Annotated in this window: 56 protein-coding genes (1 of these 56 running past the window's edge); 34 read left to right on the forward strand and 22 right to left on the reverse strand. The window is 59.6% G+C overall.

The features are described from left to right. Window positions 1-653: 653 nt before the first annotated feature. Window positions 654-1,022 carry a DUF6124 family protein gene (locus PMI18_RS13735; RefSeq protein ID WP_007901382.1) on the forward strand — a complete coding sequence of 123 codons (369 nt, stop codon included), beginning with the start codon at window positions 654-656 and terminating at the stop codon, window positions 1,020-1,022. A gap of 207 nt (window positions 1,023-1,229) precedes the next feature. Here PMI18_RS13735 and PMI18_RS13730 read toward each other — a convergent pair whose 3' ends face one another. After that, on the reverse strand, window positions 1,230-1,949 hold the full coding sequence (locus PMI18_RS13730) for an SIMPL domain-containing protein (protein ID WP_007901383.1): 720 nt from the start codon (window positions 1,947-1,949) through the stop codon (window positions 1,230-1,232). 388 nt (window positions 1,950-2,337) lie between these two features. Between PMI18_RS13730 and PMI18_RS13725 the strand changes: the two genes are divergently transcribed. From PMI18_RS13725 to PMI18_RS13710, 4 genes are all read left to right on the forward strand, one after another. Then, window positions 2,338-3,600 carry an ATP-binding protein gene (locus PMI18_RS13725; RefSeq protein ID WP_007901384.1) on the forward strand — a complete coding sequence of 421 codons (1,263 nt, stop codon included), beginning with the start codon at window positions 2,338-2,340 and terminating at the stop codon, window positions 3,598-3,600. Then, window positions 3,593-4,153: a response regulator transcription factor gene (locus tag PMI18_RS13720; RefSeq protein WP_007901386.1), complete on the forward strand. Its 561-nt coding sequence runs from the start codon at window positions 3,593-3,595 to the stop codon at window positions 4,151-4,153. The genes PMI18_RS13725 and PMI18_RS13720 overlap by 8 nt, the downstream gene beginning before the upstream one ends. 96 nt (window positions 4,154-4,249) lie before the next feature. Then, window positions 4,250-5,977, forward strand: coding sequence for an ABC transporter ATP-binding protein/permease (locus tag PMI18_RS13715; protein WP_007901389.1), 1,728 nt, complete (start codon window positions 4,250-4,252; stop codon window positions 5,975-5,977). 182 nt (window positions 5,978-6,159) lie between these two features. Further along, window positions 6,160-6,909, forward strand: coding sequence for a FadR/GntR family transcriptional regulator (locus PMI18_RS13710; protein ID WP_007901399.1), 750 nt, complete (start codon window positions 6,160-6,162; stop codon window positions 6,907-6,909). A 155-nt stretch (window positions 6,910-7,064) separates the two neighbouring features. Here PMI18_RS13710 and PMI18_RS13705 read toward each other — a convergent pair whose 3' ends face one another. Both PMI18_RS13705 and PMI18_RS13700 read right to left on the reverse strand, forming a co-directional pair. Continuing rightward, a complete protein-coding gene (locus PMI18_RS13705) occupies window positions 7,065-7,256 on the reverse strand; it encodes a hypothetical protein (protein WP_007901401.1) in 192 nt (63 codons plus the stop codon). A 15-nt stretch (window positions 7,257-7,271) separates the two neighbouring features. Beyond that, window positions 7,272-8,573 (reverse strand): hypothetical protein, encoded by a 1,302-nt coding sequence (locus PMI18_RS13700; RefSeq protein ID WP_007901403.1) that lies wholly within the window; start codon window positions 8,571-8,573, stop codon window positions 7,272-7,274. 235 nt (window positions 8,574-8,808) lie between these two features. Here PMI18_RS13700 and kdgD point away from each other — a divergent pair, with 235 nt between their 5' ends. The 5 genes from kdgD to PMI18_RS13675 all read left to right on the forward strand — a co-directional run bounded on the left by kdgD (window position 8,809) and on the right by PMI18_RS13675 (window position 15,443). Beyond that, window positions 8,809-9,720, forward strand: a complete 912-nt coding sequence (gene kdgD, locus PMI18_RS13695) for a 5-dehydro-4-deoxyglucarate dehydratase (RefSeq protein ID WP_007901405.1) — start codon at window positions 8,809-8,811, stop codon at window positions 9,718-9,720. A gap of 60 nt (window positions 9,721-9,780) precedes the next feature. Then, window positions 9,781-11,226: an aldehyde dehydrogenase family protein gene (locus tag PMI18_RS13690; RefSeq protein ID WP_007901408.1), complete on the forward strand. Its 1,446-nt coding sequence runs from the start codon at window positions 9,781-9,783 to the stop codon at window positions 11,224-11,226. A 160-nt stretch (window positions 11,227-11,386) separates the two neighbouring features. Then, a complete protein-coding gene (locus PMI18_RS13685) occupies window positions 11,387-12,754 on the forward strand; it encodes an MFS transporter (RefSeq protein WP_007901410.1) in 1,368 nt (455 codons plus the stop codon). A gap of 11 nt (window positions 12,755-12,765) precedes the next feature. Further along, window positions 12,766-14,319: a galactarate dehydratase gene (gene garD / locus PMI18_RS13680; RefSeq protein WP_007901412.1), complete on the forward strand. Its 1,554-nt coding sequence runs from the start codon at window positions 12,766-12,768 to the stop codon at window positions 14,317-14,319. Window positions 14,320-14,501: 182 nt separating this feature from the next. Continuing rightward, entirely contained in the window at window positions 14,502-15,443 is a 942-nt protein-coding gene (locus PMI18_RS13675) for an AEC family transporter (protein WP_007901415.1), read from the forward strand. A 126-nt stretch (window positions 15,444-15,569) separates the two neighbouring features. Here PMI18_RS13675 and PMI18_RS13670 read toward each other — a convergent pair whose 3' ends face one another. From PMI18_RS13670 to gatC, 6 genes are all read right to left on the reverse strand, one after another. After that, complete coding sequence (locus tag PMI18_RS13670) at window positions 15,570-15,950, reverse strand: carboxymuconolactone decarboxylase family protein (protein ID WP_007901416.1); 381 nt, start codon at window positions 15,948-15,950, stop codon at window positions 15,570-15,572. After that, the gene (locus PMI18_RS13665; protein ID WP_007901417.1) at window positions 15,947-17,008 is read right to left on the reverse strand and encodes a calcium/sodium antiporter; all 1,062 of its coding nucleotides are present in this window, start codon (window positions 17,006-17,008) and stop codon (window positions 15,947-15,949) included. The genes PMI18_RS13670 and PMI18_RS13665 overlap by 4 nt, the downstream gene beginning before the upstream one ends. Before the next feature lie 50 nt (window positions 17,009-17,058). Beyond that, a complete protein-coding gene (locus tag PMI18_RS13660) occupies window positions 17,059-17,433 on the reverse strand; it encodes a septal ring lytic transglycosylase RlpA family protein (protein WP_007901418.1) in 375 nt (124 codons plus the stop codon). 191 nt (window positions 17,434-17,624) lie between these two features. Continuing rightward, window positions 17,625-19,070: an Asp-tRNA(Asn)/Glu-tRNA(Gln) amidotransferase subunit GatB gene (gene gatB, locus PMI18_RS13655; protein ID WP_007901424.1), complete on the reverse strand. Its 1,446-nt coding sequence runs from the start codon at window positions 19,068-19,070 to the stop codon at window positions 17,625-17,627. A gap of 10 nt (window positions 19,071-19,080) precedes the next feature. Continuing rightward, complete coding sequence (gene gatA, locus PMI18_RS13650) at window positions 19,081-20,532, reverse strand: Asp-tRNA(Asn)/Glu-tRNA(Gln) amidotransferase subunit GatA (protein ID WP_007901427.1); 1,452 nt, start codon at window positions 20,530-20,532, stop codon at window positions 19,081-19,083. A 16-nt stretch (window positions 20,533-20,548) separates the two neighbouring features. Further along, window positions 20,549-20,836, reverse strand: a complete 288-nt coding sequence (gene gatC / locus PMI18_RS13645) for an Asp-tRNA(Asn)/Glu-tRNA(Gln) amidotransferase subunit GatC (RefSeq protein WP_007901429.1) — start codon at window positions 20,834-20,836, stop codon at window positions 20,549-20,551. Between the two features lie 210 nt (window positions 20,837-21,046). On the opposite strand from gatC, the gene mreB reads away from it, so the two are divergent. From mreB to tldD, 8 genes are all read left to right on the forward strand, one after another. Beyond that, a complete protein-coding gene (gene mreB / locus PMI18_RS13640; RefSeq protein ID WP_002555108.1) occupies window positions 21,047-22,084 on the forward strand; it encodes a rod shape-determining protein MreB in 1,038 nt (345 codons plus the stop codon). Between the two features lie 143 nt (window positions 22,085-22,227). Next, window positions 22,228-23,361, forward strand: coding sequence for a rod shape-determining protein MreC (gene mreC / locus PMI18_RS13635; RefSeq protein WP_081499859.1), 1,134 nt, complete (start codon window positions 22,228-22,230; stop codon window positions 23,359-23,361). Then, the gene (gene mreD / locus PMI18_RS13630) at window positions 23,361-23,852 is read left to right on the forward strand and encodes a rod shape-determining protein MreD (protein ID WP_007901481.1); all 492 of its coding nucleotides are present in this window, start codon (window positions 23,361-23,363) and stop codon (window positions 23,850-23,852) included. Before mreC ends, mreD begins: the two co-directional genes overlap by 1 nt. 90 nt (window positions 23,853-23,942) lie before the next feature. Beyond that, a complete protein-coding gene (locus PMI18_RS13625) occupies window positions 23,943-24,539 on the forward strand; it encodes a Maf family protein (protein ID WP_007901485.1) in 597 nt (198 codons plus the stop codon). 57 nt (window positions 24,540-24,596) lie between these two features. After that, window positions 24,597-26,054, forward strand: a complete 1,458-nt coding sequence (gene rng / locus PMI18_RS13620) for a ribonuclease G (protein WP_007901490.1) — start codon at window positions 24,597-24,599, stop codon at window positions 26,052-26,054. A gap of 75 nt (window positions 26,055-26,129) precedes the next feature. After that, a complete protein-coding gene (locus PMI18_RS13615; protein ID WP_007901499.1) occupies window positions 26,130-29,933 on the forward strand; it encodes a YhdP family protein in 3,804 nt (1,267 codons plus the stop codon). 203 nt (window positions 29,934-30,136) lie between these two features. Beyond that, complete coding sequence (locus tag PMI18_RS13610; RefSeq protein WP_007901501.1) at window positions 30,137-30,991, forward strand: carbon-nitrogen hydrolase family protein; 855 nt, start codon at window positions 30,137-30,139, stop codon at window positions 30,989-30,991. Between the two features lie 12 nt (window positions 30,992-31,003). Beyond that, window positions 31,004-32,446 carry a metalloprotease TldD gene (gene tldD, locus PMI18_RS13605; protein WP_007901504.1) on the forward strand — a complete coding sequence of 481 codons (1,443 nt, stop codon included), beginning with the start codon at window positions 31,004-31,006 and terminating at the stop codon, window positions 32,444-32,446. A 48-nt stretch (window positions 32,447-32,494) separates the two neighbouring features. Here the strand turns inward: tldD and yjgA are convergent, their stop codons facing one another. Then, a complete protein-coding gene (gene yjgA / locus PMI18_RS13600; RefSeq protein ID WP_007901505.1) occupies window positions 32,495-33,019 on the reverse strand; it encodes a ribosome biogenesis factor YjgA in 525 nt (174 codons plus the stop codon). A gap of 108 nt (window positions 33,020-33,127) precedes the next feature. Between yjgA and pmbA the strand changes: the two genes are divergently transcribed. The 6 genes from pmbA to PMI18_RS13570 all read left to right on the forward strand — a co-directional run bounded on the left by pmbA (window position 33,128) and on the right by PMI18_RS13570 (window position 38,546). Then, window positions 33,128-34,474 (forward strand): metalloprotease PmbA, encoded by a 1,347-nt coding sequence (gene pmbA, locus PMI18_RS13595; protein WP_007901506.1) that lies wholly within the window; start codon window positions 33,128-33,130, stop codon window positions 34,472-34,474. A gap of 247 nt (window positions 34,475-34,721) precedes the next feature. Continuing rightward, a complete protein-coding gene (locus PMI18_RS13590) occupies window positions 34,722-35,117 on the forward strand; it encodes a hypothetical protein (RefSeq protein ID WP_007901507.1) in 396 nt (131 codons plus the stop codon). Continuing rightward, window positions 35,110-36,486 (forward strand): class II fumarate hydratase, encoded by a 1,377-nt coding sequence (locus PMI18_RS13585; RefSeq protein ID WP_007901508.1) that lies wholly within the window; start codon window positions 35,110-35,112, stop codon window positions 36,484-36,486. Before PMI18_RS13590 ends, PMI18_RS13585 begins: the two co-directional genes overlap by 8 nt. A gap of 27 nt (window positions 36,487-36,513) precedes the next feature. Next, a complete protein-coding gene (locus PMI18_RS13580) occupies window positions 36,514-36,951 on the forward strand; it encodes a hypothetical protein (protein ID WP_007901516.1) in 438 nt (145 codons plus the stop codon). A gap of 1 nt (window position 36,952) precedes the next feature. Next, complete coding sequence (locus PMI18_RS13575; protein ID WP_007901518.1) at window positions 36,953-37,564, forward strand: superoxide dismutase; 612 nt, start codon at window positions 36,953-36,955, stop codon at window positions 37,562-37,564. 88 nt (window positions 37,565-37,652) lie between these two features. After that, window positions 37,653-38,546, forward strand: a complete 894-nt coding sequence (locus tag PMI18_RS13570; RefSeq protein ID WP_007901520.1) for a ZIP family metal transporter — start codon at window positions 37,653-37,655, stop codon at window positions 38,544-38,546. 105 nt (window positions 38,547-38,651) lie between these two features. Here the strand turns inward: PMI18_RS13570 and PMI18_RS13565 are convergent, their stop codons facing one another. The 10 genes from PMI18_RS13565 to PMI18_RS13520 all read right to left on the reverse strand — a co-directional run bounded on the left by PMI18_RS13565 (window position 38,652) and on the right by PMI18_RS13520 (window position 45,684). Further along, window positions 38,652-38,927 (reverse strand): HPr family phosphocarrier protein, encoded by a 276-nt coding sequence (locus PMI18_RS13565; protein WP_007901526.1) that lies wholly within the window; start codon window positions 38,925-38,927, stop codon window positions 38,652-38,654. A 15-nt stretch (window positions 38,928-38,942) separates the two neighbouring features. Then, entirely contained in the window at window positions 38,943-39,800 is an 858-nt protein-coding gene (gene rapZ / locus PMI18_RS13560) for an RNase adapter RapZ (protein ID WP_007901528.1), read from the reverse strand. A gap of 2 nt (window positions 39,801-39,802) precedes the next feature. Then, entirely contained in the window at window positions 39,803-40,267 is a 465-nt protein-coding gene (ptsN, locus tag PMI18_RS13555) for a PTS IIA-like nitrogen regulatory protein PtsN (RefSeq protein WP_007901530.1), read from the reverse strand. 12 nt (window positions 40,268-40,279) lie between these two features. Further along, window positions 40,280-40,588, reverse strand: a complete 309-nt coding sequence (gene hpf, locus PMI18_RS13550) for a ribosome hibernation-promoting factor, HPF/YfiA family (protein WP_003178005.1) — start codon at window positions 40,586-40,588, stop codon at window positions 40,280-40,282. A gap of 79 nt (window positions 40,589-40,667) precedes the next feature. Then, on the reverse strand, window positions 40,668-42,161 hold the full coding sequence (locus PMI18_RS13545; RefSeq protein ID WP_032835202.1) for an RNA polymerase factor sigma-54: 1,494 nt from the start codon (window positions 42,159-42,161) through the stop codon (window positions 40,668-40,670). 184 nt (window positions 42,162-42,345) lie between these two features. Continuing rightward, a complete protein-coding gene (gene lptB / locus PMI18_RS13540) occupies window positions 42,346-43,071 on the reverse strand; it encodes an LPS export ABC transporter ATP-binding protein (protein ID WP_007901537.1) in 726 nt (241 codons plus the stop codon). Beyond that, window positions 43,071-43,619, reverse strand: coding sequence for a lipopolysaccharide transport periplasmic protein LptA (gene lptA, locus PMI18_RS13535; protein WP_007901540.1), 549 nt, complete (start codon window positions 43,617-43,619; stop codon window positions 43,071-43,073). Before lptA ends, lptB begins: the two co-directional genes overlap by 1 nt. Next, window positions 43,606-44,178 (reverse strand): LPS export ABC transporter periplasmic protein LptC, encoded by a 573-nt coding sequence (gene lptC, locus PMI18_RS13530; RefSeq protein WP_007901543.1) that lies wholly within the window; start codon window positions 44,176-44,178, stop codon window positions 43,606-43,608. The genes lptA and lptC overlap by 14 nt, the downstream gene beginning before the upstream one ends. Before the next feature lie 7 nt (window positions 44,179-44,185). Next, window positions 44,186-44,710 carry a KdsC family phosphatase gene (locus tag PMI18_RS13525; protein ID WP_007901544.1) on the reverse strand — a complete coding sequence of 175 codons (525 nt, stop codon included), beginning with the start codon at window positions 44,708-44,710 and terminating at the stop codon, window positions 44,186-44,188. After that, a complete protein-coding gene (locus tag PMI18_RS13520) occupies window positions 44,710-45,684 on the reverse strand; it encodes a KpsF/GutQ family sugar-phosphate isomerase (protein WP_007901549.1) in 975 nt (324 codons plus the stop codon). Before PMI18_RS13520 ends, PMI18_RS13525 begins: the two co-directional genes overlap by 1 nt. Before the next feature lie 277 nt (window positions 45,685-45,961). Here PMI18_RS13520 and PMI18_RS13515 point away from each other — a divergent pair, with 277 nt between their 5' ends. The 10 genes from PMI18_RS13515 (at window position 45,962) to hisC (ending at window position 53,913) form a co-directional block, all read left to right on the forward strand. After that, window positions 45,962-46,771, forward strand: coding sequence for an ATP-binding cassette domain-containing protein (locus PMI18_RS13515; RefSeq protein WP_007901551.1), 810 nt, complete (start codon window positions 45,962-45,964; stop codon window positions 46,769-46,771). Further along, on the forward strand, window positions 46,771-47,568 hold the full coding sequence (gene mlaE, locus PMI18_RS13510) for a lipid asymmetry maintenance ABC transporter permease subunit MlaE (protein ID WP_007901556.1): 798 nt from the start codon (window positions 46,771-46,773) through the stop codon (window positions 47,566-47,568). Before PMI18_RS13515 ends, mlaE begins: the two co-directional genes overlap by 1 nt. Continuing rightward, window positions 47,568-48,035: an outer membrane lipid asymmetry maintenance protein MlaD gene (mlaD, locus tag PMI18_RS13505; RefSeq protein ID WP_007901560.1), complete on the forward strand. Its 468-nt coding sequence runs from the start codon at window positions 47,568-47,570 to the stop codon at window positions 48,033-48,035. The genes mlaE and mlaD overlap by 1 nt, the downstream gene beginning before the upstream one ends. A gap of 11 nt (window positions 48,036-48,046) precedes the next feature. Continuing rightward, window positions 48,047-48,700, forward strand: a complete 654-nt coding sequence (locus tag PMI18_RS13500; protein ID WP_007901563.1) for an MlaC/ttg2D family ABC transporter substrate-binding protein — start codon at window positions 48,047-48,049, stop codon at window positions 48,698-48,700. Then, window positions 48,697-49,002, forward strand: a complete 306-nt coding sequence (locus PMI18_RS13495; RefSeq protein ID WP_007901565.1) for an STAS domain-containing protein — start codon at window positions 48,697-48,699, stop codon at window positions 49,000-49,002. The genes PMI18_RS13500 and PMI18_RS13495 overlap by 4 nt, the downstream gene beginning before the upstream one ends. Before the next feature lie 114 nt (window positions 49,003-49,116). Next, window positions 49,117-49,356 (forward strand): BolA family protein, encoded by a 240-nt coding sequence (locus tag PMI18_RS13490; protein WP_007901566.1) that lies wholly within the window; start codon window positions 49,117-49,119, stop codon window positions 49,354-49,356. 22 nt (window positions 49,357-49,378) lie between these two features. After that, a complete protein-coding gene (murA, locus tag PMI18_RS13485) occupies window positions 49,379-50,644 on the forward strand; it encodes a UDP-N-acetylglucosamine 1-carboxyvinyltransferase (protein WP_007901567.1) in 1,266 nt (421 codons plus the stop codon). A gap of 128 nt (window positions 50,645-50,772) precedes the next feature. Further along, on the forward strand, window positions 50,773-51,408 hold the full coding sequence (gene hisG, locus PMI18_RS13480) for an ATP phosphoribosyltransferase (RefSeq protein WP_007901570.1): 636 nt from the start codon (window positions 50,773-50,775) through the stop codon (window positions 51,406-51,408). A 124-nt stretch (window positions 51,409-51,532) separates the two neighbouring features. Next, window positions 51,533-52,858, forward strand: a complete 1,326-nt coding sequence (gene hisD, locus PMI18_RS13475) for a histidinol dehydrogenase (protein WP_007901571.1) — start codon at window positions 51,533-51,535, stop codon at window positions 52,856-52,858. Between the two features lie 2 nt (window positions 52,859-52,860). Beyond that, window positions 52,861-53,913, forward strand: a complete 1,053-nt coding sequence (gene hisC, locus PMI18_RS13470; RefSeq protein ID WP_007901572.1) for a histidinol-phosphate transaminase — start codon at window positions 52,861-52,863, stop codon at window positions 53,911-53,913. A 116-nt stretch (window positions 53,914-54,029) separates the two neighbouring features. Here hisC and PMI18_RS13465 read toward each other — a convergent pair whose 3' ends face one another. Then, window positions 54,030-54,749 carry a DUF4198 domain-containing protein gene (locus PMI18_RS13465; protein ID WP_007901584.1) on the reverse strand — a complete coding sequence of 240 codons (720 nt, stop codon included), beginning with the start codon at window positions 54,747-54,749 and terminating at the stop codon, window positions 54,030-54,032. A 13-nt stretch (window positions 54,750-54,762) separates the two neighbouring features. Next, window positions 54,763-56,141, reverse strand: the 3' portion of a protein-coding gene (locus PMI18_RS13460) for a TonB-dependent siderophore receptor (protein WP_007901589.1). The gene runs 727 nt beyond the window's last position; only the last 1,379 of its 2,106 coding nucleotides appear in the window; its start codon lies beyond the right edge, outside the window; the stop codon is at window positions 54,763-54,765.

The following is a 56,141-nucleotide window of genomic DNA, read 5'->3' on the forward strand; positions in this document are numbered from 1 at the left end:
CGTCGAACGGCGCTGCGCGCCAATCCCCAGATGAACACCTGCGCTCAGCCTCCCGAAGGGGCGGGCAGATCAAGATCAAAAGCGGCAGGCGAGCTAACGCTCGGCCTGTTGAGTGGTGAAGGGCAGGTGCGTGCCGATGGCTTTTTGTAGGAGCGAGGCTTGCCCGCGAAGGCGGCCTGACAGCCGCCCAATCTCTCGCAGACATACGCCGACCCATTGTAGGAGCGAGGCTTGCCCGCGAAAGCGGCCTGACCGACCAATCTCCCTCAGATGTACTCCGACACACTGTGGGAGCGAGCCTGCTCGCGATGGCGATAGGATAGACAGCGATGTTTATTGGCCAGCTAAAAGATCAGAACCTTCCCACAAGTCTTTCAGGTTGTGTGTCGGAAGTGGCCTCTCTAACCTTTGGCTGTCGCTGAAAACTCAGCGATCGGGTGTGAGAGCCCGGCAACTTATGGTCATCCAGTGTCTGTACACGCATAATCGCTGCCAGCTTATTCGCTGCCGACAAATGCGTTATGGCGGCTGTGTGCGGGCGGACTTCGGTCCGGCCGGGTGTCCATAACCGGTCTTCTCACCTCGCACATAGCTGCCACCTCTTCGCCGTGTGAGAAGCGGCAAGTGGAGGCTCCAACGCTGGAGAATTACCAATGGACAAATTGATTCCCGACCCACCCTTCAACACAACGACACCCAACGCCGAAGCTTCGCGCACCGAAGAACTACTCAAAGACCGCGAAGCCATAAAACGCGCCCTCGACTACTACCTCGATCCCCCCGTCCCCTATGCCGCAAAACCCCGTCGTCCCAGCACGATGTATATGATCGCCCCCAACATGGATACCGAAAGCCTGCTGGCACAAGCCTGCGAATCATTGGCCTCAGCCAGTGTCCTGGCCAGCGATTTCGCCTCCCACCTGATTGGCCCGCAGCGCAATACAGTGTTGGCGATTCAACAGATCATCATGCTGGCGGAGTTGGCGGTGAATCGGGCGTTGGATAACGTCGATCCGGTGTAGACCGCGTTATCGTTCATCGCGAGCAGGCTCGCTCCCACATGTGATCTGTGTCGTACACAAAATCCATGTACACCCTCAATTCCCTGTGGGAGCGAGCCTGCTCGCGATGGCGGCAGATTGTTCGCCAAAAAGCCGACTGGCCTACGACGGGCAATAAAAAACGGCGATCACTTCGGTGATCGCCGTTTTTTTGTACGTGTTGTCGAATCAAGGCATCAACACTTCAATCGCCCCATCCGCCGTCATGCTGACCTGGCTGGTGCCGGCTTCAACTTCCGGTGTCACCGGCGCTGAATCCATGCCGGCCGCGGCTTTCATCATCATTGGCCCGCGCATGTACGGTTGTGGATAACCGTTGCTGTTGAGGTTCAGGTTGACGATTTTGTAGCTCTTGCCACCCAAGGCGTCGGTGGCAAGTTGGGCGCGGGCCTTGAAGGCGGTGACGGCTTCTTTGAGCAGGGCGTCTTCGCTGGCTTTGCGGGTTGGGGTGGCGATGGCGAAGTCCATGCCGCCCATTTTCAGGTCGGTGAGCAGTTCGCCGGTGAGTTTGGACAAGGCGGCGAAGTCCGAGCTTTCCAGGCGCAGTTCGGCGCGTTCACGCCAGCCGGTGATTTTCTGGCCTTTGGTGTCGTAGATCGGGTAGCTGTTGCGGCTGCCCTGACGCAGGGTGATGTCTTTGACTTCTTTAGCCTGGGCCAGTGCTTTGTTCATGGTGGTGCTGACATCGGCGGCGAGTTTGGCCGGGTCGCTGTTTTGCTCTTCGGTGTAGAGGGTCACGATCATCAGGTCGCGGGCCACTTCCTGGCTGACTTCAGCGCGCAGGGAAATCTGGTTGTAATGCAGTTCGTCGACGGCCAGGGCCGGGAGGCTGGCGACGGTGCCAACGCTTAAGGCAAGAAGGGCGGCGCTGCGGCGCAATGTGTGCATGAAAAGCTCCTTGGACGGTGCGCAGGGGTTAAGGTCCGAACCTGCGTGAAACCATCAGACTCTAGCTTCAATGGTCCGGTTCGCACAGTTACAACTTCTATACAGATGCAATGCTGGTGAGTTGCTGCAGGGCTTTTGTGGCGAGGGAGCTTGCTCCCGCTCGGCTGCGCAGCAGTCGTAAAACCTGAGTGCACCGTTTGCCGGATGTCCCGGCTGACCGGTCTGGGCCTGCTTCGCAGTCCAGCGGGAGCAAGCTCCCTCGCCACAGGGTTACTTCGTCACAGATAGATCGCTGGTCACTGTGGTCGTTTGCCGCACTTTCGCCTCTCAGGCCCGTGGCTTGGTTATACTCCGTGCGATCCGCCTGGAGCGCTCATCAGGAGAGCTCATGCTCGCCCCCGTTCAAATCACTTCCGCCACTCGCCAGAACCTCTGGCGGCTCACGTTCATCCGCACGTTGGTGCTGGCCGCTCAGGCCGGTTCCGTAGGCCTTGCCTACTGGTTCGACCTGCTGCCGTTGCCCTGGCTGCAATTGGCGATCACCCTCGGTTTTTCCATGGTGCTCTGCGCACTGACCGCGATTCGCCTGCGCACGTCGTGGCCGGTGACCGAGCTTGAATACGCCGTGCAACTGGCCTGCGACCTGTTTATCCACAGTGCCTTGCTGTACTTCTCCGGCGGTTCGACCAACCCGTTCGTCTCTTATTACCTGGTGCCATTGACCATCGCTGCCGTGACCTTGCCATGGCGCTATTCGGTAATTCTGTCGGGCATCGCCCTGGCGCTGTATACGTTGCTGCTGGCGCGGTTCTATCCGTTGGAAACGTTCCCGATCGCCCGGGAGAACCTGCAGATCTACGGCATGTGGCTGAGCTTCGCCCTCGCGGCGGCGGTCATCACATTCTTCGCCGCCCGCATGGCCGAAGAGCTGCGCCGTCAGGAAGAATTGCGCGCCATTCGTCGCGAAGAAGGCCTGCGCGATCAGCAATTGCTGGCCGTTGCGACCCAGGCTGCCGGCGCCGCCCATGAGTTGGGCACGCCGTTGGCGACCATGAGCGTGCTGCTCAAGGAAATGCGCCAGGACCATCCCGACCCGCTGCTGCAGGACGATTTGAGCGTGCTGCAGGATCAGGTCAAACTCTGCAAAGAGACCTTGCAACAGTTGGTCCGGGCCGCGGAAGCCAATCGTCGCTTGGCGGTGGAGATGCAGGACGTCACCGACTGGCTCGACGAAGCCCTGAACCGCTGGCACTTGATGCGTCCGGAAGCCAGTTATCGTTTTCAGCGTCTGGGCCAGGGGACCGTGCCGCGCATGGCACCGCCGCCGGACCTGACCCAGGCCCTACTGAATTTGCTGAACAACGCCGCCGACGCTTGCCCCGAAGGCTTGCAAGTAACCCTGGACTGGAATGCCGAGGACTTGACCATCAGCATTCGTGACCACGGCGCCGGCGTGCCACTGGCCATTGCCGAGCAGATTGGCAAACCGTTTTTTACCACCAAGGGCAAAGGTTTCGGCCTGGGCCTGTTTTTGAGCAAGGCCAGCGTGACACGCGCCGGCGGCTCAGTGAAACTCTACAGTCATGAGGAAGGTGGCACGCTTACCGAGCTGCGCCTGCCCCGTGTCGCCCGAGGAGACGAACATGAGTGACGAGATCCAAGTTGAAGGCGAAGAACTGCCGCATTTGCTGCTGGTAGACGACGATGCAACCTTCACCCGCGTGATGGCCCGCGCCATGGCCCGCCGTGGTTTTCGCGTGAGTACCGCAGGGTCCGCCGAAGAAGGCCTGACCATCGCCCAGGCCGACATTCCGGATTATGCCGCCCTGGATCTGAAAATGGACGGCGATTCGGGTCTGGTGTTGTTGCCCAAACTGCTGGAACTCGACCCGGAAATGCGCGTGGTAATCCTCACGGGTTATTCGAGCATTGCCACCGCCGTCGAGGCGATCAAGCGCGGCGCCTGCAATTACCTGTGCAAACCGGCGGACGCCGATGACGTGCTGGCCGCGTTGCTCTCCGAGCACGCCGACCTCGACACCCTGGTGCCGGAAAACCCGATGTCTGTGGACCGTCTCCAGTGGGAGCACATCCAGCGCGTATTGACCGAGCACGAAGGCAACATCTCCGCCACTGCCCGCGCCCTGGGCATGCACCGCCGCACGCTGCAGCGCAAACTGCAGAAGCGCCCGGTCCGTCGCTGAACGGGCGCTGAACGATTATCGCCAGCCCTCGCGATAACACGAACCGATCATTTATGATCGGCTCGTGTGTGTTCTTTTCTTTATCGAGCCTTATCCATGAATCAGAACGCTGAATATTGCGCGGTCAACGATGCTGTGCGCGGGCAGTTTTTTCGCAAAGTCTGGGCGATGACCACGCCTTACTGGCGCAGCGAAGAGAAGGGCAAGGCCTGGACGTTGCTGATCGCGGTGATTGCGCTGTCGTTGTTCAGCGTGGCGATTTCGGTGTGGATCAACAGTTGGTACAAGGATTTCTACAACGCCTTGCAGAAGAAAGACGAAGCGGCGTTCTGGCAATTGATCCTGTACTTCTGCGGCATCGCCGCCGTGGCGATTCTAGGCGCGGTGTATCGGCTTTACCTGACTCAGATGCTGACCATTCGCTGGCGAGCCTGGCTCACCGAAAAGCATTTCGCCCGTTGGCTCGGCAACAAGAATTACTACCAGCTGGAGCAGGGCGGTTACACCGATAACCCGGATCAGCGGATTTCCGAAGACCTCAACAAGTTCACCACCAACACCTTGGGGCTGGGCCTTGGTTTGATCCGTAACGTCGTCAGCCTGGTGTCGTTTTCGATCATTCTGTGGGGCGTGTCGGGCAGCATCGAAGTGTTTGGTTTCACGATCCCCGGCTACATGTTCTGGTGCGCGCTGGTTTATGCCGCAGTCGGCAGTTGGCTGACGCATGTGATCGGTCGGCGCTTGATCGGCCTCAACAACAACCAGCAACGCTTCGAAGCCGACTTGCGTTTCTCCATGGTGCGGGTCCGCGAGAATGCCGAGAGCATTGCGCTGTACAACGGCGAGCCCAATGAGAATCGTCGTCTGAGCAGCCGCTTCGGTCTGGTCTGGCACAACTTCTGGGACATCATGAAAGTGTCCAAGCGCCTGACCTTCTTCACCTCCGGTTATGCCCAGATCGCGATTATTTTCCCGTTCATGGTCGCTGCGCCGCGTTACTTCGCCGGCAAGATCGAGCTCGGTGAGCTGATGCAAATCAACTCCGCGTTCGGCAACGTGCAGGAGAACTTCAGCTGGTTCATCAGCGCGTACCAGGACCTCGCCGAGTGGCGTGCCACTTGTGATCGTCTGCTGAGTTTCCGCCAGGCAATGACTGACAACGAAGAGCGTTCACCAGCCATCGACGTGCAGAATCAGGGCTCGGCGTTGAAGGTGCATAACCTTGGCCTCGACCTCGCTGACGGTCGTCATCTGCTGACCAACGCCGACATGACGGTGGAGGAGGGCGAGCGCGTCATGCTCAGCGGTCGTTCCGGCAGCGGCAAATCGACGTTGCTGCGGGCGATGGGGCACCTTTGGCCGGCCGGCCACGGCAGCATCCGCCTGCCGACGGGACGGTATTTGTTCCTGCCACAAAAACCCTATCTGCCGATTGGCACCTTGCGCGAGGCGCTGAGTTATCCACAGCCCGGCGACACCTACCCGCACGAGCGCTACGTCCACGTGCTGGAAACCTGCCGCTTGTCGCACCTGGTTTCTCGTCTGGATGAAGCCAACCACTGGCAACGCATGCTCTCACCGGGTGAGCAGCAACGGCTGGCCTTCGCCCGCGCGCTGCTGTATGCGCCGCAATGGCTGTATATGGACGAAGCCACTTCGGCGATGGACGAAGAAGATGAAGCGTCGCTGTATCAGGCGTTGATCGATGAATTGCCGGGTTTGAGCATCGTCAGCGTCGGGCATCGCAGCAGCTTGAAGCGCTTCCATCCACGGCATGTGCGTATCGAGAATGGCCATCTGGTAGACCAGACCGTGACCGCCTGAACACCACCACCTCTGTAGGAGCGAGGCTTGCCCGCGAAGAACGATGACTCGGTCCTCAATCGGAAACCGCGTGAAGGCCTTCGCGGGCAAGCCTCGCTCCTACAGGTGGTAGTGGTGGTGATCGTACAACCGCGTTGAGCTATGATGCGGATTCAGCCGCTTTTTCGAGAAAGACGTTCACCATGGAAAACCCGATCGACGCACCTCGCCTCCCTCGTAAGCGCCGCAGCCTCGCGCAGGAACTGGTGACGGTGCTGTCCGAGCAGATCCGCGACGGTCACCTCAAGCGTGGCGACAAGTTGCCCACCGAGTCGGCGATCATGGATGCCCATGGCGTCAGCCGCACCGTGGTGCGCGAAGCGATTTCCCGTTTGCAGGCCGCAGGGCAAGTGGAAACCCGGCACGGCATCGGCACCTTCGTGCTCGATACCCCGAGCCCGAGCGGTTTCCGCATCGACCCGGCCACCGTGGTGACCTTGCGTGATGTGTTGGCGATTCTGGAGTTGCGCATCAGCCTGGAAGTGGAATCCGCTGGCCTTGCCGCGCAACGTCGCAGCCCCGAGCAATTGGCGTTGATGCGAGCGGCGCTGGACGCCCTCAACGAAAGCGTCTCCCACGCCAGCGATGCGGTGGCTTCGGACTTCCAGTTCCACCTGCAAATTGCCCTGGCCACCGGCAACCGCTACTTCACCGACATCATGACCCACCTGGGCACCAGCATCATTCCGCGCACGCGTCTAAACTCCGCACGCTTGGCCCATGACGACCAGCAGCACTACATGAGTCGTCTGAGCCGTGAGCATGAAGAGATTTATGACGCAATTGCCCGCCAGGATTCCGATGCGGCGCGGGCGGCGATGCGGCTGCATTTGACGAATAGTCGCGAGCGGTTGCGCCAGGCCCATGAAGAGGCTCAGGCGCAGCGGGGGTAGAATTTCAGGTTGGGTGATTTGCTGCCTGACAGATAGCCATCGCGAGCAGGCTCGCTCCCACAGGGGGTGTGTCGATCACAATAATGCGATCACACACAGATCCAATGTGGGAGCGAGCCTGCTCGCGATGAGGTCAGTGGCCTTCCTGGAATATGTCAGCCTGTCCTCAAAATCGAACGATCCACCCTCACCGCCAACTCAGCAGCCCCAGGTTTGGCATCGAACACCACATGCCCACGCGCATCCGCAATCCCTCGGGCAATCGGCGAGCCCTTCGACAACAACTCCAGCGGCGCACCTTTGAGCGATTGGCCCGAAGCCAGCTCCAGTTTCAGTTTGATAGTCATCTTTTGATCTCCTTATCAGGCGACATTGCCAGTCGGGTTGTAGTCCTTGAGCAGCAGATAGGTACTCCACCCCCACCAGTCATCAACGGTGGCGGTGTCGTTCAGATTGTTGACGTCCTTGCGCCGCAGCACCTTGTTGCCCTCGACCTTGAACAGTGGCGAGAAATTGCTCGCCGGGTTCAATACCGCTTGCAGATCAGGCAGCTTTTTCAATGCAGCAAAGCTGCCGGCCGACGGAGCAATGCCACTGAGGTACGCCGCGAACACTTCATCCGCAGAGACCTGAACCGCTTGATTCACCTGGGCGCGATTGGCGCTGTCGATCGCGTCGAAATAGCGTTTGTCGCCGTAGGCGCGCCAGCGATCGCCGTTGCCATTGCTCACGTTGAGGCCGAACTTGCTGTCTTCATCGTGCATGAAACGGGTAATCAACGAACCGAGATCACTGGGCGTGACGACTGCCGCCAACTGTTTGCGCGGCACTCGCAGGTGGCCGGCGGAAAACAGGTCGGTGAGGGAGTGATCGGCAAAAGCGTTCATCGCATAGGCCAGCTCCAATTGCTTTTCATCGCCGCTGTTGTGGGCCAGCACCGCTTGTTGCAGCGCTGCTGTGTGCCCGGCGATGTAGGCCAGCAGTGCCCATTCGCCAAAGTGGTCGGCATTGTTGGCGGCCAGTTTCAGATAACGCCCCAACGGGAACAGTGCTGAGACGAAACTGCCGCCACCGGTGATCTTGTTCCACTCTTCCGACAACGTATCACCCAAGGCGTCATAAGCCTCGTGAGGCTGTTTTCCGTCCCTGATCGCTTGATTGACGGCGGCGATTTCCTTCTGCATGACGCCGAGGATCAACTTCGCCTCGGCATTTGAGGCCGGCAGTACCGCCAGGGAGTTGAAGGCGTTGGCAAAGCGCTGGATTCGCTCGGCGGGTGTCGCGCCTTCGTTGATCGGTTGATCGGGAATTCCATAGAAATCCCCTCCCAGCGCAATGACCTGGCCATAGGTCAGCGCCAGCCCGTTGGGTAAATGCAGCTCTACCTGTGAGGCTGGAATAGCGGGGGCGTCCTTGATGAAACGCAACAAGGTGCTGTCGCCGATAGCGGTGTGTTCAGCACCCTCGAACCGCAGTTGCGGGCCTTTCAGCGTTTTTTTCGGAGAGGTGGGTTGCTGATTTTTGTGAGTGTGATGGCTGCCCGCGAGCAGCTTCAAAGTTTCGCCATCGCCAGAAATGGCGATGCCGTGCTCGGTAAAAAGATCATCCAGATCGGCAATGATCTGTCGGGTGTTTTCCTTCGGTTTTGCGTGTAGACCTGACATTTCTAGCTCCTTGATATGTCGTAGGTAGAGTCAAATTCAACTGTATGTATATACAGCTATTTCGACTATAGATGAGAACTTTCCTACGTCAAGGAATTACTTTTTCCGACGCAAATTTTGCGGCTCGCGATGAAATGCAGTTGACGGTTGTATTTTAAGTTGTACGATGACCTACAACTTCGGCGAAGGCTGAACGGTTTTCTCACACAACGTTGCTACCCAGGGTGTTCGAATAATGAATCCACAAGAACTGAAGTCCATCCTCTCTTCCGGCCTGCTGTCATTCCCGGTCACCGACTTCAATGCTCAGGGCGATTTTCATCGCGCGGGCTACATCAAGCGTCTCGAATGGCTGGCCCCATACGGCGCCTCGGCATTGTTCGCCGCGGGCGGCACCGGTGAGTTCTTCTCTCTGGCGGCCAGCGAATATTCGGAAATCATCAAGACTGCCGTCGATACCTGCGAGACAAGCGTGCCGATCCTGGCTGGTGTCGGTGGCGCTACCCGCCAGGCCATCGAATACGCACAGGAAGCCGAGCGTCTGGGCGCCAAAGGCTTGTTGCTGCTGCCGCACTACCTGACCGAAGCCAGCCAGGACGGCGTGGCCGCCCACGTTGAAGCGGTGTGCAAATCGGTGAAGATCGGCGTGGTGGTTTACAACCGCAACGTCTGCCGCCTGACCGCGCCACTGCTGGAACGCCTGGCCGAACGCTGCCCGAACCTGATCGGTTACAAGGACGGTCTGGGCGATATCGAGTTGATGGTGTCGATCCGTCGCCGCCTCGGCGATCGCTTCAGCTACCTGGGCGGTTTGCCAACCGCCGAAGTCTACGCCGCGGCCTACAAGGCGCTGGGCGTACCGGTTTACTCCTCGGCGGTGTTCAACTTCATCCCGAAAACCGCGATGGATTTCTACCACGCCATTGCTCGCGAAGATCACGCCACCGTTGGCAAGATCATCGACGACTTCTTCCTGCCGTACCTGGACATCCGCAACCGCAAGGCCGGTTACGCCGTGAGCATCGTCAAAGCCGGGGCAAAAATTGCAGGCTATGACGCAGGTCCTGTGCGTGCACCGCTGACCGATCTGACGGGCGAAGAGTACGAAATGCTCGCCGCGCTGATCGACAAGCAAGGTGCGCAATAACACTCGATAAAACCAAGGCCGCTGAGCAATCAGCGGCTTCTTGCGTGAGGAGATCTTCAAGTGGCAGATGCAAAGCGTTTCGATAACTACATCAACGGCGAATGGGTGGCGGGCAGTGATTACTGCGCCAACATCAACCCGTCCGAGCTGACCGATACCATCGGCGAATACGCCAAGGCTGATCTGGCTCAGGTCCATGCCGCCATCGACGCCGCTCGCGCCGCGTTCCCGGCCTGGTCCACTTCCGGCATCCAGGCGCGCAGCGATTCCCTGGATAAAGTCGGCAGCGAGATCCTCGCCCGTCGCGAAGAACTCGGCACCTTGCTGGCCCGGGAAGAGGGCAAGACCCTGCCCGAAGCCATCGGCGAAGTGACCCGCGCCGGCAACATCTTCAAGTTCTTCGCCGGTGAATGCCTGCGCCTGTCCGGCGACTATTTGCCGTCGGTGCGTCCGGGCGTCAACGTCGAAGTCACTCGCGAAGCCCTCGGAGTGGTCGGCCTGATCACCCCGTGGAACTTCCCGATCGCGATCCCGGCGTGGAAAATCGCACCGGCTCTGGCTTACGGCAACTGCGTCGTGCTGAAGCCTGCTGATCTGGTACCGGGTTGTGCTTGGGCACTGGCAGAAATCATCTCCCGCGCAGGCTTCCCCGCCGGCGTGTTCAACCTGGTGATGGGCAGCGGTCGCGTGGTTGGCGATGCGCTGGTGCAGAGCCCGAAAGTTGATGGCATCAGCTTCACTGGTTCCGTTGGTGTCGGTCGGCAGATCGCCGTCAGCTGCGTGTCGCGCCAAGCGAAAGTGCAGCTGGAAATGGGCGGCAAGAACCCGCAGATCATTCTCGATGACGCCGACCTCAAGCAAGCGGTCGAACTGTCGGTACAGAGTGCTTTCTACTCCACCGGGCAGCGTTGCACCGCCTCGAGCCGCTTCATCGTCACCGCCGGGATTCACGACAAATTCGTCGAAGCCATGGCCGAGCGCATGAAGTCGATCAAGGTTGGCCATGCGCTGAAAACCGGCACTGATATCGGTCCGGTTGTCTCGCAGGCTCAGCTTGAACAAGACATGAAGTACATCGACATCGGCCAGTCCGAAGGTGCGCGTCTGGTCAGTGGCGGTGGTCTGGTGACGTGCGACACCGAAGGCTACTTCCTCGCGCCGACGTTGTTTGCCGACAGCACAGCTGCGATGCGTATCAGCCGCGAAGAAATCTTCGGCCCGGTGGCCAACATCGTTCGCGTCGCCGATTACGAGGCAGCGCTGGCCATGGCCAACGACACCGAGTTCGGCCTGTCAGCGGGTATCGCCACCACGTCGCTGAAGTACGCCAACCACTTCAAGCGCCACTCCCAGGCCGGGATGGTGATGGTCAACCTGCCGACCGCCGGCGTGGATTACCACGTTCCGTTTGGTGGGCGTAAAGGTTCATCCTATGGATCACGTGAGCAAGGTCGCTATGCACAAGAGTTTTACACGGTCGTGAAGACCAGCTACATCGGCTCCTGATACACGCAATACCTGTGGGAGCTGGCCTGCCAGCGATAGCATCATCGCGGTGTGACTGACACACCGAGTGGCCTGTATCGCTGGCAGGCCAGCTCCCACAAAAGACAGATCAAAGAAGATTCACCCGCGCATAAAAATAATCAGTGGGAGTACATCTACAATGCAATCGACCAAGCCGACTCACGTCCGCTATTTGATCCTGCTCATGCTGTTTCTGGTGACCACGATCAACTACGCCGACCGGGCTACCATCGCAATCGCCGGCTCCAGCCTGCAAAAAGACCTCGGCATCGACGCGGTCACCCTCGGTTATATCTTCTCCGCATTCGGTTGGGCCTACGTGGCCGGGCAAATTCCCGGAGGCTGGCTGCTGGACCGTTTCGGTTCGAAAAAAATCTACGCGCTGAGCATCTTCACCTGGTCGCTGTTCACCGTGCTGCAGGGTTATGTCGGTGAGTTCGGCATGTCCACGGCGGTGGTTGCGCTGTTCATGCTGCGCTTTTTGGTGGGCCTGGCCGAAGCGCCATCGTTCCCCGGCAACGCACGCATCGTGGCGGCCTGGTTCCCGACAGCTGAACGCGGTACGGCGTCTGCGATCTTCAACTCGGCGCAATACTTTGCCACCGTGTTGTTCGCGCCGCTGATGGGCTGGATCGTCTACAGCTTCGGCTGGCAGCACGTGTTCATCGTCATGGGACTGATCGGCATCGTCTTTTCGGGGATCTGGCTGAAGGTGATCTACAGCCCGCGCCAGCACCCGATGATCAACGACGCCGAGTTCAAGCACATCGCTGACAATGGCGGCATGGTCGACATGGACCAGGACAAAGGCAAAGGCAAAAAAGGCGACGGTCCTAAGTGGGACTACATCCGCCAACTGCTCACCAACCGCATGATGCTCGGCGTGTATCTGGGCCAGTACTGCATTAACGGCATCACTTACTTCTTCCTGACCTGGTTCCCGGTGTACCTGGTGCAGGAGCGCGGCATGACCATCCTCAAGGCCGGTTTCATCGCCTCGCTGCCGGCGATCTGCGGGTTTATCGGTGGTGTGCTTGGCGGGGTGATTTCCGATTACCTGCTGCGCAAAGGTCACTCGCTGACCTTCGCCCGCAAGGCGCCGATCATCGCCGGCCTGCTGGTTTCCAGTAGCATCGTGGCTTGCAACTATGTAGACGTGGAATGGATGGTCGTCGGCTTCATGGCCCTGGCCTTCTTCGGCAAAGGCGTGGGCGCGTTGGGCTGGGCGGTGGTGTCCGACACCTCGCCGAAACAGATCGCCGGTCTCAGCGGTGGTCTGTTCAACACCTTCGGTAACATTGCGTCGATCACCACGCCGATCGTTATCGGCTACATCATCAGCTCCACCGGTTCGTTCAAATGGGCGCTGGTGTTCGTCGGTTGCAACGCGCTGGTAGCCGTCTTCAGCTATCTGGTGATCGTTGGCCCGATCAAGCGTGTGGTACTCAAAGAGCCGCCTGTCAGCGGTCCTGAAACCAACAATAAGTTATCTGAAGCGCATTCCTGAGGAGCGGCGTCATGCAGTTGATTGAACATTCCGACTCGCCGCGCTACATCCGCCTGCACGAGCGGGACAATGTGGTGATCGTGGTCAACGATCAGGGCGTACCGGCCGGCACCGAATTCCCCGATGGTTTGGTCACCGTGGATTTCGTGCCGCAGAGCCACAAGGTCACTCTTGAGGACATTCCCGAGGGCGGCCAGGTGATTCGTTACGGCCAGACCATTGGGTATGCGTTGCAGCCGATCCCTCGCGGCAGCTGGGTCAAGGAAGATCAACTGCGCATGCCGACCGCGCCGCCGCTGGACAGCCTGCCGCTGTCCACCGAAGTGCCGGCCGCGCAGGCACCGCTGGAAGGCTTCACTTTCGAGGGTTATCGCAACGCCGACGGCACCGTCGGCACGCGCAACATTCTTGGCATCACCACCACGGTGCAATGCGTTACCGGGGTGCTGGACCACGCGGTGAAGCGCATCAAGGATGAGTTGCTGCCCAACTACCCGAACGTCGATGACGTGGTGGCGCTGACCCACAGTTACGGCTGCGGCGTGGCGATCACCGCCACCGACGCATACATCCCGATTCGCACCGTGCGTAATCTGGCGCGCAACCCGAACCTGGGGGGCGAAGCGCTGGTGATTAGCCTGGGTTGCGAGAAATTGCAGGCGGGGCAGGTGATGCACGAGAACGACAGTTCGGTCGATCTCAGCGATCCGTGGTTGTACCGCTTGCAGGATTCCAGCCACGGTTTTACCGAGATGATCGAACAGATCATGGCGCTGGCCGAAACCCGCTTGAAGAAGCTCGATCTGCGTCGTCGGGAAACCGTGCCAGCGTCCGAGTTGATCCTCGGCATGCAGTGTGGCGGCAGCGATGCGTTCTCTGGCATCACCGCCAACCCGGCGCTCGGTTATGCCTCAGACCTGTTGTTGCGGGCGGGGGCGACGGTGATGTTTTCCGAAGTCACCGAGGTGCGCGACGCGATTTACCTGCTGACGTCCCGCGCCGAAACTGAGGAAGTCGCTCAGGAACTGGTGCGGGAGATGGACTGGTACGACCGTTACCTGGCCAAGGGCGAAGCGGATCGCAGCGCCAACACCACGCCGGGGAACAAGAAGGGCGGGTTGTCGAACATTGTCGAGAAGTCCTTGGGTTCGATCGTCAAATCCGGCAGCAGCGCGATCAATGGGGTGCTTGGCCCGGGCGAACGGTTCAAGCGCAAAGGGCTGATTTTCTGCGCGACCCCGGCCAGTGATTTTGTCTGCGGGACGTTGCAGTTGGCAGCGGGGATGAACCTGCATGTATTCACCACCGGGCGGGGTACGCCTTATGGGTTGGCGATGGCACCGGTGGTGAAGGTGTCGACCCGGACCGAACTGGCGCAACGCTGGCCGGATTTGATCGATATCGATGCCGGGCGAATTGCTACCGGGCGAGCGTCGATTGAAGAGCTTGGCTGGGAGTTGTTCCATTACTACCTGGATGTGGCCAGCGGCAAGAAGCAAACGTGGGCTGAGAAGCACAAGCTGCATAACGACATTACCTTGTTCAATCCTGCGCCTATCACCTGAGACCGAGTTATCGTTCTTCGCGGGCAAGCCTCGCTCCTACAGGATCGCGTCGTACGTATTTTCCGCGAATGACATAAATCTGTAGGAGCGAGGCTTGCCCGCGAAGGCGTTCTACCAGACGCCGCCGTCTCCAGTGGCTTATCATTAGCCCCCTAACGACGCCCACCCAAGGTTCTCCCGGCATGCTGGCTATTTTCCTCGAAACCCTGAACATCACCGCGCCGGTGTTTGCCATGTTGTTTCTGGGGGCGCTGCTCAAGCGCATCGACTGGATCAACGACAACTTCATTCATACCGCGTCGGCCCTGGTGTTCAACGTCACCATGCCGGCGTTGCTGTTTCTGGGCATCTTGCATGCCGACCTGCATGCCGCACTGCAACCGGCGCTGCTGATCTACTTCTCGGTCGCCACACTGCTGTGTTTTGCGATTGCCTGGGGCTGGGCGATCTGGAAATGCCCGCGGGAAGACCGGGGCATCTATACCCAGGGCGCGTTTCGCGGCAACAACGGCGTTATCGGCCTGGCCCTTGCGGCGAGCATGTACGGCGACTACGGGATTTCCCTCGGGGCCATTCTCGCGGCGCTGGTGATCCTGTTTTACAACACGCTTTCGACCATCGTGCTGGCGGTCTATAGCCCGGTGATCAAGTCTGACCCATGGAGTATCTGCAAAAGCGTGATGGTCAATCCGCTGATCATCAGCGTGTTTGCGGCGGCGCCGTTTGCCTATTTCAAGATCGGTTTGCCGGGGTGGCTGGAAACGTCCGGCCAGTACCTGGCGCAAACCACCTTGCCGTTGGCGCTGATCTGCATCGGTGGCACGTTGTCGCTGGCGGCGATGCGCAAAAGCGGCACCATGGCGCTGAGTTCAAGCCTGGTGAAGATGATCGGCCTGCCGGTGCTGGCGACGCTTGGCGCCTGGCTCTGGGGTTTTCGCGGGGCGGAGTTGGGGATTCTGTTTCTGTACTTCGGCAGCCCGACCGCCGCGGCCAGTTTCGTCATGGCTCGGCAGGCCAATGGCAATCATGAACTGGCGGCGGCGATCATCGTGATTACCACGCTGATGGCGGCGGTCACCACCAACATCGGGATCTTTTTGTTGCAGTGGGGTGGGTGGATCTAACCTTGGGATTTGTGGTGTTGTTCAGATCCATTCGCGGGCAAGCCTCGCTCCTACAGGGTTTTCGCCGAGCGCGAACGACATAAAACCTGTAGGAGCGAGGCTTGCCCGCGAAGGCGATCGATTTGCCTACTCCGGCTTCTGGTAGCTATCAATCACTTCCTGCGCCGCCCGAAAGGCATCGATCGCCGCCGGCACGCCGGCATACACCGCGCAATGCAGCAGTGCCTCGCGAATCTCTTCCACGGTGCAGCCGTTGTTCAGCGCACCGCGTACATGGCCTTTCAATTCTTGCGGGCACTTCAACGCGGTCAGTGCGGCGAGAGTGATCAGGCTGCGGGTTTTCAGCGGCAGACCTTCGCGATTCCATACACCGCCCCAAGCGTGTTCATTGACGAAGTCCTGCAACGGTTGGGTGAACTCGGTGGCGTTGCCCAAGGCGCGGTCGACGAAAGCGTCGCCCATCACTTGGCGGCGGACTTCAACGCCAGGTTTCTTATTGTCAGTCATGGCAATTCCCTCTTGTGGTGTTGGCGACGCCAGGCGCGTAGCGAGGTGAACAGCAAAAACGCCACCAGCGCCGGCAGGACGAAAAACAGCATCAGGTGTTCAAGCTTCCCGGCCAGCGGCATTCCCGTGGTGAACGACACCACGTGCAGCCCATAGGCCAGGTACAAGCCCAAAAACAGCAGGCCTTCGGCGCGCGTCACCCGATAGCCGGAATAGAACACCGGCAGGCACAGCACCGCGACACCGAGCATCACCGGCAGGTCGAAATCCAGGGCATTGGGCGAGACCGACAGCGGCGACGGCGCGATCAATGCGGTAAGCCCGAGCACACCCAAGAGGTTGAACAGGTTGCTGCCGATCACGTTGCCCACCGCGATGTCCCGTTGACCGCGCAACGCGGCGATCAACGAAGTGGCCAGTTCCGGCAGGGAAGTGCTGACGGCGACGATGGTCAGGCCGATGATCCGCTCCGACAACCCCAGGTCGGTCGCGACCGCCACCGCGGCGCCGAGCAGCAGGTGCCCGGCGAACACCAGCATCGCCAGCCCGGCGACAATCATCAGTAGGCTGCTGAACCACGGTGCCTGTGGCGCTTCATGCGCCCCCGATGGCGGACGGGCCGAGTGCCGCGACTGGCGCAGCAGTAAGCCCAGGTACAGCACCAGCGCGCCCAGCAGAATAATGCCGTCTGTGCGGTTCAGTTCTTCATTCCACGCCAGTACGAACACCAACAGGCTGGCGCCGATCATCAGCGGGATATCCAGGCGCACCAATTGCCGCGAAACCCGCAGCGGAATAATCAGCGCCGAGAGCCCGAGGGTGACGAGGATGTTGAAGATGCTGCTGCCGATCACACTGCCGACGGCGATGTCGGCGTTTTGCGCCAAGGTGGCTTGCAGGCTGACCGCCATCTGCGGTGCACTGCTGCCGAGGGCCACGATGGTCAGGCCGATGATCAGCGGCCGCACATGCAGTCGTGCGGCCAGGCGCACGGCGGCGCGCACCATCAATTCGGCACCGGCGATCAGTAAAAACAGACCGCAGAACAATTCAATCACGCTGATCAGGGGTAAATCGGCAAGTCCGAAAATAGTCAGCGCTCCGTCTATCAGTCGTCGAGGGCTTGCACGCGAACTTTCGCGGTGCCACTGCGCAGCATGCCCAATTGTTCGGCTGCTTCACGTGACACGTCGATCAGGCGCCCGCGAGAGTATGGCCCGCGGTCGTTGACGCGCACCACGCAGGACCTGTCGTTATTCAGGTTGGTAATCTTCACCCGGGTGCCGAACGGCAACTGGCGATGGGCGGCGGTCAGGCCGTGCTGGTTGAAACGCTCGCCGCTGGCGGTGCGTTTGCCATGGTGTTTGGCGCCGTAATACGAAGCTACGCCGGTCTTGTCGTAGCCGTGTGGATCAACAACATCCGTGCTGGCGCAACCGGCCAGCAGAGAGAGCAGGGCGCAGGCACTGAGCAGATGCTTCATTTAAAAGGCTCCCAAAATAAATGTGGCGAGGGAGCTTGCTCCCGCTCGGCCGCGAAACGGTCGCAAAATCGGCTGATGCATTCTTGCTGAAAGAATGCGGTTGCCCATTTGGGTCTGCTTCTCAGACCAGCGGGAGCAAGCTCCCTCGCCACAGGGAATGGAGCCAATATTTAGAACTGGCTCCATTCTCATCAGCCTTCGAGCTTGCTTTTTAGCAGTTCGTTGACCTGTTGCGGGTTGGCCTTGCCTTTGGAGGCTTTCATGGCCTGACCGACGAAGAAGCCGAACATTTTGCCGCGTTTGGCTTCGTCTGCCGCGCGGTATTGTTCGACCTGCTCGGCGTTGGCCGCGAGCATTTCGTCCAGCACCGCCGAGATCGCGCCAGTGTCGGTCACTTGCTTGAGGCCGCGCTTGTCGATGATCTCGTCCGCGCTGCCTTCACCGTTGGCCATGGCTTCAAAAACCACCTTGGCGATCTTGCCGGAGATGGTGTTGTCCTTGATGCGCAGCAGCATGCCGCCCAGTTGCTCGGCCGAAACCGGCGACTGGTCGATGTCCAGGCCTTGCTTGTTCAACAGGCTGCCCAGTTCAACCATCACCCAGTTGGCCGCCAGTTTGGCGTCGCCGCCGATACTCACGACTTTCTCGAAGTAATCGGCTTGCTCGCGGCTGGTAGCCAGGACGCTGGCGTCGTAGACCGACAGGCCGAACTGTTCCTGGAAGCGCTCGCGTTTTTGCGGTGGCAGTTCCGGCAGGGTGGCGCGCACGTCGTCGAGGAACGAGTCTTCGATGACCACCGGCAGCAGGTCCGGATCGGGGAAGTAACGGTAGTCGTTGGCTTCTTCTTTGCTGCGCATCGGACGGGTTTCGTCCTTGTTCGGATCGTACAGGCGAGTCTGCTGGATCACCTTGCCGCCGTCTTCGATCAGCTCGATCTGGCGCTGCACTTCACTGTTGATCGCCTTCTCGATGAAGCGGAACGAGTTGACGTTCTTGATCTCGCAGCGCGTGCCGAATTCAACCTGGCCCTTTGGACGGATCGACACGTTGCAGTCGCAACGCAGCGAGCCTTCGGCCATGTTGCCGTCGCAGATGCCGAGGTAGCGCACCAGCGCGTGGATGGTCTTGACGTAGGCCACGGCTTCCTTGGCGCTGCGCATGTCCGGCTCGGACACGATTTCCAGCAGCGGCGTGCCCGCACGGTTCAGGTCGATGCCGGTGGCACCGGTGAATTCTTCGTGCAGGCTTTTGCCGGCGTCTTCCTCCAGGTGCGCACGGGTCACACCGACACGTTTGATCGTGCCGTCTTCCATGGCGATGTCCAGGTGGCCCTTACCGACGATCGGCAATTCCATCTGGCTGATCTGGTAGCCCTTGGGCAGGTCCGGGTAGAAATAGTTTTTACGGGCGAACACGTTGTGCTGACCGATCTCGGCATCAATGGCCAGACCGAACATCACCGCCATGCGCACCGCTTCCTGGTTCAGCACCGGCAATACGCCGGGCATGCCGAGGTCAACCAGGCTGGCCTGGGTGTTCGGCTCGGAACCGAAGGTGGTGGAACTACCGGAAAAGATTTTCGACCGGGTGGTGAGCTGGGTATGAATCTCCAGCCCGATCACGACTTCCCATTGCATGTGTTTCTCCTCAGAAGCCGGTTGGTGTGCGGGTGTGCCAGTCAGTGTTCTGCTGATACTGATGGGCAACGTTCAACAGGCGGCCTTCCTGGAAATACGGGGCGAGCAACTGCACGCCGACCGGCAGGCCATCGACAAAACCTGCAGGCATGGACAAGCCCGGCAGACCGGCGAGGTTGGCGGTGATGGTGTAGACGTCTTCCAGGTACGCAGCGACCGGGTCGCTGTTCTTGGCGCCGAGCTTCCAGGCCGGGTTCGGCGTGGTTGGGCCGAGGATGATGTCGACCTCATTAAAGGCAGCCATGAAGTCGTTCTTGATCAGACGACGGATTTTCTGCGCCTTCAGGTAGTAGGCGTCGTAGTAACCGGCCGACAGCGCGTAGGCACCGACCATGATCCGGCGCTGCACTTCCGGACCGAAACCTTCGCCACGGGAACGCTTGTACAGGTCTTCCAGGTTTTTCGGGTCTTCGCAGCGATAGCCGAAACGCACGCCGTCGAAACGCGACAGGTTGGAAGACGCTTCCGCCGGGGCGATCACGTAGTACGCAGGGATTGCGTGCTGCATGTTCGGCAGGCTGATTTCCTTGACCACGGCGCCGAGCTTTTTCAGCTCTTCAACGCTGGCCATGACCAGGTCGGCGATGCGTGGGTCCAGACCTGCGCTGAAGTATTCCTTCGGTACGCCGATGCGCAGACCTTGCAGCGAGCCGTTGAGGCCGGCGCTGTAATCAGGCACGGGCTCGTCGATGCTGGTGGAGTCCTGCGGGTCGAAACCGGCCATGCCTTGCAGCAGGATCGCGCAGTCTTCGGCGGTGCGGGCCAATGGACCGCCCTGATCGAGGCTGGATGCGTAAGCGATCATGCCCCAGCGCGAAACGCGACCATACGTCGGTTTCAGGCCGGTGAGGTTGGTCAGCGCGGCGGGCTGACGAATCGAACCGCCGGTGTCGGTGCCCGTCGCCGCTGGTAACAGACGAGCGGCAACCGCAGCCGCCGAACCGCCAGACGAACCGCCCGGGACGTGTTCCAGGTTCCACGGGTTTTTCACCGCGCCGTAGTAGCTAGACTCGTTGGCCGACCCCATGGCGAATTCGTCCATGTTGGTCTTGCCCAGGGTCACGGCCCCGGCAGCGGCCAGTTTGGCGACCACGGTGGCGTCGTACGGTGCTTTGAAGTTGTCGAGCATCTTCGAGCCGCAGCTGGTGCGGATGCCCTGGGTGCAGAACAGGTCTTTGTGGGCGATCGGCGCGCCGAGCAGGGCGCCGCTCTCACCATTGGCCCGACGAGCGTCAGCGGCTTTCGCCTGCTGGAGCGCCAGGTCTTCGGTGAGGCTGATGAAACTGTTGAGCTGCGGGTCGAGCTGGGCGATACGCGCCAGCAGGACTTTGGTCAGCTCTTCGGAAGAAAACTTTTTATCGGCGAGTCCGCGGGCGATCTCGGCCAGAGTCAATTGATGCATTGCAGGCTCTTTCCCTTTAGTCGATGACTTTCGGAACCAGATACAGGCCGTTTTCGACCGCTGGTGCGATGGACTGATAGGCCTCGCGATGATTGGTTTCGGTCACGACGTCTGCACGCAGGCGCTGGCTCGCTTCCAATGGGTGGGCCAGCGGCTCGATACCGTCGGTATTGACCGCTTGCATTTCGTCGACCAGCCCGAGAATGCTGTTCAGGGCCGAAGTGATGTGTGGAAGATCGGCATCATTGAGGCCAAGGCAGGCCAAATGAGCGATTTTTTCCACGTCGGAGCGTTCAAGCGCCATGGGATTCTCCAGTGGAAAACAGAACGGACGGCGTCCGTGTGTTAGATTGTCGGAACACTACCGCATTTCTACGGTCTCAAGGCCGCGATTGTGGGGCTTGGTGCACAGAAAAGCCGCCAATTTAACATATTGGCGCCTTGCCCAAAATCCCTGTCGTTGTTAGAGTTTGCCGCACTTTTTTACCCACGCGTTGCCTAGGGTCCCTTTCCCATGTTCAAGAAACTGCGTGGCATGTTTTCCAGCGATCTCTCCATTGACCTGGGCACTGCCAACACCCTTATTTACGTGCGCGAGCGCGGTATCGTCCTGAATGAGCCCTCCGTTGTGGCTATTCGGACACACGGTAACCAGAAAAGTGTCGTTGCTGTCGGCACCGAGGCCAAGCGCATGCTCGGCCGTACGCCGGGCAACATTGCTGCCATTCGTCCGATGAAGGACGGTGTGATCGCCGACTTCAGCGTCTGCGAAAAAATGTTGCAGTACTTTATCAACAAGGTTCACGAAAACAGCTTTCTGCAGCCTAGCCCTCGTGTGCTGATCTGCGTTCCGTGCAAATCCACCCAGGTTGAGCGTCGTGCCATCCGTGAATCGGCCCTTGGCGCCGGTGCCCGTGAAGTGTTCCTGATTGAAGAGCCAATGGCTGCTGCAATCGGTGCCGGCCTGCCAGTTGAAGAAGCTCGCGGTTCGATGGTTGTCGATATCGGTGGCGGTACCACTGAAATCGCGCTGATCTCCCTGAACGGTGTGGTTTACGCTGAATCCGTACGGGTTGGCGGCGACCGCTTCGACGAAGCGATTATCACCTACGTGCGTCGCAACTACGGCAGCCTGATCGGCGAATCCACCGCCGAGCGCATCAAACAGGAAATCGGTACGGCCTACCCGGGCGGCGAAGTCCGTGAAGTCGACGTTCGTGGCCGTAACCTGGCCGAAGGCGTTCCACGCGCATTCACCCTGAACTCCAATGAAGTGCTGGAAGCTCTGCAAGAGTCCCTGGCCACCATCGTTCAGGCTGTGAAAAGTGCGCTGGAGCAATCGCCTCCGGAGTTGGCGTCGGATATCGCTGAGCGTGGTCTGGTACTGACCGGTGGTGGCGCCTTGCTGCGCGACCTCGACAAGTTGCTGGCCCAGGAAACCGGTCTGCCGGTGATCGTCGCCGAAGACCCGCTGACCTGCGTTGCTCGTGGCGGTGGCCGTGCATTGGAAATGATGGATAAACACACCATGGATCTGCTTTCCAGCGAATAAGTCGCCGGATCGCCTCTATGCTGTTGAGCGCGCAGGCAGCACTTTGCAGTGCTGCCTGTTGGCGTTTATCTTCTGTCAGTCTGCATCCAGGCCGGTTTGATGCCGTATGAATAAAGAGAACATTTGCCTGGGAGGAGCGGCTTATTAAACCGCTTTTCACCAAAGGCCCCTCACTGGGCGTGCGCTTGTTGGTGCTGGCCGTGCTATCGGTCGCGCTGATGGTGGTCGATGCCCGCTTCACACTGCTCAAGCCAGTGCGTAGCCAAATGTCGCTGGTGCTGATGCAGTCTTACTGGATCACCGACCTGCCGCAGCGGCTATGGCAGGGTGTGGCCAGCCAATTTGGCAGCCGGACCGAACTGGTCGCCGAAAACGAAAAACTCAAAACCGAAAACCTGCTGTTGCAGGGCCGCATGCAAAAGCTGGCCGCCCTCACCGAGCAGAACGTTCGGCTGCGCGAGTTGCTCAACTCTTCCGCGCTGGTCAACGAAAAGGTCGAAGTGGCCGAGTTGATCGGCATGGACCCGAACCCCTTTACCCATCGCATCATCATCAATAAAGGTGAGCGCGACGGTGTGGTCCTTGGTCAGCCGGTACTCGATGCCCGCGGCCTGATGGGGCAGGTGGTGGAGTTGATGCCGTATACCTCCCGCGTACTGTTGCTGACTGACACCACTCACAGCATTCCGGTGCAGGTGAACCGAAACGGTCTGCGGGCGATTGCCAGCGGCACCGGTAACCCGGAACGCCTTGAGCTGCGTCACGTGGCCGATACCGCCGACATTAAAGAAGGCGATCTGCTGGTCAGCTCCGGCCTGGGCCAGCGTTTCCCGGCGGGTTACCCGGTGGCGACGGTCAGGGAAGTGATCCACGATTCCGGTCAGCCATTTGCCATCGTCCGTGCGGTGCCGACTGCGGCGTTGAACCGCAGTCGTTATCTGTTGTTGGTGTTCACTGACGGTCGCACAGCCGAGGAGCGTGCCAACGAAGCCGCCCAGGCTCAGGAAGCTCTGGACCAGCACGGCGGTGGGCCGATCATTCCAGCGACCGTGCCGAAACCGGCCGTATCGGTGATACCGGCGGCTGTCGCTGCTCCGGCGGCTGTACCTGCTGCACCTGCTGCCGCGACCCCGGTAAAACCTGCCGCTGCCCATGCTGTCAGCAAGCCACCCGCGTCGTCACCCGCCGCCAAACCACCGGTGGCCCAACCTGCTGCCGTGAAGCCTGCTGCCAAACCGCCTGTCTCCGCGCCGGCCACCACTGGGGGAAGAGAATAATGGGCGGTACTACTTCATCCCGAAATGGCTGGATGGTCTGGTTGACCTTCGCCATCGGCATGCTGCTCAGCGTCTCGCCGCTGCCGCAATTCATGGAAATCCTGCGTCCTCTTTGGCTGGCCTTGCTGTTGGCCTTTTGGGCGTTGGCCCTGCCGCAGAAAGTCGGCATGGTGACCGCCTGGTGCCTGGGGCTGGCCGAAGACGTGCTGTATGGCACGTTGCTGGGTCAGAACGCGTTGATCCTCACACTCATTACGTTCCTGGTGCTGTCATTGCAACAGCGCCTGCGCATGTTCCCGATGTGGCAACAGAGCCTGGTGATCCTGGTGATCTTCGGCCTCGCCCAACTGGTTCAGTTGTGGCTGAGCGCCCTGACCGGCAATCGCCAGCCGACCCTGGCGCTGGTGTTGCCGGCACTGGTCAGCGCGTTGCTCTGGCCCTGGATCAGCTACGGTTTGCGCGGTTTGCGTCGACGCTACAAAATCAATTAATTCGGTCAGGCATGTGCTCGCACCGGTGCCCTGTCTCGACAAAAAGGAACAGTATTTGTGAGACAGGGCACTAGACAGGGAGATGTCTCGATGAAACAGCTGTACCTCGCCTCAGGCTCGCCACGTCGGCGTGAACTGCTCACGCAGATCGGCGTGTCGTTCTCCGTCATCAGCGCGGACATCGATGAAACCCCTTTATCTGAAGAGTCCCCATCGGCCTATGTCGAGCGTCTGGCGCGCGGCAAGGCCGAGGCCGGGCACGAGACGATCGTGTCCGATGCGGATTTCTGCGTACTGGGTGCCGACACCGCCGTGGTGCTGGACGGGAAAATTCTCGGCAAGCCGGTGGACGAAGCCGACGCATGCGCCATGCTTATGCTGCTGTCCGGGTGTGAACATGAAGTGCTGACCGCGATTGCGGTGCGCGATGGCTCGCGCTGCGAGTCTATGGTGGTGCGTAGCCTGGTGCGTTTTCGCAACATCGACCGCGACGAAGCGGCGGCCTACTGGGCCAGCGGCGAACCCCGGGACAAGGCCGGCGGCTATGGGATTCAAGGGTTGGGCGCGGTGTTCGTCGCCGGGCTCAATGGCAGCTACTCGGCGGTGGTCGGATTGCCGCTGTGCGAAACCGCAGAATTACTCGGCCATTTCGGCATACCCTGTTGGCAAACCCTTAACGCGCGCTGAGCGTCGTACTGACAAGATGCGGCCATTATCGTGAACATGCCTGAACGAGACCCTGCCATGAGTGAAGAGATCCTGATCAACATCACGCCGATGGAATCGCGTGTGGCGGTGGTCGAAAACGGTGTCCTGCAAGAGGTCCATGTCGAGCGCACGCAAAAGCGCGGGATCGTCGGCAACATCTATAAAGGCAAGGTCGTGCGGGTATTGCCGGGCATGCAGGCAGCCTTCGTCGATATCGGACTGGACCGCGCCGCGTTCATTCATGCCTCGGAAATTTCCCTGCGCGAAGGCCCTGCGGTGGAGAGCATCAGCGCGCTTGTTCATGAAGGTCAGAGCCTGGTGGTACAAGTCACCAAGGACCCGATCGGCTCCAAAGGCGCACGCCTGACGACACAACTGTCGATTCCGTCGCGCTATCTGGTGTACATGCCGCGCACCGCCCACGTCGGCATTTCCCTGAAGATCGAGGACGAAGCCGAGCGCGAACGCCTCAAGCAAGTGGTCACCGACTGCGTGGCCAAAGAAGGCATCAAGGAAGCCGGCGGTTTTATTCTGCGTACCGCTGCCGAAGGGGCCGGGGCCGATGAAATCCTCATGGACATCCGCTACCTGCGCAGGCTCTGGGACCAGATCAACGAACAGATCAAGACCATCAACGCGCCGAGCGTGATTTACGAAGATCTCGGCCTGGCGTTGCGGACCTTGCGTGACCTGGTGAGCCCGAAGATCGAAAAGATCCGCATCGACTCCCGGGAGACCTTCCAGAAAACCACGCAGTTCGTCGCTGAACTGATGCCGGAAATCGCCGACCGTCTGGAGCATTACCCCGGCGAACGGCCGATCTTCGACCTGTACGGTGTCGAAGACGAAATCCAGAAAGCCCTGGAACGCAAAGTGCCGCTCAAGTCCGGCGGCTATCTGGTGGTTGATCCGGCGGAAGCCATGAGCACCATCGACGTCAATACCGGGGCTTTTGTCGGTCATCGCAACCTCGAAGAAACCATCTTCAAGACCAACCTCGAAGCCGCCACCGCCATTGCCCGTCAGTTGCGCCTGCGTAACCTGGGCGGGATCATCATCATCGACTTCATCGACATGGAAGATGAAGAACATCAGCGTCAGGTGTTGCGCACGCTCGAGAAGCAACTGGAACGCGATCACGCCAAGACCAACATCATCGGCATTACCGAGTTGGGCCTGGTGCAGATGACCCGCAAGCGCACCCGCGAAAGTCTTGAGCAAGTGCTGTGCGAACCGTGCAGCAGCTGCCAGGGTCGCGGCAAACTCAAGACTCCGGAAACCGTGTGCTACGAGATCTTCCGCGAAATCCTGCGTGAGGCTCGGGCCTATCAGGCTGAAGGCTATCGGGTGCTGGCGAATCAGAAAGTGGTCGACCGCTTGCTCGATGAAGAGTCAGGCAACGTCGCCGAGCTCGAAGGCTTTATCGGACGCACCATTCGGTTCCAGGTGGAAACCATGTATTCCCAGGAACAATACGACGTGGTGTTGCTCTGAATCGTTGTGTTTCATCTTCACTAGAACGGCTGGCCTCAGCTTTTTGCAGTATTTTTGCCATGGGAGCCAACTGACATGGACCGTCTGACACGCATTTTGGCCGCACTGACCCGCTGGGGCCTGGGCCTGTGCGCGTTGGTTTTGGTGCTGATGGCGCTGTTCGTCAGCCTCGGCCGAGAGCTGACGCCGCTGGTGGCCGAGTACCGTGCCGACGTCGAAGACAAAGCCAGCGATGCCTTGGGCATGCCCCTGCAGATCGGCAAGCTGGAAGGCAACTGGAGCGGTTTCGCCCCGGTTCTTTTGGCCCATGACGTGATGGTTGGCGCGGGTTCCAATGCCTTGCGCCTGGATCAGGTGCGCGCGGTGCCGGATCTCTGGGCCAGCCTGCTGGCGCGCGAAGTGCGCATCGCACATCTGGAACTCAACGGCCTGAAGATCAGCCTCAAGGAAGGTGAGGACGGTCATTGGGCGCTGGAAGGTTTGCCGGTGCAGCAGGACCAGCCGCTGGACCCGGAACAACTGCTCAATCGCATGCAGATGGTCCAACAACTGTCGGTGCTCGACAGCCAGATCACCTTGCAGCCGTTGGGGGAGTCGCCGCTGACCCTGACCTACGTTGGCCTGAATCTGAAAACCGGTCCATCCCGCCAGCGGCTCGATGCCCGTCTGACCCTGCCCGACGGCCAGCCGGTGGCGGTGAGCCTGCGCACCCGTTTGCGTGCAACCCAATGGAAGGACGGCGAAGCGGACGCTTACCTGAGCCTGCCGCAAAGCGATTGGTCGAAATGGTTGCCCGAGCGCCTGACCCAGCAATGGAATTTTTCCGAGATCAAGGCTGGTGGCGAGTTCTGGATTAACTGGAGCAAGGGCACCGTGCAACGCGCCGCGATTCGTTTGAACGCGCCGCAACTCAAGGGCGCCTATGCCGAACGCAAGCCGATCCAGATCAATAATCTGGCGCTGAACGGGTATTTCCAGCGCAGTTCCACAGGCGTTCTGGTGACCCTGGATTCCCTGGCCATGAACCTGGGTGACACCCGCTGGGAATCGAAACTGCAATTTCAACAAACTGCCGCGACAGACAAGGCGCCAGAGCTCTTGCATCTGCAAGCCAACCGTCTCGATCTCACACCGCTCACTCCGCTGCTGAACGCATTGGGACCACTGCCCGAAGGGATAGCCACGGCGGTCGAGCGGCTCAAGGTCACCGGAGTCTTGCGCAATGTGCTGATCGACTTTCGCCCAGCCGCTACCGATGACACTAAATTCAGCTTTGCCGCCAACCTGGAAAAAGTCGGCTTCGACGCTTATCGCGGTGCACCAGCGGTGCGAAATGTCAGCGGCAGCATCAGCGGCGACCTCGGGCAGGGCGAGCTGCGCATGGACAGCAAGGATTTCTCCCTGCATCTGGACCCGATTTTCGCCAAGCCATGGCAATACATTCAGGCCAACGCCCGGTTGACCTGGAAACTCGACAAAGAAGCTTTCACCCTGATCGCACCGTACCTGAAGGTGCTGGGCGAAGAGGGCAAGATTGCCGGCGACTTCCTGATCCGCCTGCATTTCGATCACACTCAGGAAGATTACATGGACCTGCGGGTCGGCCTGGTCGACGGCGACGGTCGCTACACCGCCAAGTACCTGCCGACGGTTCTCAGCCCGGGGTTGGACGAATGGCTGCGCACCGCGATTCTCAAAGGCGCGGTGGATGAAGGCTTCTTCCAGTATCAAGGTTCGCTGAACCACGGCGCCGCCGAAACCGCTCGCAGCATCAGCCTGTTTTTCAAGGTCCACGATGCCGAGTTGGCATTCCAGCCTGGCTGGCCGCATGTCAGCAAGGTCAGCGGCGATGTGTTCATCGAAGACAACGGCGTGCGGATACTCGCGAGCGAGGGCCAATTGCTCGACACTCAGGTCCGTGACGTCTACGTCAATATTCCCCGTGTGCCTGCCGGGCAGAGCACTCATTTGTTCCTCGATGGCGCGTTCGCTGGGGGGTTGGGCGATGGCCTGAAGATTTTGCAGCAAGCGCCAATCGGCACCGCCGAGACGTTCGCTGGCTGGGAAGGCGAGGGCGATCTGCAAGGCAAGCTCAAACTCGATATCCCGCTGGTCAAAGGCGAGCAGCCGAAAATCCTCGTCGACTTCAAGACAGCCAAGGCCCGTTTGAAGCTCAGTGAGCCCACCCTGGAACTGACACAACTCAAGGGTGATTTTCGTTTCGACAGCACCAAGGGGCTGAGCGGGCAAAAGATTACGGCGCGCGCCTTCGACAAGCCGGTGACCGCACAGATATTCGCTGAAGGCAGCCCGGGTAAGCTCAACACTCGGGTCGCGGCGACGAGTGAGGTCGAGGTCAAAAAACTGACTGAATGGCTGAATGTCACTCAGCCATTGCCGGTAACGGGGACGATCCCTTATCAGCTGCAACTGAACCTTGATGGCGCCGACAGTCAATTGATGGTCAGCTCCAATCTCAAAGGCGTGGCGGTGGATTTGCCAGCACCGTTCGGCATGGCGGCCGATGTCGGGCGCGACACCGTGTTCCGCATGACCCTGCAAGGGCCGGAGCGGCGTTACTGGGCCACCTATGGTGAACTGGCGAATTTCACGTTTGCGGCACCGGCCGGCAATTTCACCGACGGTCGCGGCGAGTTGTTTCTCGGTGGCGGCAGTGCCGTGTTGCCCGGCGCCAAAGGCTTGCGCGTGCGTGGGGTACTGTCCGAGCTGGATGTCGCCCCTTGGCAGGATCTGCTGACCAAATACGCTGGCCAGGATCCTGGCGGCAGTGCCAAACAGTTGCTCAGTGGCGCGGATTTGAAGGTTGGAAAACTCACTGGTTTCGGCACCACCCTCGATCAGGCGTCGGTGCAGTTGACGCGTAAACCGACCGCGTGGGCCTTGCAACTCGACAGTCAGCAGGCCAAGGGCAGCGTGGGAATTGCCGATGCGAAAGCCGCACCGATTGCGGTCAATCTGCAATATGTACGTTTGCCGGCACGAGACCCTACCGCGCTGGCTGACGAGAATTCGCCGGACCCGCTGGCCACCGTGGACCCGACGAAGATCCCGGCGCTGGATGTCACCATCAATCAGCTGTTTCAGGGGCAGGATCTGGTGGGCGCCTGGCATTTGAAAGTCCGGCCGACCGCCAAGGGCGTCGCCTTCAATGCCCTTGATCTGGGCCTCAAGGGCATTCTCTTGCGCGGCAGCGGTGGCTGGGAAGGCGTGCCGGGTAACTCCAGCAGTTGGTACAAGGGCCGAGTCAGTGGCAAGAACCTTGCCGACGTGCTCAAGGGTTGGGGTTTTGCACCGAGCGTCACCAGCGAAGAGTTTCACATGGACGTCGACGGTCGCTGGCCTGGCTCACCGGCGTGGCTGGCGACCAAACGCTTCTCCGGCAGCCTTGATGCGTCGCTGAATAAAGGTCAGTTCATTGAAGTCGAGGGCGGGGCTCAGGCGCTGCGGGTATTTGGCCTGCTCAACTTCAACTCCATTGGCCGCCGCTTGCGCCTGGACTTTTCCGACCTGTTCGGCAAAGGCTTGAGCTATGACCGGGTCAAAGGCTTGCTGGTTGCCAGTAACGGCGTCTACGTGACCCGTGAACCCATTCTGCTGACCGGGCCGTCGAGCAATGTGGAGCTCAATGGCACGCTGGACCTGGTGGGTGATCAGATCGATGCCAAGTTGTTGGTGACTTTACCGGTGACCAACAATCTGCCGATTGCCGCGCTGATCGTCGGTGCACCGGCCGTCGGCGGGGCGCTGTTCCTGATCGACAAGCTGATCGGTGACCGCGTGGCGCGCTATGCCAGCGTCAAATACACCGTCAAAGGCCCATGGAAAGAACCGAAAATCACCTTCGACAAGCCTTTTTGAATTCTTTTGAAAAAGAACTCTTTGAGCCTATGGAGTAGCATGTCCGTACGTTCGAATGCACCGACGCTAATCCCTGTAGGAGCGAGGCTTGCCCGCGAACCGACGCACCGCTGTGCGTCAGGAAAGACGCCTTCGCGGGCAAGTCGGACCGCCGCACCGCTCGCTCCTACAGGTCATGTGTTGTTTTGAGTAAGGAAATGGCCATGTCTGTAGCGGTGATTCAAATGGTCAGCCAGAGCGACGTGCTGGCCAATCTGGTCCAGGCTCGTCGTCTGCTCGAGCAGGCGGCGACCAGTGGCGCGCGGCTAGCCGTGCTGCCGGAAAACTTCGCTGCCATGGGCCGTCGCGACATTGCCGACATCGGCCGCGCCGAAGCCTTGGGCGAAGGCCCGATCCTGCCGTGGTTGAAACAGACCGCCCGCGACCTCAAGTTATGGATAGTGGCCGGCACATTGCCGTTGCCGCCGGTGGACCAACCGACGGCCAAAGTGCATGCATGCTCGTTGCTGGTGGATGATCAGGGCGAGACTGTGGCGCGGTACGACAAGCTGCACCTGTTCGACGTGGACGTGGCGGACAATCGCGGGCGTTATCGCGAATCCGATGACTATGCTTATGGCAGTGGTGTGGTGGTTGCCGACACACCGGTGGGCCGGGTCGGGCTGACGGTTTGTTACGACCTGCGTTTCCCGGAGCTGTACAGCGAATTGCGTGCGGCCGGCGCGGAGTTGATTACTGCACCGTCGGCCTTTACCGCGGTGACCGGCGCGGCCCATTGGGACGTGCTGATTCGCGCGCGGGCTATCGAGACTCAGTGTTATGTGCTCGCGGCCGCCCAGGGTGGGACGCATCCGGGGCCACGAGAAACCTTTGGTCACGCCGCCATTGTCGACCCATGGGGACGTGTGCTGGCGCAACAGGATCAAGGCGAGGCCGTGCTGCTGGCCCAACGCGACAGCAGCGAACAGGCGTCCATCAGGGCGCGGATGCCGGTGTCCACTCACCGGCGCTTTTTCTCGCAGGGCGCCCAGCGACCTGCATCAGAACGACGAATTTAAGGCGTAAAGCATATGAGCGAGTTGTTGTCCTCCGTCAGTGAACACCTCCTGGCGCCCGGCGGCGTAACGATCGAGAGCCTGCAAGGTGTGCTCGGCGATCTGGCCGGCCCGGGCATCGATGCCGCCGACCTGTATTTCCAGGGGCAGATTTCCGAGTCTTGGGCACTGGAAGACGGGATCGTCAAGGAAGGCAGCTTTAACCTCGACCAGGGTGTCGGCGTGCGGGCACAATCGGGTGAAAAAACCGGTTTCGCCTACAGCAATGCGATCACCCTCGAAGCATTGGGCGCGGCTGCCCGTGCGGCCCGTTCGATCTCCCGGGCCGGGCAGAACGGCACTGTGCAGGCATTCACCACCCAGGATGTCGCCCAATTGTACGGGCCGGACAACCCGCTGGAAGTGATGACCCGTGCCGAGAAAGTAGAGTTGCTCAAGCGTATCGATGTGGCAACCCGTGCCCTCGACCCGCGTATCCAGCAAGTCACCGTGAGCATGGCCGGGGTCTGGGAACGGATTTTGATTGCTTCCACCGACGGTGGGCTGGCGGCGGATGTGCGGCCGCTCGTGCGTTTCAACGTCAGCGTGATCGTCGAGCAGAATGGCCGTCGTGAGCGTGGCGGTCATGGCGGTGGCGGTCGTACCGATTACCGCTATTTCCTCAGCGACGACCGCGCCATGGGCTATGCCCGCGAAGCGTTGCGTCAGGCGCTGGTGAATCTGGAAGCGATCCCGGCCCCGGCTGGTACGTTGCCGGTGGTGTTGGGTTCCGGCTGGTCCGGCGTGTTGCTGCACGAAGCTGTCGGTCATGGCCTGGAAGGCGACTTCAACCGCAAGGGCAGTTCGGCCTACAGCGGGCGCATGGGCGAGATGGTTGCATCGAAGCTCTGCACCATCGTCGATGACGGCACCCTCGCCGGGCGCCGTGGTTCGCTGAGCGTCGACGACGAAGGCACCCCGACCGAGTGCACCACGCTGATCGAAAACGGTGTGCTCAAAGGTTATATGCAGGACAAGCTTAATGCGCGCCTGATGGGCGTGGCCCGCACCGGTAACGGTCGTCGCGAATCCTACGCGCACCTGCCAATGCCGCGCATGACCAACACCTACATGCTGGCGGGCGAAAGCGATCCGGCGGAAATCATCGCCTCGGTGAAGCGCGGCATCTACTGCGCCAACCTCGGCGGCGGTCAGGTGGACATCACCAGCGGTAAGTTTGTGTTCTCCACCAGCGAGGCGTACCTGATCGAAGACGGCAAGATTACTGCCCCGGTCAAAGGTGCGACGTTGATCGGCAACGGGCCGGAAGCCATGAGCAAGGTGTCGATGGTCGGTAACGATCTGGCGCTGGACAGCGGTGTGGGGACGTGTGGCAAGGATGGGCAGTCGGTGCCGGTGGGTGTCGGCCAGCCAACGCTGAAAATCGATGCGATCACTGTGGGTGGCACAGGATCATAAGGGATGGAGCTTCGGGTGAGTTGCGAGGCAACCCACCCGATTCGAGCTTTAACGCAAACCGCGTTGAGTCTCGTCCAGCTCACGGATGTACTTGAAGATTTTACGGCTCGAGGCCGGTGGCTTATTGGTCGCCAGTTCGTGCTGGGCCTGACGGATCAGGGAGCGCAATTGCTGACGATCAGCTTCCGGGTAGTCGAGCACGAACTTCTCCAGGACTGCATCGTCGCCCGCGATCAAGCGATCGCGCCAGCGTTCCAGGCCATGGAAACGTTCGTTGTACTGCCGAGTGGAGGCATCCAGTTGATCGAGCAGAGTCAGAATGGCGTCAGTGTCCTGATCGCGCATCAGTTTGCCGATGAACATAAGGTGCCGTTTACGCGCGATATTCGCGGTGTGCTTGGGCGCATCGGCCAGGGCCCGGCGCATAGCGTCGGTCAACGGCAGTTTTGCCAGCAAGTCAGGCTTGAGTGTTGTAAGGCGCTCGCCAAGGTCAACCAGAGCATGCAGCTCGCGTTTAACCTGGGATTTGCTTTTTTCTCCCGTATCGAGGGAGTCGTCGTAAGAATCAACCATGGTGGCCGTCCGCAAAGAAACGCCGCCATGATAACCAGTCGGGGGCCGCTTGTCCGGCCCGGTCGCTCGAAGGCCCCAGCCGAAAGCAGAATTTGAGTGGAGAACAGCATGAGTGCAGTTGAAAGCGTCGGCCCACAAGCGTTGCCGGCACTGCAAGAACAAGTCGAGCAGATCATCGCTGAAGCCAAGCGCCAGGGCGCCAGTGCCTGTGAAGTGGCCGTGTCGCTGGAGCAGGGCTTGTCGACCACGGTGCGTCAGCGGGAAGTCGAAACCGTTGAGTTCAATCGCGATCAGGGCTTTGGCATCACCTTGTATGTGGGGCAGCGCAAAGGCTCGGCCAGCACCTCGGCCAGCGGTTCGGAAGCGATTCGAGAAACCGTCGCCGCCGCGCTGGCCATTGCCAAGCACACCTCCGAAGACGAAGCCTCGGGCCTGGCGGATGCCGCGTTGATGGCCAAGGATCTGCAGGATTTCGACCTGTTCCACCAATGGAATATCAACCCGGAGCAAGCGATCGAGCAGGCCCTGGCCTGTGAAGCAGCGGCGTTTGCCGCCGACAGTCGGATCAAGAATGCCGACGGCACCACCCTCAGCACTCACCAGGGCTGCCGGGTTTACGGCAACAGCCACGGTTTTATCGGTGGTTACGCGTCGACTCGTCACAGCCTCAGCTGCGTGATGATCGCCGAAGCCGATGGCCAGATGCAGCGCGATTACTGGTACGACGTGAACCGTCAGGGCAATTTGCTGGCCTCTCCGGAGAGCATCGGTCAGCGTGCCGCGCAACGGGCGGCGAGCCGTCTGGGCGCGCGTCCGGTGCCGACCTGCGAAGTGCCGGTGCTGTTTTCCGCGGAACTGGCCGGTGGCTTGTTCGGCAGTTTCCTGTCGGCGATTTCCGGTGGCAGTCTGTACCGCAAATCCTCGTTCCTCGAAGGCACCCTGGGGCAGAAGCTTTTCCCGGAATGGCTGACCATCGATGAGCGTCCGCACCTGATGCGCGCCCTGGGCAGTTCGGCCTTCGACGGCGATGGCCTGGCGACCTACGCCAAGCCGTTCGTGGAGAAGGGCGAGTTGGTGTCCTACATACTCGGCACCTACTCCGGCCGTAAGCTCGGCATGCCGAGCACCGCCAACGCCGGCGGCGTGCACAACCTGTTCGTCACCCACGGCGACGAAGATCAGGCAGCCTTGCTGCGCCGCATGGGCCGTGGTCTGCTGGTCACCGAACTGATGGGGCAGGGCCTGAACATGGTCACTGGCGATTACTCCCGTGGCGCGGCGGGTTACTGGGTCGAGAACGGCGAAATCCAGTTCGCGGTCCAGGAAGTGACCATCGCCGGCAACATGCGCGACATGTTCAAGCAGATCATTGCGGTCGGTAATGACCTGGAATTGCGCAGCAACATTCGCACCGGGTCGGTGTTGATCGAACGGATGACGGTGGCGGGTAGCTAAGCCTCCGATCGCGGCACAAAAAGGCGCGCCACCCCATTGGGTGGCGCGCCTTTTTTATTGGTCGCAACACAGATTCTGTGGGAGCGGGCTTGCCCGCGATAGCGTCATTTCAGTCGACATCGATGTTGAATCTTCTATCGTCATCGCGGGCAAGCCCGCTCCCACAAGGATCTCTGTGTTTCGCCGTGCTTGTTTTGGTTCTCATTATCATATAATAATAAATCGCATTACCGAATGAGCCCGGATCATGAGTTCTGCCTTGCACGAGCAGCCTTACCTCGAAAGCTGGCGCTGGATGAGTCGCCAAATCCGTTGCGCCATGGACCCTGACGAGCCGCGCCTGATTGAACATTACCTGGCCGAAGGCCGGTATCTGGCGTGTTGCACGGCCACCTCACCCTGGACCATCGCTGAAACCTCTTTCCGTTTGCTGCTCGATACCGCCGTCGATGTCGCGCTGCCCTGGCACTGGCGCAGCTTGTGTCTCGACCAGGCCTGGCGGCCACTACGCGATCTCGAACGGCAATCACTCTGCAAATGCCGCCTCAAACGTTGGCAAAGCTACGCGTGGCAATTGGCGACCTGCGAGTTGCTGCCCTCGATTCCTCTCATAGAACTGGTGCAAGGATCTCCTGATGAATAACACACGTATCGAACGCGACAGCATGGGCGAGTTAAATGTCCCGATTGATGCTTTGTACGGCGCGCAAACCCAGCGCGCAGTGGATAACTTTCCGATCAGCGGCAAACCGATGCCCGTGCAGTTCATCCGGGCGCTGATTCTGGCCAAGGCCGCAGCCGCCCGAGCCAACGTCGAGCTCAAGCAGATCAGCGAATCCCAGGGCAAGGCGATCGTCGACGCCGCTCAAGGCCTGCTTGAAGGCGACTTCATGCAGCACTTCCCGGTGGATATCTTCCAGACCGGATCCGGCACCAGTTCCAACATGAACGCCAACGAAGTGATCGCCACCTTGGCTAGCCGCTTGTTGGGCGAACCGGTCAATCCCAACGATCACGTCAATTGCGGCCAAAGCAGCAACGACATCATCCCGACCACCATCCATGTCAGCGCCGCATTGAGCTTGCATGAGCAATTGCTGCCGGCGCTGGTGCATCTGGTGCAGGTGATTGAGCACAAGGCCGAGCAGGTTCATCCGTTCGTCAAAACCGGGCGTACCCATTTGATGGACGCCATGCCCGTGCGCATGAGTCAGGTGCTCAATGGTTGGGCGCAACAGCTCAACGCCAATATCGGTCACCTGCAGGATTTGCTGCCAAGCCTGCAATCCCTGGCCCAGGGCGGCACGGCGGTAGGTACCGGGATCAATGCCCATCCAGAGTTTGCGGCGCGTTTCAGCCAGCAACTCAGCCAACTGACCCAGGTGCAGTTCACGCCGGGTAAGGACCTGTTTGCGCTGATCGGCTCGCAGGACACGGCGGTCAGCGTTTCAGGGCAGCTCAAGGCCACAGCGGTTTCCTTGATGAAAATCGCCAACGACCTGCGCTGGATGAATTCCGGCCCATTGGCCGGGCTCGGTGAAATCGAACTCGAAGCCTTGCAGCCCGGCTCGTCGATCATGCCCGGCAAGGTTAATCCGGTGATCCCGGAAGCCACCGCGATGGTCGCCGCTCAGGTAATTGGCAACGACACGGTGATCACCGTCGCCGGTCAGTCGGGCAATTTCGAGCTGAACGTCATGCTGCCGATCATCGCCCAGAACCTGCTGAGCAGTATCGAGTTGCTGGCCAACGCCAGCCGACTGCTGGGCGACAAGGCTATTGCCAGCTTCAAGGTCAACGAGGCCCGACTCAAGGAAGCGCTGTCGCGCAATCCGATTTTGGTCACTGCACTCAACCCGATCATTGGTTACCAAAAAGCCGCTGAGATTGCCAAAAAGGCTTATCAGCAGGGCCGGCCGGTGATCGATGTCGCCCTGGAACACACCGACTTGACGCGCAGCCAACTGGAAGAATTGCTCAACCCAGAGAAGCTCACCGCAGGCGGCGTGTAATCACTGTTACCGCTTTGGAGGCTCACCATGGAGCACTGGAAACGCACGATCGAAAGAGCAAATCGCTGTTTCATGCTGGGCGAGCTGGTCGATGCCCGCGAGGCTTACTTGCAGGCATTGGCCCTGGCTCAGGTGTTGTTCGAGCGCTGGGCCGATGCCGACGAAGCGGTGGCGGCTTGCGTGATTTCCCACCATAACCTGGCGGACCTGCACTTGCGTCTGAACCAGCCGGAGGAGAGCGCCGAGTATTTGTGCGCGATCCATCAACGACTGTTGCAGACCATGCAGGACCCGCGACTGGCGCCGGCTTTGCGTGAAGCCGCGCTGCGCCAGAGCAGCAAAACCTATGTCGAACTGCTGAATTTCATCAGCGATCACGGCGAGTATCCGCGCACCCAGCGTTTGCTACATCGCGAGACGCCGCCCGTGCATCAGCCTGCGCCCTTACAACATGGAGTTCATTGAAATGGCTTTTACCTTGCCTGCCTTGCCGTACGCCTATGACGCCCTGGAACCGCACATCGATGCGCAGACTATGGAAATCCACTACACCAAACACCACCAGACCTACATCAACAACCTCAACGCCGCGGTCGAAGGCACTGAATTTGCCGAATGGCCCGTGGAAAAACTGGTGGCGGCGGTCCAGCAATTGCCGGAAAAGCTCCGTGCGGCGGTGATCAATCAGGGGGGCGGGCATGCCAACCATTCGTTGTTCTGGGAAGTCATGGCACCCAGCGGCGGTGGTCAGCCTGACGGTGCGTTGGCCAAGGCGATCGACGAACAACTGGGCGGTCTCGACAGCTTCAAGGAAGCCTTCACCAAAGCTGCGCTGACTCGTTTCGGCAGCGGTTGGGCCTGGTTGAGCGTGACTCCGCAAAAGACCTTGATCGTTGAAAGCAGCGGCAACCAGGACAGCCCATTGATGAACGGCAATACGCCGATTCTCGGTCTGGACGTCTGGGAGCACGCGTACTACCTGCGCTATCAGAACCGCCGTCCGGAATACATCAACGCGTTCTACAACGTGATCAATTGGCCCGAAGTCGCCGCGCGTTATCAGGCTGCGCTGGTTTAGGGGGCGTTCTCAACTAGTTTCCCCTGCGCGGAGGGGGAACTAGTTGAGAACGCCCCCTAAGTCTCTATAAAACAATCCAGGGCTGACTATGGGCACTGAAACACTGGCGGTCGGAAATGGACGGATGTTTCGTTACGCACTGGGATCGCTGTTACTGCTGGCGGGTATGACGTTATTGGCTGCTCAAGGGCTGAGCTGGCTGGACCTCGAACCGAAACTGCAGCGTGCCCTGCAAGGCGGGGCGATTTGCGCCTTGGGCACAGCTTTGGGCGCAGTGCCGGTGTTAGTGATTCGGCGGATGCCCCAGGCAGTCAGCGATACGCTGCTGGGTTTCGGAGCCGGGGTGATGCTCGCGGCGACGGCATTTTCGTTGATCGTGCCGGGCATTGCCGCGGCTGAAAACCTTGGGCTGACGCCTTGGGCGGCCAGTGGCCTGATCAGCTTTGGCATCATGCTGGGTGCATTCGGGTTGTTTCTGGTGGATCGCAAGGTGTCCGACGCTACACCTGAAATGCTCGTGGGGACACTGGAGCGATCGGTGATTGCACCGCGGATCTGGTTGTTTGTGTTCGCCATCATCGCCCACAACATCCCCGAAGGCATGGCGGTCGGCGTCTCGGCCGGGGGTGGCATGCCTGACGCCGACAGCCTGGCCATGGGTATCGCCTTGCAGGATGTGCCGGAAGGGCTGGTGATTGCGTTGGTGTTGGCCGGGGCAGGGATGTCGCGGGTCAAGGCGTTCCTGATCGGTGCTGCCTCAGGGGTGGTTGAGCCGGTCTTCGCATTGTTGTGCGCCTGGCTGGTGAGCCTGGCCGAACTGTTGTTGCCGTTGGGGCTGGCACTGGCGGCCGGTGCGATGCTGCTGGTGGTGACTCATGAAGTCATCCCCGAATCGCGCCGCCATGGTCACGACAAACTGGCCAGCCTTGGGCTGCTGATCGGGTTTTGTCTGATGATGGTGATGGATACCGCGTTGGCTTGAAAAACAGGATCAAAAGATCGCAGCCTCGTTTCACTCGGCAGCTCCTACAAGGATTGGCATACAGTAGGAGCTGTCGAGTGAAACGAGGCTGCGATCTTTTGACTTTTATTCGCCTTCGTCGAAGTAACGGTTGATCAAGTCTGTCAGCGCATCCAGCGCTTTTTGCTCATCTTCGCCTTCGGTATTGATATAGATTTTGGTGCCCTTGCCTGCAGCGAGCATCATCATTGCCATAATGCTTTTGCCATCGACCGTGGATTCCGGCGTGCGCCCTACCCGGATCGTGCAATCCTTGAACTCACCGGCGACCCCAACGAATTTTGCAGACGCGCGGGCATGCAGGCCCAGCTTGTTGATGATTTCGATTTCCAGAGCAGGCATCGCGATGTGAATCCTTTAGCTGAGGTCGCGGTGGCGAACCTGGACGTTCTTCAGGGTTTTTTGCAGGACCTGACCCAGACGTTCGGTCAGGTAGACAGAGCGGTGATGCCCGCCGGTGCAGCCAATGGCAATGGTGACATAGGCGCGGTTGCTGGCGGCAAAGCGGGGCAGCCATTTGAGCAGGTACGAGGAAATGTCCTGGAACATCTCTTCGACGTCAGGCTGTGCCGCCAGGTACTCGGCCACCGGTTGATCGAGCCCGGACTGTGCCCGTAGCTCCGGCTTCCAGTAAGGGTTGGGCAGACAGCGCACGTCGAATACCAGATCGGCGTCCACCGGCATGCCCCGCTTGAACCCGAAAGATTCCACCAGGAACGCAGTGCCCGGTTCCGGTTGATTCAGTAGGCGCAGCTTGATGGTATCGCGTAGCTGATACAGGTTCAGATTGGTGGTATTGACCTTGAGGTCGGCCAGATCGGCAATAGGCCCCAGCAGATTGGTTTCGTCCTGTATCGCCTCCGCCAATGAGCGATTGGCGCTGCTCAGCGGGTGACGACGGCGAGTTTCCGAAAAGCGTTTGAGCAAGGTTTCTTCGTCAGCGTCCAGGTACAGCACATCGCACTGGATATGCCGGCCGCGGACCTCTTCCAGCAATTCGGGGAACCGTGACAGGTGGCTTGGCAGGTTGCGCGCATCGATGGACACGGCCACCAGCGGTTGTGCCAGTTCGGTGTGAATCAGCGCGCGTTCGGCCAGTTCCGGCAGCAAGCCCGCAGGCAGGTTGTCGATGCAGTAGTAGCCGTTGTCCTCGAGAACATCGAGGGCGGTACTTTTACCTGAGCCGGAGCGGCCGCTGACGATGATCAGGCGCATGATTAGTGACCGTTCTGCTCGTCCAGGACAACCTGATACAACGCTTCGTTGCTCGGGGCGCTGCGCAGTTTTTCACGCACCTCCTTGCGATCCAGCATGCTGGCGATCTGGCGGAGCAATTCCAGGTGTGCATCGGTGGCGGCTTCCGGGACCAGCAGCACAAACAGCAGGTCAACCGGGGCGCCGTCAATGGCGTCGAAATCGATAGGGGCTTCCAGGTGCAGCAACGCACTGATTGGCGAGGTGCAGCCTTTGAGCCGGCAGTGGGGGATGGCGATGCCGTTGCCGAAACCGGTAGAACCGAGTTTCTCACGGGCAATCAGGGCCTCGAAGACGTCCTGCATTTCCAGATCCGGTACTTCGCGGTGGATAAGGTTGGCAATTTGCTCGAGGGCTTTCTTTTTACTGCCACCCGGCGCGTTCACTTGGGAACGGCCGGGGGTCAGGATGGTTTCTAGTCGGATCATGGATTGGGAGTGTTAACGACCGGTCGCGCCCTGGAGGAGGCTCTGGGTCTTTTCCTTATGCTTTTTAAGTTGGCGATCCAGCTTGTCGGTCAGCAGGTCGATGGCGGCATACATGTCCGTATGCTCGGCATTGGCGACCACTTCTCCGCCGGGAATATGCAGCGTGGCTTCGATCTTCTGCAGCAGTTTTTCGACGTTCATCGTGACTTGCACATTGGTGATCTTGTCGAAATGCCTCTCTAATCGGTCGAGTTTTTCGCCGATGTAGGTGCGCAGGGGTTCGGTCACTTCCAGTTGGTGTCCACTGATGTTGACTTGCATACAGCTTCTCCTTCGTTGCCAGTGCATAAAGCGGCAGGCAGAAATGCCTGCCACTGGAACGCTGTGGCGAGCCCGGCGGCTACATCAACCGCTTCCGTTCGCTGGAAGGCGCGATCCCCAGGGATTCGCGGTACTTGGCGACGGTGCGACGGGCTACCTGAATGCCTTGTGCCTCCAGTAAACCAGCGATCTTGCTGTCACTCAACGGCTTTTTCTGATTTTCCGCGGCAACCAGTTTTTTGATGATCGCGCGGATCGCCGTGGACGAGCATTCACCGCCTTCTGAGGTGCTGACGTGGCTGGAAAAAAAGTATTTCAGTTCATAGATGCCCCGTGGGGTATGCATGAATTTTTGCGTGGTCACCCGTGAAATCGTCGATTCATGCATGCCTACCGCTTCGGCGATGTCGTGCAGCACCAACGGCTTCATGGCTTCGTCACCATATTCCAGAAAGCCGCGTTGGTGCTCGACGATCTGGGTGGCGACTTTCATCAGGGTTTCATTGCGGCTTTGCAGGCTCTTGATGAACCAGCGAGCTTCCTGCAGCTGATTACGCATGAAGGTGTTGTCAGCGCTGGTATCGGCGCGGCGCACGAAACCGGCGTATTGGGCGTTGACCCGCAGGCGTGGCACCGATTCCTGATTCAGCTCCACCAGCCAGCGCTCGTTGTCCTTGCGCACGATCACATCGGGAACGACGTATTCGGCTTCGGTGGACTCGATTTGTGAGCCTGGGCGCGGGTTGAGGCTCTGGACCAATTCGATGACCTGACGCAGTTCATCTTCCTTGAGCTTCATGCGGCGCATCAACTGGCTGTAGTCGCGGCTGCCGAGCAAGTCGATGTAATCGGTGACCAGGCGCTTGGCCTCGGCCAGCCAAGGGGTCTTGGCGGGCAGCTGGCGCAGTTGCAGCAGCAGGCATTCACCGAGGTTGCGGGCGCCGATGCCAGCGGGTTCGAATTGCTGGATGCGGTGCAGGACGGCTTCGATTTCGTCTAGTTCGATGTCCAGTTCCGGGTCGAAGGCTTCGAGGATTTCCTCGAGGGTTTCGTCCAGGTAGCCCTGATTATTGATGCAGTCGATCAGGGTCACGGCGATCAGGCGATCGGTGTCGGACATCGGTGCCAGGTTCAGTTGCCAGAGCAAATGGCTTTGCAGGCTTTCGCCGACCGATGTGCGGGTGGTGAAATCCCACTCGTCGTCATCGTTGCTCGGCAGGCTGCTGGCGCTGGTCTGGTAGACATCTTCCCAGGCCGTGTCGACGGGCAGTTCGTTGGGAATGCGCTCGTTCCAGTCGCCTTCCTCAAGGTTATCCACCGTTGGGGCGGTTTCCTGGTAGGAGGGTTCCTGAATGTCGGCGTTGGGTTTCTGTTCGGCGCTATCGGCCAAGGGGTCGGCGTTATCGAAGTCGTCGCCTTCTTCCTGGCGTTCGAGCATCGGATTGGACTCCAGGGCCTCCTGGATTTCCTGTTGCAGGTCCAGGGTCGACAATTGGAGCAGGCGGATGGCCTGTTGCAGCTGCGGTGTCATCGTCAGCTGCTGGCCCATTCTCAAGACTAGCGATGGTTTCATGGCAGGGGCTTAACACCTTATTCGCCGGCGCACATGCGCCATCCACTACAGGGCGCCGAAGCGCCAAACATAAGCAAATTATATGCCTGAAACTGAAGTGTTTGCCTAGAGCGCTGTAACAATAAAAACTTATTGATTTTTTATTGACGTGCGCGCGCTCTCGGCGACCCGGGCCCCTCAGTGCTTACAGGCGGAACTCATGACCCAGATACACTTCCTTGACCAGTTCATTGGCCAGGATTGTGGCGGAGTCACCTTCAGCGATCAGTTGGCCATCGTTGACGATGTAGGCGGTTTCGCAGATATCCAGGGTTTCGCGGACGTTGTGGTCCGTGATCAGCACACCAATGCCTTTGGCCTTGAGGTGATGAATGATCTGCTTGATGTCGCCCACCGAAATCGGGTCCACACCGGCGAAGGGTTCGTCGAGGAGGATGAATTTCGGATTGGTGGCCAGTGCCCGGGCGATTTCCACGCGGCGGCGTTCACCACCGGACAGGCTCATGCCGAGGTTGTCGCGGATGTGGTGGATGTGAAATTCCTGCAGCAGGCTTTCCAGCTCTTTGCGGCGGCCGGCCTTGTCGAGTTCCTTGCGTGTCTCGAGGATGGCCATGATGTTGTCGGCCACCGACAGTTTGCGGAAGATCGACGCTTCTTGCGGAAGATAACCGATACCTGCCTTCGCACGACCGTGCATCGGCTGGTGGCTGACATCCAGGTCGTCGATCAGTACGCGACCCTGATCGGCCTGTACCAAGCCGACAATCATGTAGAAGCAGGTGGTTTTACCGGCGCCGTTAGGGCCAAGCAGGCCGACGATCTGACCGCTGTCGATGGACAGGCTGACATCGCGCACGACCTGACGGCTCTTGTAGCTCTTGGCCAGATGCTGAGCTTTCAGAGTTGCCATTACTGGGCCTTTTGCTCGTCGGTTTTCTTCTTCGGCTGGATCACCATGTCGATGCGAGGACGTGCCTCGGTGACCTTGTTACCCGTGGCGCGACCGGCACTCGCAAGTTTTTTCACCGTGTCGTAGACGATTTTCTCGCCTTGGGTGACGTTGTTGTCCTTATCGATGACTTTAGCGCGATCGATCAGCACGACGCGGTTTTGCGAGGCGTGGTACTGGATAGTTACGCCGTAGCCCTGAACCGGCTTGGTGTCGCCCGCCGTTTGCAGTTGCTCGAAGTAGGCGAGGTTGCCCACCGAAGTCACCACGTCGATGTCGCCGGTCGGGGTGCGGGTGATGGTCACGGTATTACCGGTGACCTTCATCGAGCCCTGGGTGATGATCACATCACCTTTATAGGTGGCAACGCCATTCTTGTCGTCCAGTTGGGCATCGTCGGCCTGAATGCGGATAGGCTGCTCTTGATCGTTCGGCAGAGCCCAGGCGCTCACGCTTCCCAGTGCTGCGCCCAGACTGAGCAAAATAGGGAGAGTTTTAACGAGCCTCATACTGTCCTCTTACGTTCGATAGCAGGTGTATCCTGCTTTCTTTCAAGTACGCTTTCATTCCGTTGCCTGTCGATACACCGCCAGCGCCGTCGATTCTAACGGGTTGATCGGTCTGCGCATATTGCTGCTGCGGGAACACGGTCATACGGGTGGTGGTAATCAGGGTTTTACGGTTTTTTTCGTCGAAACGGGTGATACGCACCGAATCGATCAGCTCGACCTGAGTGCCGTCCGGATTGACTTCGCCGCGCTCGCTCTGGACGTGCCAGGGGAATTCGGTGCCACGGAACATATTCAGGTCAGGATTGGTCAGCAACGTCACTTCGGTCGCTTTCAGGTGTTCCACCTTGTCCGACGTCATTTCGTATTGCAGTTTGCCGTCGGGCAGGAACTGCACGCTGTGGGCGTTGACGGCGTAATAGTCGATCGCGCTTTCATCGACCTTCACCACCGGTTTGTCGAGAAAGCGTTCCGGGCTGATGTTCCAGTAGCCGACCGCTGCAAAAATCGCTGCGATGCAACCGAACATCAGGATGTTGCGAATCTTTTTGCTCAGCATGATGGGCTCACAGGTACGCGGCGTTGGCCGCATCGAGGCGGCCCTGGGCTCGCAGGATCAATTCGCAGAATTCGCGAGCAGCACCCTCGCCGCCACGGGCCTGGGTGATGCCGTGGGCGTGTTCGCGTACGAAACTGGCGGCGCTGGCCACCGCCATGCCCAGGCCGACACGGCGAATCACCGGCAGGTCTGGCAGGTCGTCGCCAAGGTAGGCCACTTGTTCATAGCTCAGGTTGAGCTGGGCAAGAAGTTCGTCGAGCACCACCAGTTTGTCTTCGCGACCCTGATAAAGGTGTGGAATGCCGAGGTTCTTCGCGCGCCGTTCAACCACCGGGGTCTTACGGCCGCTGATGATAGCGGTCTGCACGCCGGCTGCCATCAACATCTTGATGCCCTGGCCGTCGAGGGTGTTGAAAGTCTTGAATTCGCTGCCGTCTTCGAGGAAGTACAGGCGCCCATCGGTCAGTACGCCGTCGACGTCGAATACCGCCAGTTTGATCTGTTTGCCGCGTTGCAGCAGGTCCATGCTCATTACATTACTCCCGCACGCAGCAAATCGTGCATGTTCAAGGCGCCGACCGGGCGGTCTTCGCTGTCGACCACTACCAGTGCGTTGATCTTGTGGTCTTCCATGATTTTCAGGGCCTCGGCGGCGAGCATCTCGGCGCGGGCGGTCTTGCCGTGGGCGGTCATCACTTCATCAATGGTCGTGCTGTGGATATCAATCGTGCGGTCCAGCGTGCGGCGCAGATCGCCGTCGGTGAAAATCCCGGCGAGCTTTCCATCCGTGCTCAGTACAACGGTCATGCCCAACCCCTTGCGGGTCATTTCCATCAAGGCATCCTTGAGCAACGTACCGCACATCACTTGCGGCAATTCGGTGCCGGCATGCATGACATTTTCCACTTTCAGCAACAAACGGCGGCCAAGGGCACCACCCGGGTGGGAAAAGGCAAAGTCTTCAGCGGTAAAGCCGCGAGCTTCAAGCAAGGCAACGGCTAGAGCGTCGCCCATGACCAGTGCCGCGGTGGTCGATGAGGTGGGTGCCAGGTTCAGTGGACAGGCTTCGTGTTCGACGCTTACATTGAGGTTGACTTCCGCAGCCTTGGCCAGCGGCGAATCGGGGTTGCCGGTCAGGCTGATCATCTGAATGCCCTGGCGCTTGATCAGCGGCAGCAAGGTGACGATTTCATTGGTGGAGCCGGAGTTCGACAGCGCCAGAATGATGTCGTCACGGGTGATCATGCCCATATCGCCATGGCTGGCCTCGGCCGGGTGCACGAAGAAAGCCGTGGTGCCGGTGCTGGCGAGGGTGGCGGCAATCTTGTTGCCGATGTGCCCCGATTTGCCCATGCCGACCACGACCACCCGGCCTTTGCTGGCCAGAATCATCTCGCAAGCACGTACGAAATCTGCATCGATATGGGGCAGCAAGCCTTGTACGGCTTCCAGTTCGAGGCGGATGGTACGTTGTGCTGATTGAATCAGGTCGCTGGATTGGTTCATGTCGGAAATCGAATAGCCTGATGAAAAGGCGGCGATTATAACGGTAATGATCAAAACCCTCACGCAAGTTCGTCGCGGTTTGTCATTCCTTGTTACCGAATCTCTCTAAATAGATGATTTCAGGCGGTCATGTTGCTGAACATGCCCGGCTTGGGCCTTGGGCGCTTAGCCTATGCAGTGATATAGTTCGCCGCCAGTTCGGCCTGCCCGGGGGAGGTATGTGCTTTCGTCAGAAAGCCAGGCGTCCGAGTGAGAGGCTGCATCGCAAGGAGTTTAGATGAGTGCCGATAACGCCTACGCGGTCGAGCTGAAGGGACTGACCTTCAAGCGCGGTTCGCGCAGCATTTTCAATAACGTCGATATTCGCATACCGCGCGGCAAGGTTACCGGCATCATGGGGCCTTCCGGGTGTGGCAAGACCACGCTGTTGCGGCTGATAGGTGCACAATTGCGCCCTGCCAGCGGTGAAGTCTGGGTCAACGGCCAGAACCTGCCGACGTTGTCGCGCAGCGATCTGTTCGATGCGCGCAAGCACATGGGTGTGTTGTTTCAGAGCGGCGCGCTGTTTACCGATCTTGATGTGTTCGAGAACGTCGCCTTTCCGCTGCGTGTTCATACCGGGCTGCCGGAAGAAATGATCCGCGACATTGTCCTGCTCAAATTGCAGGCCGTGGGTTTGCGTGGCGCCATCGACCTGATGCCTGACGAATTGTCCGGCGGCATGAAGCGTCGCGTCGCGCTGGCCCGGGCAATTGCCCTCGATCCGCAAATCCTCATGTACGACGAGCCCTTTGTTGGCCAGGATCCGATCGCCATGGGCGTGCTGGTACGCCTGATCCGCCTGCTCAACGATGCGCTGGGCATCACCAGCATCGTGGTTTCCCACGACCTGGCCGAGACCGCGAGCATCGCCGATTACCTCATTGTGGTGGGTGACGGGCAAGTGCTGGGGCAAGGTACGCCCAAGGAACTGATGACCTCGGACGAACCACGTATTCGTCAATTCATGACGGGCGAACCCGACGGCCCGGTCGCATACCACTTTCCAGCGCCGGATTACCGCGCAGATATTCTGGGGAAGCGCTGATGCGCAAGATTTCACTGATAGAAAGAGTGCGCCGCTTCGGTCACGCCGGCATCGATGTGCTGGCGGTATTCGGGCGTTCGGCGCTGTTCCTGTTTCATGCCTTGCTCGGTCGTGGCGGCATCGGCGGCGGTTTTGGCCTGCTGGTCAAGCAGCTGCATTCGGTGGGCGTGATGTCCCTGGTGATCATCGTGGTCTCCGGGGTATTCATCGGCATGGTGCTGGCGCTGCAGGGCTTTAACATTCTGTCCAGCTACGGTTCGGAGCAGGCAGTCGGGCAGATGGTTGCGCTGACGCTGTTGCGTGAACTGGGCCCGGTGGTCACAGCCTTGCTGTTCGCCGGCCGGGCAGGTTCGGCACTGACCGCCGAAATCGGCAATATGAAGTCCACCGAGCAATTGTCCAGTCTGGAAATGATCGGGGTCGACCCGCTCAAATACATCATTGCCCCGCGCCTGTGGGCCGGCTTCATTTCCCTGCCGGTGCTGGCAATGATTTTCAGCGTGGTGGGCATCTGGGGCGGTTCGTGGGTGGCCGTCGACTGGCTGGGTGTCTATGAAGGCTCCTACTGGTCGAACATGCAAAACAGCGTGACGTTTGTCGACGATGTGCTCAACGGCATTATCAAAAGCATCGTTTTTGCCTTCGTCGTGACCTGGATCGCCGTATTCCAAGGCTATGACTGCGAACCCACTTCCGAGGGGATCAGTCGTGCCACTACCAAGACCGTGGTGTATGCCTCTTTGGCTGTACTCGGCCTGGACTTTATTCTGACCGCCTTGATGTTTGGAGATTTCTGATGCAAAACCGCACCCTGGAAATCGGTGTCGGCCTTTTCTTGCTGGCTGGCATCCTGGCTTTGCTGTTGCTTGCGTTGCGGGTCAGTGGTCTGTCCCCTAGTGCAACCACCGAAACTTATAAACTTTATGCGTATTTCGACAATATTGCCGGTTTGACGGTCAGAGCTAAAGTGACCATGGCCGGTGTGACCATCGGCAAGGTCACGGCGATCGATCTGGACCGCGACAGCTTTACCGGTCGGGTGACCATGCAACTGGAAAAGCGCGTAGATAATCTGCCGACTGACTCCACTGCATCTATCCTGACCGCTGGCCTGTTGGGTGAGAAATACATCGGTATCAGCGTGGGTGGGGAAGAAACCCTGCTCAAGGAGGGTGGAACCATCCACGACACGCAGTCGTCGCTGGTGCTCGAGGACCTGATCGGTAAATTCCTGCTCAATACCGTTAGCAAAGACGCCAAATGAGGAGCTTTTGAATGATCTCTATCTTGCGACGTGGCCTGTTGGTAGTACTCGCGGCCTTGCCGTTGATGGCTAACGCCGTGGCGGCGCCTTCCGCGCACGATCTGGTACAGGACACCACCACCCGGTTGTTGGCGGATCTTGCCGCCAACAAGGAAAAGTACAAACAGGACCCGCAGGACTTTTATACGGCGCTGAATACCATCGTCGGACCTGTGGTGGATGCCGAAGGTATTTCCAAGAGCATCATGACGGTCAAGTATTCACGCAAGGCCACCCCTGAGCAGATGCAGAAGTTTGTCGAGAACTTCAAGAAAGGCCTGTTCCAGTTCTATGGCAATGCTTTGCTTGAGTACGACAACCAGGGCATCGTCGTCGATCCTGCCAAGGATGAGTCAGGCGACCGTACCAGCGTTGGCATGACGGTAAAAAGCAGCAGCGGCGCGATCTATCCTGTGTCTTACACACTCGAAAAGATCAATGGCGAGTGGAAGCTGCGCAACGTGATCATCAACGGCATCAACATCGGCAAGCTGTTCCGCGATCAGTTCGCTGATGCGATGCAGCGCAATGGCAACGACCTGGACAAGACCATCAACGGTTGGGCCGGGGAAGTCGCCAAAGCCAAGGAAGCCACCGAACAATCTACCGAGAAGCAAACCCAATGAGTGAGTCGGCCATTCGCATGAGCGAATCCGGCGAACTGCTGCTCAGTGGCGTGCTGGATTACCGGACAGGCCCGAACCTGCGCAAGCAGGGGCAGGCGCTGATCAAGTCCAGTAACGCGGCTGCGCTGGTGGTTGATTGCTCAGCGGTGGAGAAGTCCAGCAGCGTCGGCTTGTCGCTGCTGCTGTGCTTCATGCGCGATGCCCAGGCGGCCGGCAAGGCCCTGAGCATTCGTGCGATACCCGAAGATATGCGTGAAATCGCTCAGGTCAGCGAATTGACCGAGCTGTTGGCGCATCCCTGAACCGCATCTATAAAGAAGCCCCCCGTCAGAGTCCTGCTTCGCGGGGTTCGCAGGCGCGGGGCTTTTTTGTATGATGTCCGACCCGCGCGCACAGGGCGCCGATTGAGGTTGAGCATGCAGGCCGTAGAAGTGAAGAGCTTCCTTGAAGGAAAGCTGCCGAACACGAAGGTGGAAGTTGAAGGCGAAGGCTGCAATTTCCAGCTGAATGTGATTAGCGATGAACTGGCGGCGTTGAGCCCGGTGAAGCGTCAGCAGCAGGTCTATGCCCATTTGAACCCATGGATCACCGATGGCAGCATCCATGCGGTCACTATGAAATTTTTCAGCAGCGCGGCCTGGGCCGAGCGCACCTGAGCCCAAGGGCGTCGAGATTCTTATGGATAAATTGATTATTACCGGTGGCGTTCGTCTTGATGGCGAAATCCGCATCTCCGGGGCAAAGAACTCTGCCCTGCCGATCCTGGCTGCAACCCTGCTGTGCGATGGCCCGGTTACCGTTGCCAACCTGCCGCACCTGCACGACATCACCACTATGATCGAGCTGTTCGGTCGCATGGGCATCGAGCCGGTGATCGACGAGAAGCTCAGCGTCGAAATCGACCCGCGCACCATCAAGACCCTGATCGCGCCGTACGAACTGGTGAAAACCATGCGTGCCTCGATCCTGGTGCTCGGCCCGATGGTTGCCCGTTTCGGCGAAGCCGAAGTCGCACTGCCTGGCGGTTGCGCCATCGGTTCGCGTCCGGTCGACCTGCACATCCGTGGCCTCGAAGCCATGGGCGCGGTCATCGACGTTGAAGGCGGCTACATCAAGGCCAAGGCCCCTGAGGGTGGCCTGCGCGGTGCGCACTTCTTCTTCGACACCGTCAGCGTGACCGGTACCGAGAACATCATGATGGCGGCCGCTCTGGCCAAGGGCCGTAGCGTGCTGGCGAACGCCGCTCGCGAGCCTGAGGTCATCGACCTGGCGAACTTCCTGAACGCCATGGGCGCCAAGATCACTGGCGCCGGCACCGACACCATCACCATCGATGGCGTCGAGCGTCTGCACCCGACCACTTACAAGGTGATGCCTGACCGTATCGAGACCGGCACCTACCTGGTGGCGGCGGCGGTGACCGGCGGTCGTGTGAAGGTCAAGGACACTGATCCGACCATCCTCGAAGCCGTTCTGGAAAAACTTCGCGAATCGGGTGCTGAAATCACCTGCGGCGAAGACTGGATCGAGCTGAACATGCACGGCAAGCGGCCAAAAGCCGTTAACGTGCGGACCGCTCCATACCCGGCGTTCCCGACCGACATGCAAGCGCAGTTCATCTCCCTCAACGCCATTGCCGAAGGCACTGGTGCGGTGATCGAGACGATCTTCGAAAATCGCTTCATGCACGTTTACGAACTGCACCGCATGGGCGCTCATATCCAGGTCGAAGGCAACACCGCCATCGTCACCGGCATCGAAAAGCTCAAGGGCGCGCCAGTAATGGCCACCGACCTGCGTGCTTCGGCCAGCCTGGTGATCTCGGCGCTGATCGCCGAAGGCGATACCCTGATCGACCGCATCTACCACATCGACCGTGGTTACGAGTGCATCGAAGAGAAACTGCAGATGCTGGGCGCGAAGATCCGCCGCGTACCGGGCTAGTTTCTGCTGCATGGGCGCAGGGACGCGCCCGTTGAATTCGTTTCAAGTCGAGCCTGTTTCAGGCTCGATGTGTGTCCGGCGCCATTTGCGACCGGGCATGAGTACCTTGATAAGGACTGACGTTTCCCATGTTGACTATCGCACTGTCCAAGGGCCGCATCCTTGACGACACCCTGCCGCTTCTGGCTGAAGCGGGCATCGTGCCGACCGAGAATCCGGACAAGAGCCGCAAGCTGATCATCCCCACGACCCAGGCCGATGTGCGCCTGCTGATCGTGCGCGCCACCGATGTGCCAACCTACGTCGAGCATGGTGCCGCCGACCTGGGCGTCGCCGGTAAAGACGTGCTGATGGAATATGGCGGCCAGGGTCTGTACGAGCCTCTGGATCTGCGAATTGCCCTTTGCAAGCTGATGACCGCCGGCCGTGTCGGCGATGTCGAGCCCAAGGGTCGTCTGCGGGTGGCGACCAAATTCGTCAACGTCGCCAAGCGTTATTACGCCGAGCAGGGCCGTCAGGTCGACATCATCAAGCTCTACGGCTCGATGGAGCTGGCGCCACTGATCGGTCTGGCGGACAAGATCATCGACGTGGTCGACACCGGTAACACCCTGCGTGCCAATGGCCTGGAACCCCAGGATTTCATTGCCGACATCAGCTCGCGGCTGATCGTCAACAAAGCTTCGATGAAAATGCAGCACGCCCGTATCCAGGCGTTGATCGACACCCTGCGCAAGGCAGTGGAGTCTCGACACCGCGGCTGATTTACCTGCGCGACCGCAAGGCGCGCCGTCTATCCGCCTCATAGCCAGAATTCTCAGGTGCCCAAGCGGATCGAATGTTAGCTTCGGGCGCCTGAGTTTTTGCCATTCCTATGAGGCTCTCGCTATGACCGCACCGACTGCAATTCGCCGACTCAACGCTGCTGACCCGGATTTCGCACATCATCTGGATCATCTGCTGAGCTGGGAAAGTGTGTCTGACGACTCGGTCAATCAGCGGGTGCTGGACATCATCAAGGCTGTTCGCGAGCGTGGCGATGCGGCACTGGTGGAATTCACCCAGAAGTTCGACGGCCTGCAAGTCGCCTCCATGGCAGACCTGATCCTGCCGCGTGAACGCCTGGAACTGGCATTGACCCGCATCACCGTGCCTCAGCGCGAAGCGCTGGAAAAAGCCGCAGCCCGTGTGCGCAGCTACCACGAAAAACAGAAACAGGATTCCTGGAGCTACACCGAAGCCGACGGCACGGTGCTGGGCCAGAAGGTCACACCGCTGGATCGCGCCGGTCTGTATGTGCCGGGCGGCAAGGCGTCGTACCCGTCCTCGGTGCTGATGAACGCAATTCCTGCCAAGGTTGCAGGCGTGACCGAAGTGGTCATGGTCGTGCCGACTCCACGCGGCGAAATCAACGAGCTGGTGCTGGCCGCAGCCTGCATTGCCGGGGTTGACCGGGTGTTCACCATCGGTGGCGCCCAGGCAGTTGCGGCGCTGGCTTACGGTACCGAAAGCGTGCCGAAGGTTGATAAGGTTGTTGGCCCTGGCAACATCTATGTCGCCACCGCCAAGCGTCACGTGTTCGGTCAGGTCGGGATCGACATGATCGCCGGCCCCTCCGAGATCCTCGTCGTGTGTGACGGTCAGACCGATCCGGACTGGATTGCCATGGACCTGTTCTCCCAGGCCGAGCACGACGAAGATGCCCAGGCGATTCTGGTCAGCCCGGACGCCGAGTTCCTCGACAAGGTCGCCGCCAGCATCGCCAAACTGCTGCCGACCATGGAACGCGCCGAAATTATCGAAACCTCGATCAATGGTCGCGGTGCACTGATCAAGGTTCGCGACATGGAACAAGCCATCGAAGTGGCCAACCGTATTGCGCCGGAACACCTGGAGTTGTCGGTTGCCGATCCGCAGGCCTGGTTGCCGCAGATCCGCCATGCCGGCGCGATCTTCATGGGCCGTCACACGTCCGAAGCCTTGGGCGATTACTGTGCCGGCCCGAACCACGTGTTGCCAACCTCCGGCACCGCGCGTTTCTCCTCGCCGCTGGGTGTTTACGACTTCCAGAAACGTTCGTCGATCATCTTCTGCTCCGAGCAGGGTGCCTCCGAACTGGGCAAAACCGCTTCCGTGCTGGCCCGTGGCGAGTCGTTGACCGCTCACGCCCGCAGCGCCGAATACCGCATCGTTGACGATAAGAAGGGCAACTGAACATGAGTAAATTCTGGAGTCCCTTCGTCAAGAGTCTGGTGCCTTACGTGCCGGGCGAGCAGCCGAAGCTGGCGAAACTGGTGAAGCTCAACACCAACGAAAACCCGTACGGTCCATCGCCAAAAGCCTTGGCCGCGATGCAGACCGAACTGAACGACAACCTGCGTCTGTACCCGGACCCGAACAGCGACCTGCTCAAGCAGGCTGTTGCCAAGTACTACGGCGTGCAGGGCAATCAGGTGTTCCTCGGCAACGGTTCCGATGAAGTCCTGGCGCACATTTTCCACGGTTTGCTGCAACACGATCAGCCGCTGCTATTCCCGGACATCAGCTACAGCTTCTATCCGGTTTACTGCGGGTTGTACGGCATCGCATTCGACGCGGTGCCGCTGGATGAGCAATTCCAGATCAACCCGGCGGACTACGCCAAGCCGAATGGCGGGATCATTTTCCCCAACCCGAACGCGCCGACCGGTTGCCTGCTGGCGCTGGACGCGGTTGAGCAAATCCTCAAGGCCAGCCCGGATTCGGTGGTGGTGGTGGATGAGGCTTACATTGATTTCGGCGGTGAAACGGCGATCACACTGGTGGACCGTTATCCGAACCTGCTGGTGACTCAGACCCTGTCCAAGTCCCGTTCGCTGGCAGGCCTGCGGGTTGGCCTGGCGGTGGGGCATCCGGACCTGATCGAGGCGCTGGAGCGGATCAAGAACAGCTTCAACTCCTATCCGCTGGATCGTCTGGCGAATGTCGGTGCAGCCGCGGCGTTCGAAGATCGTGAGTACTTCGACAAGACCTGCCGATTGGTCATCGAGAATCGTGAAAAGGTCGTTGCGCAACTGGAAGCGAAAGGCTTTGAAGTGTTGCCGTCGGCGGCGAACTTCATTTTTGCGCGTCACCCGAAGCATGATGCAGCAGGGCTGGCGGCGAAGTTGCGCGAACAGGGCGTCATCGTTCGGCACTTCAAGCAGGAACGGATTGCCCAGTTCCTGCGGATTTCCATCGGTACGCCAGAACAGAATCAGGCGCTGATCGACGGTCTCGGCGACCTGTAAGGCTTCCCCGATCCTGTGGGAGCGTGGCTTGCCCGCGATAAACGATAACGCGGTCTACCTATTGCACCGCGGTGTCCCCATCGCGGGCAAGCCTCGCTCCTACAGGGGTTTGTGGGTTACTCGTGATGCGGTTCGCCAAGGAAGGTCAGCGACGTGAACAGCCCGCGCGTCGCGACATCCGGGTTGTCCTTCAGCGGAATCTCCATCTGCGCCGCAATCACATTCAACCCTTCATTACGCACCAATACTTGCGCCCGACCCTCTGCATCGGTCTCGGTGCTTAACGTATTCGGCGCGCTGCGATAGTCGCCCACCAACTTCACGCCCGCCGCCGGCTTACCGTCCAGCAGCACTCGAACCGGCAACGACTTGCCCGGCCCCACGGTAAGCGGATCAACCTCCGGCAGAATCAGCAGTTTCATCTGATCGAGCTTCGGCAACTTCGCCCCCGGCTGGTATATCGCCAGGCTGTACTTGAAGGTCTGGGTCGACTCAATGGCCCCCGGTACTTTGCTGCGCCCTTCGTTGATCCATTTCTTATCCGCCGTTTGCGACCACATGCCGTTGTTCAGCGCCACGGCCATCACTGCTGGTGGTTTCAACGGTTGCAGGCGGGCGTGGTCGGCCAGCCGTTGCACGTTCACCGGGATCATTTTGCCGCCGACGTCATAAGCCCACGCGCCACTGATTTTCTGTGCCTTGAAGGCGTTGTCTTCGGCACCGTGGCCGTAGATGACTTCGATGTTGCCGCGACGTTCTTCGGTCCAGAGACCGTGGGCCGAGACTTGGCCGGCACACAAAAGACTGAGTAGCGCCAGGGATTTTAGGTGTTGCATGGTGGACTTCCTTTTACAGATTGAGTGTCAGGCTGACGGTGAAATTGCGCGGCTCGCCGGGGTTGACCCAGTAGTTGCTGTAGGAGCGCTCGAAGTATTTTTCGTCGAAAAGATTGTTCAGGTTCAGGCCCACGGTGACGTTTTCGCTGGCCTTGTAATGGGCCAGCAGGTCGACGGTATGGTAGGCCGGCAGTTCGAAATCGCTGCCGGCTTCACCCGAGCGATCGCCGACATAGGTGAACGCTGCTCCAAGGTCCGAACCGCGCAAATGGCCATCCTGAAATTCATAAACGCCCAGCACGCTGCCGCTGCGTTTGGCCACACCGAGAATTCGGCTGCCGGTGGGAATCACCTTGTCGCCTTGGGTGACTTCGGCGTCGATGTAAGCGAAAGCACCGATCACTCGCACGGCATCGGTTACTTGCCCGGTGACTTGCAGGTCGACACCCTGGCTGCGAGCCTTACCCATGGCGCGGCTGGAATCAGTCGCCGGATCAAGCGCCAGGACGTTTTCCTTTTCGATATGGAAGGCGGCGAGGGTGGTGCTCAATCGGTCGTCGAACAGCTCGCTCTTGATCCCGACTTCATAACCGACGCCTTCTTCCGGGTCGAAGGATTTGCCGGCGGCGTCCAGGCCATTATTCGGTTTGAATGAAGTAGAGGCGTTGGCGAACAAGCCCACTTCGGGCGTCAGTTGGTAGAGTAGGCCGGCTCGCTGGGTCAGTGCGTCGTGGCGCTGGCGGCTGGTGGCGTTGCGGCTGTGGTCGTCGATGCTTTGTTCGAAGTGCTCAAAGCGCGCACCGAGCATGCCGCGCAGTTTGTCGGTGAAGACGATCTGGTCCTGAAGGTTCAGCGCCTGGCTTTCGACATGCTCGAAGAAGTCGGTCCCGGAGCGTGCGCCATTGGGTTTCGGTTGGCCGTAGATCGGTCGATAGATATCGATGGCGTACGGGCCGCCGGCAATGGTCGTGACCCGTTCGTTCTTACGGAAATTCTCGTATTCGCTGCCGATCAGCAGTTCGTGTTGCCAGCTGCCGATGTCGAACAAACCGCGCAGTTCGAGTTGGGTGATGCTGTCGTGCCAGTTGGTATCGCGCTCGCGGTAGCGACGGTTGATGGTGTGGCCGTCGGCGTTCAAGGGACGGTTCTCGGAGGCAAAGCCCCAGAGCTTGCCTTCCTTGTAATGGCTGGCGAGGCGTAGTTTCCAGCGGTCGTTGAGCTGATGTTCGAGGGCGGCTTGCAGCAGATTGTTGTGGTTGTCGATGTTGCCGTCGTTGGGTTCGCCAAGGAAGGTCGAACGGGAGACACCGCTCCATTTATTGTTCGGCGCGACGATACCGCGATCGAAGGTCGAGCTGTGGCGGACGAACTCGCTCTCCACCAACAGGCTGG

Source organism: Pseudomonas sp. GM102, assembly GCF_000282555.1.
Taxonomy (GTDB): Bacteria; Pseudomonadota; Gammaproteobacteria; order Pseudomonadales; family Pseudomonadaceae; genus Aquipseudomonas.

Bases quoted from the DNA above. Each gene is read 5' to 3' on its own strand.
- PMI18_RS13520 (WP_007901549.1), bottom strand. From the start codon at position 45,684: ATGAACCAATCCAGCGACCTGATTCAATCAGCACAACGTACCATCCGC.
- PMI18_RS13490 (WP_007901566.1), top strand. From the start codon at position 49,117: ATGCAGGCCGTAGAAGTGAAGAGCTTCCTTGAAGGAAAGCTGCCGAAC.
- yjgA (WP_007901505.1), bottom strand. From the start codon at position 33,019: ATGGTTGATTCTTACGACGACTCCCTCGATACGGGAGAAAAAAGCAAA.
- PMI18_RS13610 (WP_007901501.1), top strand. From the start codon at position 30,137: ATGTCTGTAGCGGTGATTCAAATGGTCAGCCAGAGCGACGTGCTGGCC.
- hisC (WP_007901572.1), top strand. From the start codon at position 52,861: ATGAGTAAATTCTGGAGTCCCTTCGTCAAGAGTCTGGTGCCTTACGTG.
- PMI18_RS13580 (WP_007901516.1), top strand. From the start codon at position 36,514: ATGGAGCACTGGAAACGCACGATCGAAAGAGCAAATCGCTGTTTCATG.
- gatC (WP_007901429.1), bottom strand. From the start codon at position 20,836: ATGGCGCTTGAACGCTCCGACGTGGAAAAAATCGCTCATTTGGCCTGC.
- ptsN (WP_007901530.1), bottom strand. From the start codon at position 40,267: ATGATCCGACTAGAAACCATCCTGACCCCCGGCCGTTCCCAAGTGAAC.
- garD (WP_007901412.1), top strand. From the start codon at position 12,766: ATGCAGTTGATTGAACATTCCGACTCGCCGCGCTACATCCGCCTGCAC.
- hisD (WP_007901571.1), top strand. From the start codon at position 51,533: ATGACCGCACCGACTGCAATTCGCCGACTCAACGCTGCTGACCCGGAT.
- PMI18_RS13625 (WP_007901485.1), top strand. From the start codon at position 23,943: ATGAAACAGCTGTACCTCGCCTCAGGCTCGCCACGTCGGCGTGAACTG.
- hisG (WP_007901570.1), top strand. From the start codon at position 50,773: ATGTTGACTATCGCACTGTCCAAGGGCCGCATCCTTGACGACACCCTG.
- PMI18_RS13710 (WP_007901399.1), top strand. From the start codon at position 6,160: ATGGAAAACCCGATCGACGCACCTCGCCTCCCTCGTAAGCGCCGCAGC.
- PMI18_RS13525 (WP_007901544.1), bottom strand. From the start codon at position 44,710: ATGAGCATGGACCTGCTGCAACGCGGCAAACAGATCAAACTGGCGGTA.
- PMI18_RS13705 (WP_007901401.1), bottom strand. From the start codon at position 7,256: ATGACTATCAAACTGAAACTGGAGCTGGCTTCGGGCCAATCGCTCAAA.
- murA (WP_007901567.1), top strand. From the start codon at position 49,379: ATGGATAAATTGATTATTACCGGTGGCGTTCGTCTTGATGGCGAAATC.
- PMI18_RS13685 (WP_007901410.1), top strand. From the start codon at position 11,387: ATGCAATCGACCAAGCCGACTCACGTCCGCTATTTGATCCTGCTCATG.
- PMI18_RS13700 (WP_007901403.1), bottom strand. From the start codon at position 8,573: ATGTCAGGTCTACACGCAAAACCGAAGGAAAACACCCGACAGATCATT.
- PMI18_RS13570 (WP_007901520.1), top strand. From the start codon at position 37,653: ATGGGCACTGAAACACTGGCGGTCGGAAATGGACGGATGTTTCGTTAC.
- hpf (WP_003178005.1), bottom strand. From the start codon at position 40,588: ATGCAAGTCAACATCAGTGGACACCAACTGGAAGTGACCGAACCCCTG.
- mreD (WP_007901481.1), top strand. From the start codon at position 23,361: ATGGGCGGTACTACTTCATCCCGAAATGGCTGGATGGTCTGGTTGACC.
- PMI18_RS13715 (WP_007901389.1), top strand. From the start codon at position 4,250: ATGAATCAGAACGCTGAATATTGCGCGGTCAACGATGCTGTGCGCGGG.
- PMI18_RS13720 (WP_007901386.1), top strand. From the start codon at position 3,593: ATGAGTGACGAGATCCAAGTTGAAGGCGAAGAACTGCCGCATTTGCTG.
- PMI18_RS13575 (WP_007901518.1), top strand. From the start codon at position 36,953: ATGGCTTTTACCTTGCCTGCCTTGCCGTACGCCTATGACGCCCTGGAA.
- PMI18_RS13495 (WP_007901565.1), top strand. From the start codon at position 48,697: ATGAGTGAGTCGGCCATTCGCATGAGCGAATCCGGCGAACTGCTGCTC.
- PMI18_RS13735 (WP_007901382.1), top strand. From the start codon at position 654: ATGGACAAATTGATTCCCGACCCACCCTTCAACACAACGACACCCAAC.
- gatA (WP_007901427.1), bottom strand. From the start codon at position 20,532: ATGCATCAATTGACTCTGGCCGAGATCGCCCGCGGACTCGCCGATAAA.
- gatB (WP_007901424.1), bottom strand. From the start codon at position 19,070: ATGCAATGGGAAGTCGTGATCGGGCTGGAGATTCATACCCAGCTCACC.
- PMI18_RS13565 (WP_007901526.1), bottom strand. From the start codon at position 38,927: ATGCCTGCTCTGGAAATCGAAATCATCAACAAGCTGGGCCTGCATGCC.
- mreB (WP_002555108.1), top strand. From the start codon at position 21,047: ATGTTCAAGAAACTGCGTGGCATGTTTTCCAGCGATCTCTCCATTGAC.
- kdgD (WP_007901405.1), top strand. From the start codon at position 8,809: ATGAATCCACAAGAACTGAAGTCCATCCTCTCTTCCGGCCTGCTGTCA.
- rapZ (WP_007901528.1), bottom strand. From the start codon at position 39,800: ATGCGCCTGATCATCGTCAGCGGCCGCTCCGGCTCAGGTAAAAGTACC.
- PMI18_RS13545 (WP_032835202.1), bottom strand. From the start codon at position 42,161: ATGAAACCATCGCTAGTCTTGAGAATGGGCCAGCAGCTGACGATGACA.
- PMI18_RS13500 (WP_007901563.1), top strand. From the start codon at position 48,047: ATGATCTCTATCTTGCGACGTGGCCTGTTGGTAGTACTCGCGGCCTTG.
- lptA (WP_007901540.1), bottom strand. From the start codon at position 43,619: ATGAGGCTCGTTAAAACTCTCCCTATTTTGCTCAGTCTGGGCGCAGCA.
- PMI18_RS13615 (WP_007901499.1), top strand. From the start codon at position 26,130: ATGGACCGTCTGACACGCATTTTGGCCGCACTGACCCGCTGGGGCCTG.
- PMI18_RS13670 (WP_007901416.1), bottom strand. From the start codon at position 15,950: ATGACTGACAATAAGAAACCTGGCGTTGAAGTCCGCCGCCAAGTGATG.
- lptB (WP_007901537.1), bottom strand. From the start codon at position 43,071: ATGGCAACTCTGAAAGCTCAGCATCTGGCCAAGAGCTACAAGAGCCGT.
- PMI18_RS13725 (WP_007901384.1), top strand. From the start codon at position 2,338: ATGCTCGCCCCCGTTCAAATCACTTCCGCCACTCGCCAGAACCTCTGG.
- PMI18_RS13675 (WP_007901415.1), top strand. From the start codon at position 14,502: ATGCTGGCTATTTTCCTCGAAACCCTGAACATCACCGCGCCGGTGTTT.
- PMI18_RS13585 (WP_007901508.1), top strand. From the start codon at position 35,110: ATGAATAACACACGTATCGAACGCGACAGCATGGGCGAGTTAAATGTC.
- tldD (WP_007901504.1), top strand. From the start codon at position 31,004: ATGAGCGAGTTGTTGTCCTCCGTCAGTGAACACCTCCTGGCGCCCGGC.
- pmbA (WP_007901506.1), top strand. From the start codon at position 33,128: ATGAGTGCAGTTGAAAGCGTCGGCCCACAAGCGTTGCCGGCACTGCAA.
- PMI18_RS13590 (WP_007901507.1), top strand. From the start codon at position 34,722: ATGAGTTCTGCCTTGCACGAGCAGCCTTACCTCGAAAGCTGGCGCTGG.
- rng (WP_007901490.1), top strand. From the start codon at position 24,597: ATGAGTGAAGAGATCCTGATCAACATCACGCCGATGGAATCGCGTGTG.
- mlaE (WP_007901556.1), top strand. From the start codon at position 46,771: ATGCGCAAGATTTCACTGATAGAAAGAGTGCGCCGCTTCGGTCACGCC.
- lptC (WP_007901543.1), bottom strand. From the start codon at position 44,178: ATGCTGAGCAAAAAGATTCGCAACATCCTGATGTTCGGTTGCATCGCA.
- PMI18_RS13660 (WP_007901418.1), bottom strand. From the start codon at position 17,433: ATGAAGCATCTGCTCAGTGCCTGCGCCCTGCTCTCTCTGCTGGCCGGT.
- PMI18_RS13465 (WP_007901584.1), bottom strand. From the start codon at position 54,749: ATGCAACACCTAAAATCCCTGGCGCTACTCAGTCTTTTGTGTGCCGGC.
- PMI18_RS13730 (WP_007901383.1), bottom strand. From the start codon at position 1,949: ATGCACACATTGCGCCGCAGCGCCGCCCTTCTTGCCTTAAGCGTTGGC.
- mlaD (WP_007901560.1), top strand. From the start codon at position 47,568: ATGCAAAACCGCACCCTGGAAATCGGTGTCGGCCTTTTCTTGCTGGCT.
- PMI18_RS13515 (WP_007901551.1), top strand. From the start codon at position 45,962: ATGAGTGCCGATAACGCCTACGCGGTCGAGCTGAAGGGACTGACCTTC.